The following is a 56,548-nucleotide window of genomic DNA, read 5'->3' as shown; positions in this document are numbered from 1 at the left end:
CGGCAATGACTACTACGACAACGTTTTTGACCATTATACATATGAGCAAGTTGAGGCTGTATTTGATTTAACGGCAAACAGCAGCTTCCAGTTTCAGTCGTATATGGCCATTTCCAAGTTTTACAAAGACTATGCCATGAAAACGAATGACAAGCTGCAATATTTGGAGCAATATCCGGACCGCGTTGCGATTGTTGCGCTGCATCTGGGTGAAGGCGACGCAGCAAGAGCACTGCGCATCGCGGAGGCGATGATTGAGCAGCGGCTGCAGCCGGCAACTCCAACCTTCCTTAATGCGGGCAAAAGCCGCCGCGGCGAGATGGTATCCTGCTTCCTGCTGGAAATGGACGATTCGCTTAATTCCATCAACTATGTAATTGGCACGTGCATGCAGCTGTCGAAAATCGGCGGCGGCGTAGCGGTCAACCTCTCGAAGCTGCGCGGACGCGGCGAGCCGATCAAAGGCGTCGAGGGTGCGGCGAAAGGCATCATGCCTGTGCTTAAGCTGATGGAGGATGCATTCTCCTATGCGGATCAAATGGGACAGCGCAAAGGTTCTGGCGCAGGTTATTATAATATTTTTGGCTGGGACGTTATTGAGTTCCTCGATTGCAAAAAAATTAATGCCGATGAGAAAACGCGGATCAAAACGCTGTCGATCGGCCTCATTATACCGAACAAATTTTATGAGCTGGCTGCGCAAAACAAGCCGTTGTACGTCTTCGGACCACATTCCGTCAATAAAGCCTACGGCAAATATTTGGACGATATGGATATGGATGAAATGTACGAGGAGCTGCTTGCGAACGATTTGGTGAAAAAGAAAGTGGTCATGAATGCACGCGACATGATGACGAAAATCGCTTCGATCCAGCTGGAATCCGGCTATCCTTACATTATGAATAAATCGAATGCGAACCGCGTTCATGCGCTTAAAGATGTAGGCGGCGTTAAGATGTCGAACCTTTGCACGGAAATTTTCCAGCTGCAAGAGACGTCGGTTATTAATGACTACGGTACGGATGACCTGATTCAGCGCGATATTAGCTGCAACCTGGCATCGCTGAACATCGTAAACGTCATGGAGCTTAAGAAAATCAAGGAATCGGTTCATGTTGGTATCGAGGCGCTTACAACAGTCAGCGATCTTTCAAATATCGACAACGCCCCAGGCGTGCGCAAAGCGAACGAGGAGCTTCACTCCGTCGGCCTTGGCGCGATGAACCTGAACGGCTATCTGGCGAAAAACCACATCGCTTACGAAAGCGATGAGGCGAAGGAGTTCGCTAGCACGTTCTTCATGATGATGAACTATTATTCGCTAGAGCAAAGTATGGAAATTGCCAAAGAGCGCGGCGAAACGTTCAAGGATTTTGACCGTTCCGAATATGCGAAGGGCACATACTTTGCACGTTATGAAGAGACGGATTACCGTCCGGTCAGCGCTGTGGTGAAAGCTTTGTTCGAAGGCATGGAAATTCCATCCCCTGAGGACTGGACTGCGCTTAAGGCGAAAGTACAGCAGCACGGCCTGTACCACGCTTATCGTCTGGCTATCGCGCCAACGCAAAGCATCTCGTACATTCAAAATGCGACATCGAGCGTTATGCCGATCGTTGAGCATATCGAGACGCGGACATATGCGAACTCGACAACCTATTATCCAATGCCGTTTTTGTCGCAGGACAACTTCTTCTACTACAAATCGGCTTACAATATCGATCAGTTCAAGCTCATTGACCTGATTGCAGAAATTCAGCAGCATGTGGATCAAGGTATCTCCACGGTTCTGCACGTAAACAGCAACGTGACGACTCGGGAGCTTGCCCGCTTCTACATTTACGCAGCCCACAAAGGACTGAAGTCGCTCTATTACACAAGAACGAAACGTCTATCCGTAGAAGAGTGCACAAGCTGCGCGGTTTAACAACAAGATTATAGATTTGCGCAAAAAGATGAGGTTGTGGGGCGGCCGCTTTAGGTGCCGTCACGCAGCCTTTTACAAAGGAGCCTAATATATAATGAAGGCAGTTAACTGGAACCGCCCGGATGATGATTTTACGCTGACGTTCTGGCAGCAGAACGTCATGCAATTCTGGACGGACGAAGAAATCCCTCTATCCGACGATAAAATGGACTGGATGGAAATGAGCGACGCCGAGCGCAGCTTATATAAAAACGTGCTTGGCGGATTGACGCTGCTGGATACGATTCAGGGCGGTATTGGCATGCCGAAGATTTTGGAGCATGTAGATGGCTTGCAGCGCAAAGCGGTGTTGTCCTTTATGTCGATGATGGAGCAAATTCATGCCAAATCGTACAGCAGCATTTTCACGACGCTGGCGTCTACAGAGGAGATCGACGAGATTTTCCAATGGGTAGAGAAAAACGAGCATCTGCAACGAAAAGCGGAGCTTATTTCCTCGTGGTATGAAGGCATTAGCACAAAGCAGGATCTGTATAAAGCAATGGCAGCTTCCGTATTTTTGGAAAGCTACTTGTTCTACAGCGGCTTCTTCTATCCGCTTTATTTGGCAGGTCAAGGCAAAATGACGAGCAGCGGCGAAATTATCGACCTTATTTTGCGTGACGAGAGCATCCACGGCTTGTACGTTGGCGTGCTGGCACAGGAGCTGTTTAACACCTTCACGCCGGAGGAGCAGACTTCGCTTAAGGCTGAGCTGGATCAACTGCTTAACGACCTGTACGAGAATGAGGTTCTTTATACCGATTCGCTGTATTCGCCGCTTGGCCTAGAGGAAGAAGTAAAAACGTATGTGCGTTATAATGCGAATAAAGCGCTGATGAATCTTGGCTTTGACGGTGTGTTCCCCGATGAGCCGGTCAATCCGATCGTATTCAATGGCATCAGCACACACACAAAGCAGCATGATTTCTTCTCCAAAAAAGGCAATGGCTACGTACGGACGATTCACGTCGAGCAATTGAACGACGATGATTTTGTTTTTAACTTTTAGTATAGAATGAATTCGGTGGAGAGAGCCTTGCGAGGTTCATATCTCCACCTTGCTTATACACAAAGAAGCATTCGGCTAGATTAGCCGAGTGCTTCTTTTTTTGAAATATAGGAAAAGATATGATTTTCTCATCCTTTCTCTATATTTCTCGGACTGAAACGTGCCGCGCCGCCAAAGGACGGCTTTCAGCCGTTTCACCTTGTATAAAATTTGATTATCTCCTAACTAAATAATAGAGCGAGCATTATAACATCAAGAAAATTTTTGGTGGCTTCATGCATTAAATATTGCCGCAGCACGCCTTCCTGCTGAAAGCCGAGCTTTTTGAGCACATGGAGCGAAGCGATATTTTCAGGGTGGACCTCGGCTTGGATGCGGCGGGCATGAATATGCTTGTCATTAAAATCCATCACAGCCTGCAGCGCTTCGGACATCATGCCTTTGTTCCAGTAATCCGGCTTAAGGTCATAACCGATCGTAAGCGGATAACGGGGCTCTACCTCAAATTCGCCTCTTGTCGGCATCAGCATAACCGTCCCCATAATAGGTGCGCTGCCTTGCAGCGTAATGCCCCATGGAATGAGTCTGCGCTCCGCGTAGGCCTCATTCCAAGACTCAATCAGCATTTTGCAAGCTTCAATGGAGTCTGGGCCAAGCCAGTCCAAATGCCGAGTCACCTTCATATCCGAATAAAAAGCATGCAAGTCTGCGGCGTCCTGCACAGCCATTTGGCGCAGGGTTAATCTTTTCGTATGTAGAAAAGGGAATGAGGAAAATAAATCGTTGGAGCCCATGCGGTTCACTCGCCTTTTATAGAAGATGGGATGCGAGCCTATCATATCCCAGCTTGCTTAAACGAAAATGAAAAAGCAGCTGCAACCAGCTTGCTATTATTCCTTGCTGCCGATTCGGGATAATGGGCTACCACTCAGTGGGCAATCATGTTACACTATTGGCGGGTGAAAGCTCATCCTAACGCAACTGTTCTGACCGATGAAAAGGGGGAATTCGCGTGGACAACTGCTCAATTATTACGAAGCCAACGCTTCATTTAGTAGGGATTAGTTATTGCGGCCCGTATTCTACTTTTCCGGATGAGGCGATTCGCCTGCAAAGCGAGTTTCTAGCCCGCAAGCATGAGCTGAATACCACGTCGAAGGCACCGCTGCTGTACAGCCCGTATTTTGGCAACGAAGTATTTGCCACTTATTGGGCCTGCTACGAAATGCCGCCGTCAGAGGAAGTGCCGGTTGGCATGGTGCAGTTCACCATCCCAACCCATCGTTATGCGATGGTTGCATCGACGAACAAACGAATTGGAGAAGCCTACGAGCAGCTATTTGCCTGGATGAACGAGCAGGAGCTTGAGAAGCATCAGAGCGCTGTCGCGCTTGAAGTCTTTTATATTCAGGAGCAGCATTTGGAGGAGGAAGCGGTTGAGCTTCTTATTCCGCTTGCCGATTAGAACAAGCTGTGCCAGACAAATTAGAAGCGTTATAATAGGAGAGGAGTCCTGAGCGGGACGCCTCCTTTTTATTTGTTGATAAACATGAACAGGAAGGGGACTGAGGCCAGCATGGTGCCTATTTACATAGTAGATGCGTTTACAAGCAAGGCGTTTGGAGGTAATCCGGCAGCGGTATGTCTGCTGGCGGCACTGAGTGATGAAGGATGGATGCAAAAAGTAGCGGCGGAGATGAATTTGCCCGAGACCGCTTTTGTCGCACCACGCGAGGGCGGTTATGAGCTGCGATGGTTTACGCCTACGCAGGAGGTGGATTTATGCGGACATGCTACGCTCGCGGCTGCTTTCGTATTGTGGAAGACGGACCGGCTGGGGGTGAGTCAGGCGGCAGCCTTTTGGACAAAAAGCGGCGTGCTGACTGTAGAGCTAGGGGAAGATGAGGCGGAGATAACGATGGACTTCCCTTCGGAGCCGCCAGCTCCGGCCAAAGCGCCCGAGGCGCTCATTGAGGGACTTGGGCTCATTCCGCGTTATACGGGACGCAACCGTATGGATTATGTTGTTGAAGTGGACAGTGAGCAGACGGTGCGCGGGCTAAAGCCAGATTTCTCGCAGCTGAGCTTGCTGGATGGGCGGGGTGTCATTGTGACGGCTCGCGCCGAAAGCCAGGCAGCCTATGACTTTGTGTCGCGGGCTTTTTATCCGCAAGGAGGCGTGCAAGAGGACCCGGTGACAGGCTCGGCCCATTGCGCGCTGGCGCCCTACTGGGCGAAGCGGCTGCGTAGGGACGAGCTGGTAGGCTATCAGGCGTCGGCTCGCGGCGGTTTTGTAAAGGTGAAAAATACATTGGATCGCGTTCAATTGAGCGGACAAGCCGTTCTAATGATGCGCGGTGAACTGGAGGAGATTTAACCGATGATGAAACTAAAATGGCAAAGAGAGCAGAAGCAGCAGCTGATTGAGCAGGTACAGCACTATTTTGAGCTGGAGCGTTCGGAGGAAATCGGTACCATTGCAGCGGAGCAGCTGCTTGACCATATGGTTGCGCTGCTCGGCCCGCATGTTTATAATCAGGCGATTCAGGATGCGAGAACGACAGTGGTCGAACGAATGCAAGCGATGGAAGACGAGCTGTATGCGCTGGAGAAAAATGTTTCCGCGCCGCGCGGGGGCTCTCGCAAATAGGCTGAAGGAGTGTTTATGCAAGTGGAAATAAGCAAAGCGAATATGAAATACGACATTATTTTGTTTGATATCGATGATACGCTGCTCGATTATGGGCAGGCGGAGGCACATGCCTTCACAAGCTCCTGCCGGGATTATGCCATAACGCTTGCAGGCAGCGATTACGTGGCGCGTTATCGCAGTATTAACCAGCAGCTTTGGCATGATTATGAGCAGGGAAAGGTGACGCTGGCGGAGCTTAGAGAGGAGCGGTTTAGACGGCTTTTTGCTGAAAATAACCCTCACATCGCGGCAGACGAATTTAGCAGCTGCTATTTGAACTATTTAGGCGAGGGCAGCTTTCTGATCGAAGGCGCTGTAGAGCTATGCAGCAGCCTGCAGGGGCATTGCCGTATGGCGGTTATTACGAACGGCATTCGCGAGGTACAGCTGTCGCGTATTGGCAAAGCGGGGCTGAATGATTTTTTTGAGCATATTATTGTGTCAGAGGAGACGGGATACCAGAAGCCGCATAAGGGCATTTTTGACTATGCGTTCGCGAAGCTGGGAGCAACTGACCCGTCCAAAATTATCATCATCGGCGATTCCTTGACCTCCGATATGCAGGGTGGCATGAACAGCGGCATTGATACATGCTGGTTTAATCCGCACCGGAAGAGCAATACGACGGCGGTTAAGCCGGCTTTTGAAATTCAGCAGCTGTCTGAGCTGCTTTCAATAGTATATGGATAAATCAAACGGCAGATTTTCAGAGGACTGAGGTTCCGCTATTCTGATTTTTGAGGTGATTTGCGGATGTAGGCGGACAGGAAAGCCGTTATAGTCCTCATTATCCCGTCAAAATACCGTTTGTCAGCACATTAGCGTTTCCTGAGTCCGCGGCGCTGCCATAATCCTTGATTTGGTGGAAATAGCGGCTGCTGTGTCCGCCAAGATTATGCGCGAACCTGTCTTTTGGTACGATACATTGAAACATAAGTGCAGCATCGGAGTAGGACACCAGTTTCTGTCCTGCTCCGATGCTGTTTTTTTATGAATATATCAATTATTTTGTAAAACGAACGACTCTGTGCTCATACTGTCCAACAGGAAGTGAACCAGCCGGAACAGCAGCTCCAGACAGGGCGTCAACGCCATCTTGCGGCAGCGTCACATGACCGCCAGCACCATCCATATTAATAATGACCCAGATGACATAACCATCCCCCTGCCTAGGCGCGACAATGGTACCCTCAGTTGCATCAAACCGCAGCGTGACACCCGCTTCATCGGCATAATGCAGCAGCATGCGCCGCAGCAGCGCATCCCCATCATCGCCTTGCGGCATGGAGCCGAGCATCACAAGCTTGCCCTGACCGATGCGTCGCTCGGTAATAAAAGCGGCGCCTGGCGTTAGTCCGCTATGCACGCAGCCGATTGCGGTTGCTCGGTGATCGCTGTCAGCAGCGGATGCGCCAGTCATGTCGTTGCCGCCTAGCGGCTCAAACACCGAGCTCCACATACCAAGCGGGGCCTGAAGGCCGAAGGCTTGTCCGTACGCATTCGTTCCATCCATTGGATAAACGAACGTCGTTTCTACGCCAGCCCGTTCCTCCAGCTTCCCTAAAGCAGCATCGGTGTGCCATGTATGATGCTCCGTTCGGCCGCCCGTAAGCGGACCGACGATCCAGATGCCGCCTTCCCGAACGAAGGCGAGGGCACGGTCAAGGTAGTCCGGCGACAAGTAGGGCACGAATGGCGTCAGCAGCAGCTTGTAGCCGCCGAGCCCACTGCCCTCTGTAATTAAATCGCGATGAATGCCGAGCGCGACCAGCCGGGTATAAAAATCGGTGACGAGCCCGCGATAGTTCAGCTTGCGCAGCGGCTCGGTGCGCAAAAAGGCTTTGGCGCGATCAGAATAGGTCATGGCTAGCTCAGCCTGCATGGGCGAGGTTGCTAGCATGATCTCCTCCAGCTCGCACCGCGCCTGCTCCACCTGCATGACATGGGCATAGCCAATCGTCTTTTTGCCCCAAGCGCTTACCACCGAGCCATGCGGCTGCTCGCTGCCGGCGCGCTGCTGCCGCCACGGCCAATAGCAGAAGCCTCCCGCGCCCAGTGCATAAGCAGCGACTGCTTCAACCTTCACATAACCGGCCGGGTGAGGTGTTGCATAGCTTTCCAGCGAGCCGCTGTAACTGGCGCTCGTCTCCATCACCCAGAACGGCTTGCCGCGCTTGACGTTGCGCCATAAGTCGCAGTTGATCAAGTAGGCAGGCCAATTGATGCTGGACGCATATGTATCATAGGAGCCAAAATCAAGCTGCTGGAACAGCCGCTCAATGTCCACATGGAAGGCGATGCTGCTGTTGTGAGTAATCGGCAGCGCCGAGTAGCGCCGGATGACAGCGATCTGCTCCTCGGCAAATTCCGCAAGCTTCTCCATCGAGAACAGCCGATACATCGTTTGCAGCGAGGCATGATGCAGAAACGGCGTTGCGCCCGGCTGTGGAATTTGATCAAAGCGATTATAATATTCGCTCCATATATGAGTGCCCCAAGCTTCATTTAACTGCTCGATTGTTTCATACCGCTGCTCCAGCCAACCATGCCACTGCTCCAAGCATGCTGCGCACATGCATTCCGCTACATGCGCCTTGAACTCATTATCGAGCTGCCAGCCAATCAACCCCGGCAGTCCACCAAGCTCTTGAGCGAGCCGTTCTATAATGATCGCTGATCGCCCGCGAAAATAGGGGTTGTTCGTGCACGTATGCTGCCGCGACCCATGTCCCAGCGTCTCGCCCTTCTCATTGACGAACAGCCGCTCCGGATGCCCATGCGACAGCCAAATCGGTGGTGTCGCCGTCGGTGTGCACAGGATCGTCTCGATTTCATTTTCGTGCAGCGTCTGAATGATTTCAGCCAAAAAACGGATATCAATCCGATTTTCCTCTGGCTCCAGCCTCGACCAAATAAATTCGCCCATTCGCACGACATTAATGCCGGCTTGCTTCATTAACGCAATATCCTCCGCAAGCACGTCAGCATCCCAAAGCTCAGGATACAGTGCCGCCCCATGATACAGCTTCCCTTCGAGTGGTCCCTTCACCCTAAACTCACGCCTTTCCGTTAAGCTTTACTTTGTACTTTAATAGGCGCTGTGTTGGGCTGGCAATCGGACTTTTTAACAGGGCCATTTTTGGGGCTTGAAACCTTTTGCACAGCTTTGGACTTTCTTGGTGGAACGGCCAAAAACCCCGCAGCAGCGCGGTTCAAGAATGTCTAATTGCGGGAAAACGCGAGCTGCCCTCATACTAAAGCTACACCGCAAACGATTTAGGCCAAGTGAGACAAGTGGGGCAAACGCGGTAGCTTAAAAGTAAACGAACGAAAGCTGGAGGTGAGCGAGGATGAAACAAATGGCGGCTATGCCGGAAGCTAGCAAGCAGCCGTCCCGGGACTATCGTCCAAGCGTGCTGGGGCGGCTGAGGAAAGACAAATGGCTGTACATATTGCTGCTGCCAGGCTTGCTTTATTTTATCGTATTTAAATATGTGCCCATGTGGGGCGTGCTGCTGGCATTCAAAAATTTCCAACCGTTTACCGGATTTTTGAAAAGCGAGTGGGTGGGACTGGAGCATTTTCAGCTGTTTTTTGCCAATCCCGAGTTTTTCATGCTGCTGCGCAATACGCTGCTGCTTTCCTTATACAATTTAGTGTTTTTCTTCCCGGCACCGATTGTGCTGGCGATATTGATGAATGAAGTACGCTTCGCGCTCTTCAAACGCACCGTGCAGACGATGATTTATGTACCGCATTTCATCTCCATGGTCATTGTGGCGAGTATGACGTATGTGTTTCTGACGACGGCCGGAGGCCCGGTCAACGAAATGCTGGAGCAGTATACCGGGCGCAAAATCGAATTTCTCGCCACGCCCGAATGGTTCAAGCCGCTAATCATTATGCAAACCATCTGGAAGGAATGCGGCTGGGGGACGATAATTTTTCTCGCAGCGCTTGCAGGCGTAGATATGGAGCAATACGAGGCCGCTACGATGGATGGCGCGAATCGCTGGAAGCAAATTTGGCATATTACGCTGCCGGCAGTGCGCAGCACGATAGTGATTTTGCTTATTTTACGAATGGGCAACATTCTCGAAAATGGCTTCGAACAAATTTATCTCATGCTGAACCCGCTCAATAGGCAGGCGGCAGAAGTGTTCGATACGTATGTGTACATGATGGGAATCACTCAAGGCGCATTCAGCTACAGTACCGCAGTTGGTCTGTTCAAATCGCTCATCGGCGTCGTGCTTGTCGTCGGGGCGAACTATTTGGCGAAGCGCTTCGGACAGTCGGGGCTGTATTAGACAGTATGGAAGAAGGGGGCCTTGAAAAATGGCTAAGCATTACAATACGGTATCCAGCCGAGTGTTTGATACCGCGAATTATATCGTGCTCAGCGTCTGTGCACTGGCGGCGGTGCTGCCATTTATTTTCGTCATATCGGGCTCGTTCGCAACCGATGCGGAGCTGACCCAGCGTACGGTGTTTCTCATACCGAGGACGTTTTCGCTGGCGGCATATGAATTTATTTTTTCAACGAATACGATTATGAAAAGCATTGGCGTTTCCCTGTTTATCGCTTCATTCGGGACGCTGGTCAACTTGTTTTTCACGGTTACGATGGCTTATCCGCTGGCAAGACGCAATTTGATGGGCCGCAATGTCGTGCTGAATCTCGTCATTTTCTCGATGCTGTTCAGCGGCGGCATGATTCCAACATATTTGGTCATTCGCGAGCTAGGGATGCTCGACTCCTACTGGGCGCTCATTATACCGGGGGCGATTAGCGCCTTCAACCTGATCATTATTAAAAACTTTTTCCAGGAGCTGCCGCCGGGGCTGGAGGAAGCGGCGCGCATTGACGGCTGTACGGAGCTGGGGCTGCTGTGGCGCATCGTTTTGCCGTTGTCGAAGCCGGTCCTTGCAACCTTTGCCCTGTTTTATGCAGTGGGCCATTGGAATGATTTTTTCACGGCGCTGCTGTATATTAATGATCCGCAAAAATGGCCGCTTCAAGTGCTGCTGCGCCAAATTGTCCTGCTGTCTCAGGCAGCGGCAGGCGACATCAATGCGATGGACCCGTCCTTCGTCAAGCCGCCCGACCAATCGATCAAGATGGCGGTAATCGTCGTCGGCACTGTGCCGATCCTGCTCGTCTATCCGTTTTTGCAAAAGCATTTTGCCAAGGGCGTGCTCATTGGCTCAATTAAGGGCTAATCGCGAATACACGGCTTAGGGAAGTATCCATGAGGCAACACAAACAAGCCGATTTAGCGAGCAAGCAGCTGGCGGTTTGGTATTTTACCATATATGATAAATGATTAAGGGAGGCGTCAGCAATGAGAAAGAAAGAAGGAAAGAGAAAGCGTTTGCTGCCTATGCTGCTCGTTGGGACAATGGCGGGAGCGGTAATTGCAGGCTGCTCGCAGCAAGGGGAGAATGCGGAAGGTAGCGCAGGAGGTGCGTCTGCTGCACCAGCTGGTACAGCAGGGGAAAGCCCAGCAGCAGAGAAGGCGCTACAGCTCAATATCATGCTGCCGATTTTTAAGACGAATTTCCCGAAGGATGATAGTCCGGTAGCAGCAGAGATCGAGAAACGGACGAATACCGACATTCATTTTGAGTGGGTGCCGAACGCTTCTTATACGGATAAATTTAATATTACGCTCGCCTCGGGCAAGCTGCCGGATATTATGTATGTGCCGGATGTGAAGTCCCCTAGCTTCGTTAATGCTGCGAAATCCGGCGCGTTTTGGGAAATCGGGCCTTATTTGAAGGATTATAAAAATTTGAGCCAGGCGAACCCGGTCATTTTAAACAACTCCTCTGTTGATGGCAAAAACTACGGGCTGTACCGCGGCCGTCCGCTTGGTCGCAATGGGGTATTTTACCGCAAGGATTGGCTCGATGCTGTTGGCCTCCAAACGCCGCAAACGATTGATGATTTTTACAACATGCTGAAGGCGTTCAAGGAGAAGGACCCAGACAAAAACGGCAAGGATGATACGTACGGCATGGTTATGGTCAAGTGGACGGGCCAGTGGGCGAGCGGCTTCGATACGATCAAGCTGTGGTTTGGGTCACCGAACAAATGGGGCGAGCGGGACGGCAAGCTCATTGTTGATTATGAAACGCCTGAATATTTGGAAGCGCTTAAATTCATGAAAAAGCTGTACGATGAAAAGCTGATTAATCAGGATTTTGCCATTATGGATTCAGCAAAATGGAATGATCCGCTTGTTAATAATCAGGCTGGCGTCATTGTGGACGTCGTGGACGGCGCGGCGCGGGCTGATGATAAAATTCATGCTGCGCTTGCGGCAGCGGGCAAAGACCAGCCGGATGTGCATTATATGGATGTGTTTGGCGGAGTGAAAGGAACGGATGGGCAGGTACGCACCTTGCCAACTTCCGGTTTTGCTGGCTTGCTGGCCTTCCCGAAATCGTCCATTAAAACCGAGGAGGAGCTGAAGCAAATCCTCAAGTTTATGGATCAATTGAGCGAACCGGAAATGCAGACGCTGCTAGGCTACGGCATTGAGAACACGCATCATACGATAGTGGATGGCGCACTTGTGCCAAGCAAGGATCCAGCGCTGCTCGAATCCGAGGTCGAGGGATTGAATCAGATGCTCAGCTTTATTCCAGAGGATAAGTCGACGAAGGTGAAGCAGACGCCGCTGCGTATTAAGCAGTTGGAGGTGCAGAAGGAAAATGAGCAGCTTATCGTGATGAACCCGGCAGAGCCTTTTATTTCTGATGTTTATACGCTTAAGGGCGCCCAGCTGGACAATATTATGAATGATGCCCGGATTAAGTTTATCGTCGGCCAAATCGACGAGGCTGGTTTTAAAGACGCGATTCAGCTGTGGAAAACGAGTGGCGGCGATGATCTGAGCAAGGAAATGAACGAGCTGTTTGCAGCAAGTAAATAGCTGGCTGCTGGCCGATTGGGGCAGGGCGATAGGCAGAGGAACCGCGGATAGCAGCGGTCTTCTGTCTTTTCCTGTTCGGGTCGGTTCCAGTATATATGCTAAATAAATAAAATGAAGCGTGATTGGCAGGAAATTCAGCCTGCTTAGCGAATGCGTTTACAAAGGGGATTCGTTGGAAGCTCCTAATTTTCAGCTAGTGGGTGAGCTCATGATCAAAAGAATGAAAGCCAGGCTTATGCCGGGGGCGGGGATGACAGCGGGTCCGAAAGGAAGATTTTATCGCAAAAATCTTATTTTGCTGCTCGTCGTTTGCAGCATTCCGGGACTGATTACCGGGGCGCTCGTTTATTTTTTGGCTGGGGGCATACTGGAGGACCGCTTGCTGGAGCAGCATAATGAGCAAATTGAGCAGCGGGCGCAAAGCATTGACGAGCAGTTGACGAATTTGGAGCTGATGCTGTCGCATTGGGCATTCGATTCCAAGTTCGATTACACGCTTGGCAATCGGGACTATGTGCAGCAGTTCGAGAAGGCGCGTGACATTACGAAGACGCTGCTGGTCATGCAGGGCTCCAATACGATGAACAAGCAGGTCGGGCTGTATCTTGGCGGGGAGCAGCATGTGCTGTTCGGACCGGAATATGGCGTGCTGCAAGGAGATGGACAGGAGGCTGCCTATGAAGGCCTGCTTCAATCGGATAAAGTAGCTTATTGGACACAGGTTGCCTTTGACACGGACCGTCCGTCCTATAAGGAGCTGACACTTGTGCATTACGTTCCTGGAGGCAGCCTGCATCCGTTCGGAGCACTGCTTATTAGACTTGATAATGACAAGGTGAGCGAAATGCTGCGGACGATGACGCCAGGTGAAGGCGGAGAAACGTATTTGATGCAGGATAATGGAGAGCTGTATGCGTCAACGAGCGGGAATGACAGAAATTCTGAATTTGTAAGCGCTTTAAATGAGGCGGTTGCAGCTGAAGTTTCGCATAAAGGCTCCTTTTTGTTCCGGTTCAGCGAGAGCGGCATGACGTATGCGGTTTCCTATGGCAAGCTGTCCCGGATTGCAGACAACTGGACTTATGTATCTGCTTCGCCGATTACGGGCATTACCGAGCCGGTGATCGTCGTATCGAAAAGCATTGTTGCGGCCAGCCTTGGCGCCTTGCTGCTTGCTGCTATTCTGGCGTGGCTTGCCTCGCGCAGCATATATTCCCCGGTCAATCGCTTGATGACGGTGCTGCGGGAGCGAAGCGCGCCAGCAGGCAAGCCGGAATGCGAATTTACATGGATCGAGCGGCAGTGGCAGCATTTGCACCGGGAAAGCGAGGAGCTGCATGCGAAGCTTTCGGAGCAGCTGCCTCATGTGAAGGAGAGCTTTCTGCACCAGCTGCTGCAAGGCTATTTGGCGGATTACTCCGAAGGGGAGCTGCTTCGCCGAATGGAGCGTTACAAATGGCGGGTGGAGCCTGGCACGCATTATATGGTGCTTTATATGAAGCTGACTGGAATTGCTAATTTGGAGGGCAAATTCAAATATGGCGATGAGGGGCTGGCGACGTTTGCGGCGGTCAATATGATGGAGGAGCTGGCGGCAAAATATTTTGAGCAGAGCAACACGATTAACTTTCATAATTTAGCAGCTGGCTTGCTTATTATTGTGCCGGAAGGGCGCTCATATCGCGAGGAGCTGCATACATTCAGTGAAGCAGCGATGCAGGCGTTCAACCAAATTCTTAATATGCGGGCGACGATCGCGATCAGCCCGGATACAGCGAGCATAACAGAGATTCCGCATCTGTTCGAGGAGACGAAGCATGCGGTCAGCTTCCGGCGCTACGATCAGGAAAATCAAATTATTGATATGGAGCAGCTGGAGGAGCAGGGCAGCGCAGCGTCGGAGCCAGCCTATCCATTTACGCTGGAGCGTGAGTTTATACAGGCGCTCCGTACGGGGCGTGAAGCTGAGGCATATGAGCTGCTCGAGCAGTTTCTGCAGGCATTGTCCAGCGAAGAGGCGAAGGAAATGGATGTGCAGCAGGGCATGCTGCATTTGCTCGGTTCCGTCCAGCATGCCATTATGGTGTCGGGCATCTCCCCGAACCGCTTGTTCAAGGGAGCAAACCGTTATGAGCAGCTGTCGCAAATCCGCGAGCCGGAGCTGCTGCTGGATTGGTTCCGCGGCATGATTGCCGCTCCGTTTCTTAGGGAGCTGGGCGAGCGGACGAATGCTGGGGTGAAGCGGCAGATCGAGCATGCGATGCTGTATTTGCAGCAGCATTATATGAGCGATATTTCTCTCGACAGCTGTGCGGAGCATATCGGCATGAACCCTTTTTTCCTAAGCAAGTCGTTTAAGCAGGTGACCGGGAAAAATTTTATCGACTATTTGACCGGGCTGCGGATGGATAAAGCGAAGGAGCTGCTGCGCGAATCGGTGCTGAAAATCAATGACGTTGCCGAGCAGGTCGGCTATCAGCACAGCTATTTCAACCGTATTTTCAAAAAGCTGGAGGGCATGACGCCAAGCCGCTACCGCGAGCTGAGTCAGGCGGAGTAGCCAAGCAGAGGTAGGAGGCAGACTAGGTAGAGGCCGCAATGCTGGAACTGGCATTAGTCTCTGCCTGCAGCTATAGCAATAAAGTTCAAGCCTTTGCAAGAAAGTGCAAGCTTTGAAAAGGGCCGCTGTCGGTATTTGATTGGGGCAGCTAAGTGGCATATATGGCATAATGCTCACGGAGCAAAAAAGTATCATTGCCCGCAAACGACCATCCTTCTAGTATAGAAAGCAGCTTAGAGGAAAGAGGTGCTGGCAATGAGTGTCAAGCTAAAATGGCTCGGTAAACAGGCGGCTGCGCCTGTCGGTTTAACATGGGGTGTTCCTTGGAAGGAAGGCGAACTGCTTCGCGGCGATTCGCTTGTTCTGCATAGCGAGGTTGCAGGCATGGAAAATGTGGCAAGCGCTTCCGCGCTGCCAATGCAAAGCTGGCCTACCGCTTTTTGGCCGGATGGCAGCATCAAATGGTCCGCCCATGCGGCGGTCGGCTCCAGCGATTCTGGCAGCTTTCAGCTGGGATTGGCAAAGCAGGCAGCGGCACCGGTGCAGGAGCTTGATGCGGCAGCGGAAGGTGAGCAGCCGATCCTAAAAGTAGTGACAACCGATGAGTCGATCATCGTAGATACAGGAGTTATCGTTTGTACGTTCCCGCGAAGCGGCAGGGGCGTAATCCGCAGCATTAAGCGCGGGGAGCAGGAGCTGTGCAGCGGTGGCGATTTGGTGTGCTTGAAGGAAAGCCGCAATCAGCTGCATGGCGCTTTGACGCTGCGGGAGGAGCCGTTTCACGGCTTTGTTCATACGGCGGTTGTCGAGCAGGACGGACCGGTCAGGTCGGTTATTAAACTGACGGGCAAGCATCGCGCGAGCTACAATTTGAGCCAAAGTGCTGACCCGAATAAGCCCAATCAGCAAAACGTAGTCAGGGTCAGCCCAAGCCGCGAATGGATACCGTTCACGCTGCGCTTTTATTTGTATGCAGGGCTGGACGCGATTCGCCTCGTTCATACGTTTTTTTATGACGGCAATCCACATGCGGATTACATAAAAGGGCTGGGACTGTCGCTCGCTGTACCGATGCGCGGTCCGCTTTACAATCGGCATGTCCGGCTGGCGGGCAATGACGGCGGTTTTTTGCGGGAATCGCCGAAGTCGCTGCATACACGGCGGACGAAAGGGAAGTACCGCGAGCTGTTTGAACGGCAGGCGGCGGGAGAAGCAGTTGCTTTTGATGCGGAAGAGGATGCTTATTTTCTCGGACTGCTGGAAAATTCGGCGGTCTGGGATGATTTCAAGCTGGTGCAGCATTCAGCGGATCACTATGTGGTGACGAAGCGCACGAAGGCGCAGTGCTGCTGGTTGAAAGCGGGAGAGGGAAGCCGTGCGGAAGGGCTTGCCTACATCGGAAGCGAGGGCGGCGGCCTAGCTGCAGGTATGCGGAATTTTTGGAAAAAGCATCCGGCCTCGCTGGAGCTTCGCCATACGGCTACGTCATCGGCCGAGCTGAATGTATGGTTCTGGTCGCCTGATGCGCCGGCGATGGATTTGCGGCATTATGACACACAAACGTACGTGGAGTCGGCTTATGAGGGCTCAGAGGAGCTTCGAGCTACGCCATACGGCATTGCCAATACGAATGAGCTGACGCTTTGGTGCACGGCGGCTACGCCGGATGAAGAGGGACTGGCGCATAGGCTGGCAGAAAATCAGTCGCCTGCCCAGCTTGTGTGCGAGCCGGAGTATTTGCACGAGGCACGCGCCTTCGGCATTTGGAGCCTGCCGGATCGCAGCACCGCTGCAAAGGAACAGCTGGAGGAGCGGCTGGACGGCATTATTGCTTTTTATCAGGCTGAGGTGGAGCAGCGCCGTTGGTACGGCTTTTGGGATTTTGGCGATTTTATGCACAGCTATGATCCGGTCCGTCATGTGTGGAACTACGATCTTGGCGGCTGTGCATGGCAAAATTCAGAGCTGGTGCCGAATATGTGGCTGTGGCTCATGTTCATGCGCAGCGGGCGAGAGGATATTTTTCGTTTGGCTGAGGCGATGACGCGGCATACGAGTGAGGTGGATGTATACCATTTTGGCGAATATGCCGGGCTTGGCTCGCGGCATAACGTGGTCCATTGGGGCTGCGGCTGCAAGGAGGCGCGCATTGCGATGGCGGGGCTGCACCGCTATTACTATTATTTGACCGCCGATGAGCGCATTGGCGATATGCTTGATGAGGTGAAGGACGCCGATTACAGCACGGTGGTGCTGGACCCGATGCGCGCTTATTTTCCGAAGGACGAGCATAGGACTCATATTCGCGTCGGGCCGGATTGGGCCGCGTTCAGCTCAAACTGGATGACGCGCTGGGAGCGCTTCGAGGATACGGCATACCGGGATAAAATAGTAACCGGCATAAACAGCATCAAGCAGGCGAAATACCGGCTCATCTCCGGGCCGACGTATGGCTATGACCCTGCGACTAATGTGCTTACGCCGTTTGGCGAAGACAACTATGGCCGCCATTTGGCCATATGCATGGGTGCGCCGCAGGTGTGGTTTGAGCTGGCGATGATGCTGAAGGACCCGGAATGGGAAGATATGATGGGCGAGTTAGGCGTTTATTACAACTGGACGCAGGAGCAAAAGGATGAGCTGACGGGCGGAGAAATAAGCGACAGCCGCTTTGAGCATCCGGTTCTTAGCATTGCCATTACCGCCTATGGCGCTTTCCGCCGCCAAGATGCCGCAACTGCGGCGTTTGCCTGGCAGACGCTGCTGGGCAATGCTTTTGCCCGCACGGATTTGCTGGGAGAGGCCGTTCTTGTCCAAAACATCCGCAGCATGAAGGAAATCGACTGGATTAATACGAATGAGGCGGCCCAGTGGTCGCTGAATACGATCATTAGCCTGGAGCTGATTCCAGAGGCGCTGCCTGCTATGGAGAAGGAGCTGAGCGAACGATGATTCCAGCGAGCTGGAAGCTGATCTATGACAATCCGCTGCGCACCGCGGAGGATATAAACGGTTTCCGCGCGGAGGGGGATGCGCAACTTTCCTTTCCGCAGCAGCGGCTGCGTCTAGCCAGTGCCCGGGATGAGGCAGAAGGCCAGCAGGCAAACTTTGTATTGTGGTGCCCGCATCATTTTCCAGCTGATGTGGCCATCGCTTGGGATTTTCGCCCGATAGCGGAGCCGGGGCTGGCGATTTTGTTTTTTGCGGCGGAGGGGCGCCGCGGGGAGGATTTGTTCGATTGTGCGCTTGCTGCGCGAAACGGCCCCTATGAGCAATATCATCACGGCGATATAAATGCGCTGCACTTGGCTTATTTTCGCAGACGCTGGCCGGAGGAACGGCAGTTCCATACTTGCAATTTGCGCAAAAGCTACGGTTTTCATCTCGTGGCGCAAGGCGCCGATCCGCTGCCGGGGACGGCTGATTGCGCTGAAAGCTATCGCATGCTGCTTGTGAAGCGGGGCGGCAGCATTTATTTTTCCATTAATGAGCTGCCTATTCTGGAATGGAAGGATGACGGCGAGGCTTATGGCCCGCTGCTCGGGGCTGGAAAAATCGGATTTCGGCAAATGGCGCCGCTCGTTGCGGAATACGCCAATTTAAAAGTATATGGGGAGGAATAACGATGACGTCTATCCTGCTTTGTTTTCCACAGGGCAAGCATAAAGCATTGACAATGAGCTATGACGATGGCGTGAACGCTGATAAGCGCCTCGTAAATATTTTTAACCAGCATGGTATTAAAGGCACGTTCCATATTAATGGCGGGCTGTTCGGCACGGGGCGCAGGCTGATGGAGCAGGAGGCAGTGAAGCTTTACGACGGCCACGAGGTTTCCGCTCATACGCTAACCCATCCGACGATTGCCCGGTGCCCGGCTGAGCAGATTGTGCATGAGGTGATGGAGGATCGCAAACGGCTGGAGCAATTGTTCGGGTATGCCGTTAGAGGGATGTCTTATCCGAATGGTTCGTTCAGTCCAGCGATTAAGACGATGCTGCCCTCACTCGGCATTGAATATGCGCGGGTTGTACAGACGACAGGAGGCTTTGGCCTGCCAGACGATTGGCATGAATGGAAGGCGACCTGCCACCATAATGATCGTATGATGGAACATGCGGAGACGTTTGCGGAACTGCACAAAACGCAATATTTGTATCTCATGTACGTATGGGGTCACAGCTACGAGTTTGATGACCAAGGCAATTGGGAGCTGATGGAGCAGTTTTGCGAATATATCGGGGGCCGGGAAGATATTTGGTATGCAACGAATAAGGAGATTGTCGATTATATAAAAGCGTATGAGCGTCTGCAATTTTCAGCTGGTTTAACGTTTGTGGAAAATCCGAATGCGCAAAGCATCTGGCTTAGCGTCGACGGTGTAAAGCTCGAGGTTGCAGGCGGCAGCCGCGTATCCCTTATAGGAAGCAAGGAGGAATAACGATGATGTCAGAAACGGAATCGGTATATGCGCTCGGAAGCATCGACATTTCAGAGGCAGGGCCGCGGTGCAAAATGCTGATCGGCGATTTGGATGGGGATGGCCGTATGGAGCTGCTGCTCGTGCAGCCGGATAATCGGCAGGATGTTCGCTATATTCCCCATCAGGTGCAGTGCCTGACCGCCTATGATTTGCAGGGCAAGCTGCTCTGGCAGCATGGCAAACCAGATCCAGAGGCAGGCAAACAAGGCTCGGATTATCCCGCGCAAATTTATGATTTGGATGGGGATGGCAGGCTGGAGGTGCTATGCATTATGCAGGACCGATTTTTGCTGCTCGATGGCGCGACTGGGACGGTTAAGGAAAGCTATGAACTGCCTGATCCACATGCCCATGACTGCATCATCATTGCGAACTTATCAGGCGGCGAGCACGCCTCCGACATTATTTTGAAAGACCGCTATCATAAGCTGTGGGCGCTTAATCGGCATTTTGAGCTGTTGTGGACGCATGAGGGCAACCCGGGGCATTATCCATGGGTGTACGATTTGGACGGTGACGGCAAGGATGAGGTAATGGCAGGCTATGATTTGCTGGATGCGGCGGGCAAGCTTCGCTGGAGCTGCACGGATCTGGATGACCATGCCGACTGCATCTGGGTTGGCGATGTGAATGGCGACGGTGAGCCGGAGCTCGTCATTGGAGGCAGCGTTACGGTTATGTATAGCCGCAGTGGCGAGGAGCTATGGCGTTATGAAGGCTCCATTGAATCGCAGCATATCGCACTGGGACGTTTTCGCAGCGATTCGCCAGGTCTGCAAGTGGCCGGTCTCGACCGGCTCGTGCGCGAGGATGATGGCAAGGGGCTTAAAGGGAAAGACGCGCTGTTCTTGCTTGATGCCAAAGGACAAGAGCTGTGGAAGGAGGATCGCAGTACGGATGGCTGGCTGACGATCATTGAGACAGTGAGCGGCTGGCGCGAGCAAGCGCCGGACTACATTCTTGGCTACCGCCGTGGGGGCGGCGTATTTCCTGCCCTATATGACGGTTATGGAGCTGTCGTTGCAGAGTTTCCTATGGAAGGCTACGCGGTTCACGCGGATTTGCTAGGAAGCGGGACGGAGCAGGTTATTATTTATAACGATGCGCTGGCGACGATCTATGCAAGCAAGCCGAAGGAGCTTGAGCCGGCACCGAGACAAGGAGGAGCGCTTGCACAGCCTAAACGGCTGTACAGCTCGACGCTGTATCCCGGAGGAGAGGCTGCTATTCAATCATAACCAGTATCCATTTTTATTGGTTATCTAGCACCGCATAGTGCTGTGCTAGATAACCAATATTTTCGTAAAGGTTGTCCATTCTTTAATCCTTTAATCCTTTTCCATTCAAAATGTGCTGCATATATTTTTCAACCCGTGACTGCCGTGTTTTGGATTGCTTGGGTTCAGAAAAATAAAAAAGGTACGCTCTTTGCCGTCCGGGCGACAAGGCTTCAAAAGCCGTCTTCAAAGCAGGGTTATCATCGAGTTTATTTTGAAGTTCTTCAGGAATGGTGTATTCTGTATGCTTTTTAAACGCCACGTCCAGACCGGATTTTTCAACCTCAATAGCTTCATAAATATAGGCTTTCAAAATGGTTTCCATTTCAATGATTTGTTGAGCATTGGTGAACCGAATTTGGCGAGCCGCCTGTACATTTTCTGTCTGTTGAATGAGTATGCCATGGGTATCCTGCAGCAAGGCTCCTTTGTGAAACAGAAGCGCACAATATTCTTTAAAACCATGTATTAAAACGATGTTTTTATTATTAAGCGTGTAACAAGGATGCATCCACTTATAATCCTCGGTAAGCTCACAGTCAAGAACGATCGTTCGCAGCTTCTCGTATTCTTCCTTCCACTTTTTAGCTTTGCTTAAAAATGCATCAACCTTGGGATCCAGTTTGCTTTCTGTCATCAAGTAACACCCTTTTCATTGCTTATTTCGTAAATACATCACATAGGCTCAACTGTAATGATTTTTTATGGATTGTACAGTTTGTTTAGTTTGCACATAAAAAGACACAGTATCAAAAATTAACTTTTCGATACTGCGCCGTTATTCATTGCCGTTATTGCCGTTATGATCAGCAGGATAGCTCCTAAAGCGATTGCTTCATGGCCGCGGAGGCGGGGGCGATCGTTACGCGGTTTTTGCCGCTTTTTTTGGACGTATACATCGCTTCATCGGCGGCTTTCACCAGCTCCTGAATTTCTGCGTGCTTCTTCGCGATGCATACGCCGACGCTGATCGTGACAATCGTCTCCAGCTCTACGCGCTTGCGGATCGATTCAGCGACCCGCTCCGGCTTCACTTTGTCGAGAGTAATGCAGGCGAGCAGCTCCTCACCGCCATATCTTCCGGCCGTTCCAATTTCCGCCGATTCCTCTTTCAAAATTTCCGAAACCTGCTTCAGCACCATATCGGCCTTATGATGGCCCTGCGTATCATTAAGCTGCTTGAAGTTGTCAATGTCGCAGAAAATAACGGCCACGCCTTTGCCGCGCTTCATTAGCTGGGCCGCCTTCATATTGAAAGTACGGCGATTATACAGCCCCGTCAAACCATCGGTAATGGACGATTGATAGGTTGCAATAAGACGCTCAATCACCCAATCAAACAATAGCAGAAACAGCTGGACAAAATAGACGACCGACAGCAAGTAGGTGAAAATCTGCATCCCTGGCATCGTGCCGTGAAATGCGTAGGCATCCGCCAAATGAGCGAGCTCGTAGACGAAATAGGTGACGAGGCTGGCAAAATATTTCGTGTTCATATCGATACCCTTCGTATCGAGCAAAATCAGAAAGGTGACGATCAAGGCATAAAAATCAAGCCCAATAAAGTTGCCTGCTCTGCCTGCACCAGTCTCTGTACCAGCGAAGGACATATACGTTATATGCAGCCCGGCGATTACAAAAGTCAGCACGAGCATCACGACAAAAGGCGTTACTTTCAAGCGGGTTCCCCGATGAGTATATAATTTCATGAAAACAAGGTTTATAATGATAAAAGAAACGATTTGCAAGGTTGTCGCTAGCAGATGAATCCACGGCGGAATAGCGGTGCCAGCATAAGCAAGCATGGCCAGCAGCGCCTGCTGAATCATAAAGAAGGGCAGCGTTGCATTGAGCAGTCCATACGTTCGATTGTTCTTGTAGCTGGCGCTAAGGCGCACAGACATGAATAACATAAGAATAAGGATGAGAATAACGCATGAAGATGCGAGCAGTTGACCGTTCGGTCCTGCTAACCAAGAAAGGATTGTCATTGTAAGACCACCATATGCTCAAAATATAAAAAATAAAAAACAATTGCGCTTGACAACATTCGTCTTCTTTACAGAAACATATGTTCTACTATATCATGTTTGATGGCAGATGAACAACGCCAATATAAGTAGTATCGGCATAATTGCCCAAAATGTGTAATCCGTTGTATTCAACCAAATACGGGTAATAGAGGCTTTGAGCGCAAATTTGGAGGAGATTTAAGTTATGAACATCTTACAGGCTTTATTTTTCCCGCCGGAGCAGCCGGGTGGCGTTTCTTCCATGATTCCCTATATTCAGGACCGCTTTCAGCAGATGGGATGGGAGATGGAGCTATTCTCAATTCCGAAGCGAGTAAGAGGAAAAGGGCAGGAGGAAGTGGTATTCGAAACATTCGATTACCATGCTTTTGAGGGAGATCCGCTTGTCGATAAATATATTCAAACGTACCGCGATTACGTCTGGTGGACGAAGCTTAGGCTGAAGAAGACCTATGATATTATTCACGCGCATCATCCGATTGCGGCGCTGGTTATGAAGCAGCTGTACCCAGACACGCCCGTCATGATGACGATTCACTCCAGCTATGAGCGCGAGCTGATTTTGAATGGCAAAATTGAAGAAAATAGCAAGGTGCATCAATTTTTGACCGCTATTTATGGCGAGCTGGAAGCGCGTGTTGACAAGCTGCTGACGGTGTCGGAATCATTCCGCACCTATATTTCTCCTTATATAAAAGATGCAGCGGCAATTAAGGTTATTCCAAACGGATTTGATGAGAAGCGCTTTAAGCCGATTGCCCATGAGAATGAAGTTCCCCAGCTCATTACCGTATGCCGCCTTGTGCCGGCCAAAGGCATTGACATTCTTCTTCATGGCTGTGCGGAGCTCAAGCGCAGAGGACATCCATTCGTGCTGCATATTATCGGAGATGGGCCAATCCGTCCGGAGCTGGAGCAGCTCGCGGTCGAGCTGGATTTATATGACGATATTATTTTTTACGGTTATATGCTGCATCCCGAGGAATTTATGCCGTTTTTTGATATTTTCGTACTGCCTTCGCGGGCGGAGGCGTTCGGTTCCGTATTTGCCGAGGCAGCGCTTTGCTGGCTTGCCCTTGTGGGAACGAATGTAGGGGGCATTTCGGAGCAAATTGACGATGGGGTCAATGGGCTGCTTGTACCGCCAGAGGACCCGATTGCACTTGCTGAGGCGCTGGAGAAGCTGGTCACGGATTCCTCGTATCGTTACAATTTGGCCCGTTCAGGCTGGGATAAAGCAAAGCAGGTTTATTCGCTGACGCGGGTTATTGCGCAGTTGAAAAAAGTATACGTCAATACGCTGCGTCAAGCGGAATGATCTAACGCTGCACTATCGAATGGGGCTGGAGCAGAAGGCGAAGGGCAGAAGCTGTCTTAAGCCTCGCTCCGGCCCATTCGCTTGCGGATAATTAAATAAAGCCAGCCGAGACTGATCAGCCCGAATATCGGGTAAAGAGTGGATAGAAGCGGCCCAAATCCGATCTGGCTTGCCATATAGCAGAACAGCAGAATAATCGTTGTGATGATCGAACGTGACCATTTTAGCCGCTCCTGCAGCTGGAGGGTAAGGCCGTAAATGTCGGCGATCAGGGTGGTGAAAATTTCGGCGAAAATCAAAAATACATAAATAAATTGCACGCCTTGCCCAAGCTGCTTGGCGATGCCTCCCATTGGAATGGCATATTGCTGTATGCCAGGCATATGTACGGACAGGGCAATATGGCCGGCAAGCAGCATGAAGCCAATGCCGATACCGCCGAGCCAAGAGCCGATGATGATCACTTTACGGTCCCGGATTTCGGCTCCGAGCGGGACAAGCACCGCCTGCGACATGGACAGGTTGAAGGCAGCATACAGGAAAGGCGCAGCCCAAGCTGCCCATATGGAATGATCGCTGGCAAGCGAGATAAAGCGCCCGGCGCCTGGCGTGTTGAATGTATCGATAATAATGAGGACGGTAAACAGCAGCATGACGGGAACGACGATGGCATTGACCATCAAAATCGATTTCATCCCTTTGCGCAGCAGGAAATAACAGCCGACAATCGTAATGAGCAGGCCGGTTTGATAGGAAATATTCCAGTTTTCATAAAAAATCGTTCCGGCTCCCGCAAGCATAACGGCGGTGACACCGAGCAAAATAACGAACATAAAGTGGCTGATCCAACGGCCATATTGTTCGCCAAAGAGCGCCTTATTCAGATCTTCATATGATTTGGCGCGAATATCGCTGGCAATCAGCATCATTTTGGTGCCAAGCCAGATGAAGAGGACGGTTGCTAAAGCGATCGTAAACGTTCCCCAATAGCCGAAACGGGTGAAAAATTGTAATATTTCCTGCCCTGTCGCAAACCCGGCTCCAACAACAGTACCCATATAGGTAGATGCTATTTGCAGCACCTTACCTGTTCGTTTCATTATCATGATTTGCCCTTCCCCCGTTTCCGAACTCTTCTGCACATGCTTTATAGAAGGTATGTCCAAAACGGGACGGGCATGACTGCAAGTTCATCTGAGCGAAGGCAGGTTGGCACACAGGCGATGACTATGATTATTTCCATTATCGTATTTATTATCACATTGACACTTATACTGGTGAAGCCAAAAAGCATGAATGAGGCTTTAATTGCGCTTGCCGGAGCCATTATTTTATTTGTTTTACAGCTGTTAAAGCTGGAGGATGTTGTATACATCTGGGGATTTGTGTGGAATGCGACGTTTTCTTTGATTGGCATTATGATTTTTACGTCTCTGCTGGATCAAAATGGCTTTTTCCGCTGGGCGGCGCTGCATATTGTACATCGGTTTTTCCATCGGCCGCTGCTGCTGTTTACGATGTTGTCGCTGCTCGCTGCGGTGATTACGATTTTCTTCAACAACGATGGAACGATTTTGATAATGGTGCCTATTGTGCTCGAAGTAACAGCGCTGCTCAAGCTGTCCCGCAAGGGAAGGCTCGCCTACTTGCTTGGAATCGGGTTGATGGCGGACACGGCCAGCGCTCCCCTGATGATGAGCAACTTGACGAATATTTTGACGGCTGATTTTTTTCATATTCCTTTTGATCTCTACGCCTCGAAAATGCTGCTGCCGGGACTTGCGGCCATTGGCGCGACCATTGCCGTATCGCTGGCTTTTTTCGGACGGATGATCAAAAATGAGGAGAGCAGGGGCGAGATGCCAAAGGTATTTCCGCAGCCTGCGACCGTGCTAGGCAATATCACGCTGTTTCGGCTTTCTTGGGTCATTATCGTCATGATGATGGTCGGCTATTTGATGTCGGAGCACTTCGGCGTTCCCGCCTGCGCTATTGCGCTTGGCTGTGCTGGCATCCAATGGGCCGCTTCGGCTGTTTATAAACAGGTGAATGCCAAACAGACGGTACTGCGCGCACCGTGGCTCATCATCGTATTTGCGCTGGCGATGAATTTGGTTGTGTACAGTTTGCATGTGCATGGGGCTGTAGCGTGGTTTCCGGATTTTATTTCGGCGGTTTCCGGCGGTACGCCAATGGCCGGCATATTTGGGTCAGGACTGCTGTTTGCCCTGCTGGCGGCGGCTATTAATAATCTGCCAGCGGTTCTCATATCATCGCTTGCGATCACCCAAGTGAACGGGCCTGATTACTTACCTTACGCCAGCCTGCTTGGAACGGCGATTGGGGCGAAACTTACGCCCATCGGCTCGCTTGCTACGCTGCTGTGGCTGCAGCTGGTGAGTCAGGGAGGCGTAAAGGTGTCCTGGCGGGAGTATACGAAATATGGATTGCTGTTTACGTTTCCGATTTTGCTCATTGCTTTACTAGTGCTGTGGCTGACCGGAGATTACTAAAATTAGCTGCGGGCGAGCAGCTTAATAGATACGATTTCGCTTAATTCGGGATCAAGATCCAGCTTGAGCAGCGTCTTGGTTCCCTCATACGCGATAATAAAGTCGCTCTGCGACGTCGGTTTGCCAAGCGCCTTAACGGCTGCTTTGGAATGGTCGCCAATTTTAATGCCGCTCAGTCCGGTTTTTACTTTTTTATCATACACTTCAATGTATTGAATCGTGTTTTTGTCACTTAGGCCAATGGCGAAGCCGTCATATTCGTGGACTTCAATTTTAACCTGATTTTCCTCCTCCAGCGTATAGGAATCGAGGGCGGCGCCGAAAAGCTTCGTCATGGCCGCTTTGGAATCGCCGATCGCAAGGCCGAGCAAAGCCGGTTTGGCCGCATTCCATTTTCCTTCTTCCGTTGTCTTGGGTGGTGTCGATTTATTGCTCGATAAGCCGTTTGCTGCATTCACTTCGGTACTGGCATCTACATGATCCTCTACCGCCTGATTTTGCAGTGGGCTTTGCTTTTGCTCCAGAGCGTTTTCTAAATATGTTTTTTGCGGGCTGCCCGCTTGATTGAGCAGCTGCTCAGCCGTTAAGGGAGTACTTGCGCTTTGAGCCGCTTCGCTCGGCCGAGCCATGCTTTGGCAGCCAGCTGTTGCAATGGCAATGGCTACAACTGCCGCATATTTTGCAAGTCGATAAGGTGATTTCTTCATGTTCGTCACTTTGCAGCGCTCCTCGCTTGTCATCAATGGATGATGCTTTTATTCTACTATAAGGTAAAACGGATGATATTGGGAAAAAGTTTCTGTTAAGACCGAAAAAAATTGGTCAAACGACCCATTAATTCCTATGGGCGGAAACGAGAGGACAAGTTATGCGTTTCTTATTGCGCTGCTGGCTATACCTATGGTAAGTTATCCAAAAGGAATTTTTGGTGGGGGGAAGGACATACGATGGATATTTTAAAACAACGAATTTTGGAACAGGCTTCTGTACTGTCAACGGATGTGCTTAGGCTGGATTCTATTATCAACCACCAGGTCGATCCTGCATTAACGATGGAAATGGGCCATGAATTTGCAAATCGCTTCGCTGGAGAGCAAATTACGAAGGTCATCACTATAGAGTCTTCAGGCATCCCGTCTGCTTTTGCAGCTGCTTATGTGCTTGGTGTACCGCTTGTCTTTGCAAGACGCAAAAAGACTTTAATTGCTGATAATGACGCTTATTGTGAGCGTGTCCCTTCCTTTACGAAAGGAATGGTTACCGATATAATGGTATCCAAACAATATTTGACAAGCGACGACAAGGTGCTGTTTATTGATGATATTATTGCCAATGGCGATGCTGCTCGAGGACTTCTCAAAATTATTGAGCGCTCTGGCGCAAAGCTTATTGGCATGGGTGTTGTCGTGGAAAAATCGTTCCAGGCAGGCGCGCGCACGCTGCGGGAGCAAGGGGTACGTGTGGAATCACTCGTCAGCATCTCATCGCTTGAAGGCGGTCAAATTACATTTGAGTAAGATGTTCCAGAACAATTGCTCTTTCCCCGCAAGTGAAATTGGCTTATAATAAAACGTAAGTGATCGAGGGGAGGCAGAAATAATGGGAAATTGGTCAGCAGAATTCATGGATGTCAAATTATCCGATGCGAAAAATCATTTTGAGCGTGCATTAGATTGCAAACATACGGAATTTGATGATTTGTACCCTTATATGATTGAGCATCCGCAATTTTTCTGGTACAAAAGATATGTAGCATGGTCAGAGCTGCTTACGATCGTGAAGCTGTTTGAAGAGCTGGATCTGGAATGGCGCGAGCCGTTTAGCGAGCGTCAAGCCGAGTACATTGGCAAGCGTGTCATGTCCTCGCGCGTGCTCGACGAGTGGTATGAGACAAATGATTCCAAGGAACATGTTGGCTAAGGCATACGCAGATCAATAGCATATATCAGCCTCAATAAACGGTTCTACAGTTTATTGGGGTTTTTTTTCACCATATATGGGGAGTGCGGCTTAAGGGGAGGAGCGTTCGTGCATGGTTAGTGAGGAATTGCTGGATCAGTTCCGCATAAGCGGCGAGAAAGTGCGCGTTGTGCGCGATGGGCTGGAGATGAATGACGTCATTGGCATCGTCGTAGCTTGGGATGATGCTTCCGTCGTCATTCGCAGAGCTAACAGGCGGGTCGTCAAGCTGAGCAGAACGTATTTGTATGAGCCGGCATCTTCGGAGCGCGGCAGCATTTTGGAAGGGGAAGTATGACAGATGGAGCTTTTGAAGCAGAAGATTAGAGATGAGGGCATCGTGCTAGGGGAGCAGGTGCTTAAAGTAGATTCGTTTCTGAATCACCAGATTGATCCGAAATTGATGTTTGCCATTGGCGAGTATCTTGCAGCTTTGTTTGCTGAAGCGGGCGTGACGAAGGTTTTAACGATTGAATCATCAGGAATTGCGCCTGCCGTCATGGCAGCAATGAAGCTGGACGTTCCGCTGATTTTTGCCCGGAAACGCAAGTCATTGACGCTTAAAGATGATTTATATACGCATAAGGTATATTCCTTCACGAAGCAGGAGGAGAGCGAGGTTAGCGTAGCCCGCAAGTTTGTACAGGCGGACGATGTTTTTCTTGTCATCGATGATTTTCTGGCGAATGGAGAGGCCGCACTTGGCATGGCACGTATCGTTGAGCAAGCTGGAGCCAAAGTTGCGGGAATCGGCATCGTCATTGAGAAGTCCTTCCAGCCGGGCAGAGAACGCTTGATAGAGATGGGATATCGAGTGGAGTCGCTGGCAAGAATTGCTTCACTTTCGAACGGACAGGTTGCATTTGTCGAATAGAAAGCAGGGTGGTTATAGTGACTAGCAATCGGTTTGCAGTAGCGATACACATCATGAGTCTGCTGGATTTGGATAAGGATGAGCGTTTAACATCCGACAATATTGCTGGCAGCGTGAATACAAACCCGGTTGTCATACGCCGCATCATCGGTATGCTGGCGAAAGCGGGTCTTGTGCAGACGAGCCCGGGAGTGGCTGGAGCGAGCATTACCCGCCCGCTGGACGAAATATCGCTGCTCGATATTTATCGGGCTGTACAATCGCAGACGCAAGAGGAGCTATTCGCGATTCATGATAAGCCGAATCCGGATTGTCCAACTGGACGGAACATCCAGTCGTCGCTGGAAGAGGTTTTTGCTGAAGCGAAGCAGGCGATGGAAGACAAGCTTGCATCCATACGGCTGTCGCAAGTGACACAGAGCATCGCGAGTAAATTTTAAACAAACAAGAGCTGGGCCCATGGAGGCTCAGCTCTTGTTTGTGTTTCTTTTGCTCAAAGGAGCAAAATTATTCGGCTATTAACGCATGCCGCCAGTGCGGTTGCCGCCAGTACGGTTGCCGCCAGTACGGTTGCCGCCAGTACGGTTGCCGCCAGTACGGTTGCCGCCAGTACGGTTGCCGCCAGTGCGGTTGCCACCAGTACGGTTGCCACCAGTACGGTTGCCACCAGTGCGGTTGCCGCCAGTGCGGTTGCCGCCAGTACGGTTGCCGCCAGTGCGGTTGCCACCAGTACGGTTGCCGCCAGTGCGGTTGCCACCAGTAAGGTGTGAGTTTTCAATGTTAGACATGTGCATTTCCCCTTTCGACTTCATAAGATACTATATGAAGCAAATCTATCATTTGTAACGAGACAATTGATTGTTTTATAGATTAATAGGCTCTTCAAGGAATAGTGGGGAAGGCTGGGGCGAATAGACTGGAAAAATAAATGAACCGCCTGTATACTAATGAAAATCTATTTCATTATCCTTCAGGAGGTGCTCTGAGAAATGAGCGAAAATCCCATTCTAATTTCTTTCCCTGAATCATTTGAAACAGAGCGCTTGCTCATTCGGGCTCCACAGTGGGGGGACGGTATTTTTTGCAATGAAGCGATTGGGGAAAGTTTGGAGCAGTTAAGGCCGTGGATGCCATTTGCACAAACCATGCCTACCGTAGAGCAATCGGAAGCTTATGTGCGGAAAGCCCGGTTGAATTTTTTGGAGCGAACCGATTTGCCGCTGCATTTGTTCGATAAGCAGACGGGTGAATTCGTCGGCAGCAGCGGATTGCACCGGTTTGACTGGGATGTGCGGAGGTTTGAAATCGGCTATTGGCTTAGAACGTCGCGCTTCGGCCAAGGTTTGATGACGGAGGCTGTAAATGGAATTACCGACTTTGCGATTCAGGAGCTGAAGGCTAGCCGAATCGAAATTCACTGTAATGAGATGAACCGCGCCAGTGCGCGAGTAGCGGAGCGAGCGGGCTTTACGTTGGAGGGTATTTTGCGAAAGTCTGCCCGCGAACAGACAGGCGAGCTTGCAAATGCTTGTGTCTATGCGAAGGTCAAAGGGTATGAATTTTAAAGCTTTACAAGCGAGCCAGACATAAGAAAGACACCCGGCAGGGTGTCTCTTCCGCGCTAGTTGCTATTGTACCATTACAGAATAGTTTTGAATGTGTATTCTCCCGCTTCCAGTGAAAATTTCAGTTCCGAATTGAACGCCAGTAACATACTTTGAATTGCTCATCCAGTTTTTATAATAAACGACATGGTTGATGAAGTCCTTCAGGTTAAGGCTGCTGCTCGATGTGTTGCTTGTACGGACGAAGGAGTACACATTCCAGCCAGATGGATGTGTGCCTTTATACAGATTCCAAGTTGTACCTCCAACCGTAGCCGTCTCCACATAAGAACCCAGCGGCCACGCATTGGTTGAATTCAGCCAGACCATCAGCTCATCGGAAGGGGTAGATGTTCCAGTAACCGCATTAGTGGTGTGGAACCATACATCATAAGCCGCATTATAATTACCATTGGCGCTTAGCGTGTAATTAACCGAGGCATTAATGTTTTTAGCATCCCAAATTCGCGTTGGCAAGCCGCTTCCGGGAGTCATACTATTGGAGAATTGCCAGCCAGTTACGATACTAGGATACGCCTTCACATCATTAGGATTCGATGTTTTCCAGTCCCAAGACCAACCCATGTCAGAGTTGTTATTATAATAGATACTCTCCCACCAACCCGAGCCGGCGGTTCCACTGCCCCAAGTGTTGTTAAACACATAGTACTTATTATTACCCCAGAACAGTTGGGCATAAGGTGTTGACGATGATGCGGCATAAGCTACCGTGCCGATGAGCATGCTTATGATTAATGTCAAGAGAATAATTCCTTTTTTGCCCAAATTATTAAATCTAGCTTTCATTTATGATTACCTCCTTCAGGTTCAATCTGGCTGCCCTCTAACTATCCGCTAAGTCTCTATTTATCTTTGTGAACAAGAGAGCTTGGCATACCTCCTTTGCTATACAATGAGTACCCCCTACTGCGCAAGGTACTTAGAAGTGGAAAGTTGATATCAGTAACGGGTCAACTAGATTATATTCCCAAGTAAAACGATATCATATAACAAAAATATGTAATTTATAACAAATACTGAATGTTCATCGCCGCGCCAAATAGTTAACAGCTATACGATAGGACGATTGACCATACAACCTAATAAAAAACAATGGTTCAAAGTGATGTTAGCTTCAGATCCGTCGTAGACATGAAGAGCACTACGATTTAATGCAACGCTAGTGATTAGAAATATAATGCAAAATTGTACACAGATGTGATATAACTGAAATGAAAAAGAGGAGTGATATTATGGCGAGCTATGAATATACATCCAAAAAGGAATTGCTGGAAGTCATCCACTCCAATTATTTACTGCTGGACAAGGAGTTTGATGAAATCAGCAATGATCAAAAGGATGATAGAATACCGGACGTGGATAAAACGCCTGCTGAAATAATCGCTTACCAGTTAGGCTGGCTTGGTATTGTGATGGGCTGGGATATGGATGAGAAAGCAGGGCGCCAGGCCATTATGCCGACTCCAAATCATAAATGGAACCAGCTTGGTAGCTTGTACCAGTCCTTTTACGAGCGGTACGCTGCCCTTTCCCTGACGGAGCTTAGAGACTTATTTCGGAAGGAGGAGCAGCGCTGGCTGGAATGGATTGACGCATTAACCGAGGATGAGCTGTTTATACAAGGCACTCGCCATTGGACAGGCAGCAAGGAAAACTGGCCAATGATCCGGTGGATTCATATTAATTCGGCGGCTCCATTTAAATCATTCCGTACGAAAATAAGGAAATGGAAAAAATATCATATAAAGCGGGAAACATTAGCCCCATAGCACACGATACCTATGGTAGCCATTACGTAAATCGAATCAGCGATATTGTTGAATTAACAGCTTCTAACAGGGCATCTCCAATTTTAAAAAAACATCCAATCCCTAAGGGATTTTAACCAAGGTATCGAGATGCCGAGAAACGATGCTTTTCATCAGCTCCTTGCTGAATCGCTCTGGATAGGTAACGCCATGCACGACAAGGCCATCCACCAAAGCGTGAAGCCTTGCCGTTTCGTATTCGGCATCTAAATTTGCTATCGTTACCCCTTGTTGGATAAGACTCTCGAACGATCTTCTTAAGCCGCTGTAAATTTCCTCATAGGTGCTGAGGCTTATCGCTCGTATCACTTCGCTTACGGACGCCCTTCCTGCAAAGGCGAGCCAAATCTGCGCTTCTTGCATGCTTACTTCCTCCAGAGGCATTAGCTCCCAAATGACCAATTCCATATCCTGACGGACCATTCCGGTAAAGGGCAGCGCTTGTATACGCTCATTTACCCGCTGCGAAACAAGCTGCATGGAAAAGCTCAGCAATTCATCCTGCGAATTAAAATAATGTCTAATGGAGCCAAGCGACATGGTCATCTCATCGGCAACGCGGCGTACGGAGACGCTGTCCAGCCCTTCCTTGACAATAATGCGCCACACGGCTTCGGCGATTTGTTTTTTTCGTTTGTTGTGATCGACAATTTTAGGCATGAGTGTATTATAGCGCAGTTGTTTTTTTAATACAATTGAGCTATAATGACATTAGTTTTAAATAATACATTTGTATTAAAAAGGCGGGAATTCAAATGGCCGTGTTTATTATTGGCTGTGAAGTTGCTTTCTGGGTGTTTGTGCTGGCAGGTCTGGTCAGTCGCTATATGCTGCGTTCCCCTAGGCTTGGAGCCTTTCTGCTGTTCTGCACGCCTGTTATCGATTTGGTGCTGCTTGCCGCTACAGTTATTCACCTTCGCGGCGGAGCAGAGGCGAGCTTTATTCACGGGCTTGCTGCCATATATATCGGCTGTTCGCTCGCATATGGTCATTCCATGATCCGCTGGGCAGATGTGCGGTTCGCCCATCGCTTTGCCGGAGGCCCGGCACCACAGAAGAAAGCGAAAATAGGTGAAGAGCATGCCCGCAATGAGCGGCTAGGCTGGTTTCGCCATCTTGTCGCTTGGGCCATTGGATGTGCAGTACTGTATGGGATGATTGCATTGGTTAATGAGAGGGCCCAGACTGTGGGCTTAAAGCAGGTTATTGAATGGTGGACAGTGCTGCTTGGCATTGATTTTGTAATCAGCTTCAGCTACACGATCTGGCCAAGAAAGGCTAAAGCGACTCATGAGAAGGCCGGTTGACTAACGGGCAGGTGAATATGAATGATAAGAACGGAGCAGGGTGTTTCTTCCTCTTGGAAGATCAGCTGTGCTTCGTTCTTTTTGCTATACAGCTATGCTGCAAGCCCTACCTCCTGAAAAGAGAATGGGTATAATAGATATGATCGACCTGCTCAGAGTGGCATGGGCACATAAAAGCCATAGCTGATTGTTAAAGTGAAAATCAATATGGATAGAAGAGGAACTCAAATGATGAATAAAACGTTATTGCTAGTGGAAGATGAAAGCTTGATTCGGGAAGTGATAGCCGATTATTTCAAGATGAGCGACTGGCGCGTATTTGAGGCGGAAAATGGCAAGGAAGCGCTGCTTTGGCTCGAAACCGTGCAGCCCGATCTGATCATTCTGGATATTATGATGCCGCAATTGGATGGTTTCGAGGTGTGCCGGCAGGTGAGGAGCCGCTTGGCTGTTCCGATTATTTTATTGACGGCTAAGTCCAGCGATGAAGATAAAATTATGGGGTTCGAATTAGGAGCCGACGATTATGTGACGAAGCCCTTCAGTCCAAAGGTGCTGCTGGCGCGGGCATCGGCCTTAATGAAACGGGTGGAGGGCAGCGTCGTGCTGCAGCCGAATAGTTTAAAGTTTGGCGCTGCGCTGCTTAATTTGACGGCGCACCGCTTGGATGTAAACGGCGCCGAGGTGGTGCTTGCGCCCAAAGAATACGATTTGCTGTTATTTTTAGTTCGAAATAAAGGCATTGTTTTGCGTAGGGACGTCATTTTGAACCAAATTTGGGGAATGGATTTTGAAGGGGATTCCCGTGTCGTTGATTCTCATATTAAGAAGCTTCGCAGCAAGCTGGGCTTTGAGGCTCGGCATATTCGCACCGTTATTGGCACGGGATACAAATTTGAGGAGGAGTCATGAAGAAGCGCGGAGTCACTTTTAAACTATTTATTATGACTGTTGTCTTCTTTCTTTGTTTTTACGGCATGGTTATCCTCTGTCAGCTGCTGCTGTTTGACCAATTTTATGAAAATCAGAAAATAAGCCGCAACGAAAAGCAGCTGGCGAAATTTGCCCAAAACTATGCCGAGACGGGCTGGAGCTCCAGCAAAACGTCGAATGAAGCCGCCCGTTTCATGCTGCAAAATAAAACCCAGCTCGCCATTTTAACATTGGATGGAAAAGTGAGAATGGATGATCCTTACCACATTACATTGAAGGCGGACGATCAAAATGTGTATGTCATTCCCTTGTCCTTGTTCTTGAATAACTTCGAGGCGGAATTTCGGGCAGCTGGCATTCAGACAGGGAATGTTGTAACGGTGGAGGGGGAGATGGAGTCTGGGGTAGAATCGATGAATCAAGTGCTTTACCCGCTCCGCATCCACAAAACGGATCACCCGAGTGTAGGCTCCCCTTCCAATGAAACGCTGGGGGGCGAGTATAAACAGGTTACCGGCGTCGTCACCGAATTGATTCAACCCGTTTCACGTACGTATACGACGCGGCAAGGCATTATGCTGGATGCCATCAGCGATTGGTTTCCACTCAGTGAGGAGCGAAGGGAAAAGCTCGAAAGCAGGGAAGTTGTGGAGGAAAAGTGGACGCAAACATGGTCCGGTGTCCGCAATTCGGTTATGATTTATCCCGTAGAGCAGCAATCGGGAGAAGTGGATTTGCTGTTTTCGGTCACCTCGCTGCAGGAAATAGGCGAAACGAATGAAGCTTTGCGGTGGTTTTATATCTATTTGGGCGTAGGGGGATTTATCCTCATCGTCATTTTATCGTTCTTTTTTTCAAAAATGGTTACCCGTCCGCTCATTTCGATGAATAATGCGGCCAAGAGGATGGTACAGCTCGACTTTAGCGTGCATGAGCCGATTCGGCAAAACGATGAGCTGGGAAGCTTATCAAGCAGCCTTCATACGCTTTCGCGCAGCTTGGACACCGCTTTAGGAGATCTAAAGAAGGCCAATCAGCAGCTTGTCCAAGATATTGAGGAGAAGCACAGGATGGAGCAGGTTCAGCAGGAGTTTTTCGCAAATGCATCCCATGAGCTGAAAACGCCGCTTAGTATTGTGAAAAGCTTCAGCGAAGGGCTGCAGGATGGCGTAGGGGCTGGAAAACAGGATCACTATTTAAAAGTGATTGTAGAGGAAGCACAGAACATGGAAATGCTCGTGGAGGATATGCTCAATTTGGCTACGCTGCAATCCGATACGTTCAAGCTGCGAAAAAGCACATTTTTGCTTAGCGAGGTGCTTGAGGAAGTGACGGGAAACTATGTCCATATGCTGCAGGACAAGCAGCTTGAAGCTACCGTTATGACGAGCAACGAGCTTCCGCTGTATGCCGATATGAGATGGATGAAGCATGTGCTCTCGAATTTTATAAGCAATGCGATTCAGCATGCACAGGATAACAGCGCCATTACCATCCAGATCGAGGGGAGAGGGAGCAGGCTGTTTTTCTCCATTGAAAATGTTGGCGATACGATTCCTGAGGAAAAGCTGGAGAAAATATGGCAGCGTTTTTACCGCGTTGAAAGCTCGCGCAATCGGCGAACGGGAGGCACGGGACTAGGGCTCTCTATTGTGAAAAGGATTTTGGAGCTGCATGAAAGCGAGTATCAGGCTCAAAATACCGAGCAGGGCGTGAAATTTACAGCCATTTTTTCCTGTTAAACCTGGAATGTCAGCCACTGGGCAAGCTTGACTAGCCAGGCTGACAACAGCTAATATAGATAAATGAAGTCTTGTATTGAGGGGAATGACCCGCATGAAATATTCAAAAGCTACTAACTATGCTCTTCATACGATGCTCTTTCTTGTGGCAACCAGCCCGGATAAGCCAGTGGGTGTTCAACAGCTAGCCGAGCGGCAGCAGGTATCGCCTACCTATTTGTCCAAAATCTTGACCAAGCTGGTTAAGGCAGGCATGATTGAATCTGCTTCAGGTGCTAACGGTGGATATAAGCTAAAACGCAATTGGGAACAAATATCGTTTTTGGATATTATTCATGCCATTGAAGGCACAGCCTCCTTGTTTGATTGCTCGCTTGATCATCCTTCTACTTGTTTAATTCAACAGGTGATGGTGTCGGCCGAGGAGAAGATGGAGGAGCATCTAAGAAATCAAACGATATTTGAGCTTGCTCAAAAAATGCAGGTACACTTAGCATAGACGGATGCCCATAGACTGGACGCTTGGAGTAGAAGCGTGTAGGCTGTGGGTTTCTTTTTCATAACAGGGATTGGAAAGGAAGTGGGCTAATGAGAACGGATATGATGTGGATGGCACTCGAGCTTGAGGGCCAAAGGTGGATATTGCTTGCAACAGAGCTTGGGCTCTGCCGAATTATATTTCCGCATGAGAATTTGGAAAGCTGGCGCGTTTGGATGAACAAAGCAGCGCCCGGCAAGGAGCCGCGGGAAGATGCGGAGGCGATTAGACGCATGGGCATTGTGGATGGGCTGGAGCGTTATTTTGCCGGGGAACGCAGCTCGTTTGCGGAAATACCGCTCGATTTAATCGGGACGACCTTTCAGCAGCAAGTTTGGACGGCGCTTGGTCAGGTGCCTTACGGCGAGACGCGAACCTATGGCGATATTGCAGCAGCCATTGGAAGGCCTCAGGCAGTACGGGCTGTCGGTGCTGCGAATGGCGCGAACCCGATTCCAATTTTGCTGCCCTGCCACCGAATTGTCGGGGCTGACCGCAAGCTGACAGGCTTTCGCGGGGGACTTGCGATGAAGCGCAGGCTGCTTGCGCTGGAGCGCATTGAAGGCATAGCGGACGGCGGTCATGCGAGATTTCAATTTTAGCTGTACATATCCTTTAATTGATTGATTCTTCGAATGAGCTCCAAGCGTACATGTTCAGGCTCCAGGCATTCGCATTTATGACCAAAGCCAAGCAAATAACCATATCCGAGGTCATTTTCTTTGAATGGAAAGGTAGCGAGCCATTTATTTTCTCCATGAGGCTGGATGTTTTGCTCTCCACAGTACTCCACCATAAAGTCACGCAGCGATTCATCAATTAGAAGTTTAATGGTAATTGTATGTTTTTCGGTCATTTCGAACAGCTCTGGCCCAATTTCCCTTGGCACAAAGCTTTCATTAAGGGGTTTTAGAGCTGAAATGCGAGATAATTTAAACGTGCGAAAATCCTGTTGAACCGTACAATAGCCCTGTAAATACCAATGTGAATTTTTCAGTACTAAACGATAGGGTTCGATTTTTCTCTGTGTCCGCCTGCTGTTTTGGTCAGAATATTTGAAAGACAGCAGCTTCTTCTCATGAATCGCATTTTTCATTTCCTCGAAGTTCGGCTTTGCGCTGCCATTACCTAGCCAAGAAGTATGATCAATAGAAATTTGGCTTTCAAAATCCTTCATCTGCTCTTCGGAAACGAGCCCCTTTACTTTTGCAATCGTCGTTAGAATTTCTTCACTGGACATAGAAGCCTGAATACTATTAAGCCCAATTAATAAAGCTGTTATATCTGATACGGTAAACAGCTTTTTTTCTATTTTGTAGGCTTCCATAATGCCAATGCCACCATGAACACCAGGATGAGAAATGATGGGAATGCCTGCCCGGTTTATCGCTTCAATATCTCGAAAAATCGTACGAGGAGTAACTTCAAACATTTTCGCAAGGGTAGAAGTACTGACCTTATTACGCTCAAGCAGCAGCATAACGATGGATAATAAACGATCAATCTTCAAGGCATCCATCCTTATTTTTTATTTTTTTTGCGAAAAAAACTATGACATACAGTTGTCATCATTCTATATGATAACTTTAAATATGTCGATGGACATAAACGAGCAAATCCAATTGTATAAAAGAGACTTTTTATTAAAAAACAGAGCGGGAGGGTTATTTTTGTACCAATACAAGGAACAGTCCTACAATGAGGTTCAGTTTGATGGACGTGATTTGCGATATGGCGAATTATTTCGCTGTACGTTTACGAGATGCACCTTTACGAATACTTCTATGGAAGAAGTGGTTACGACCAACTGCCGTTTCGTCGAATGCGATTTTCGCGGGACAGCTTTAAACGGCTCCGTTCATACGGGGACAGCCTTCGAAAATTGCAAGTTCAACGATGCCAATCTGTTTGTATCTATATTCAACGCTTGCAAGATGACAGGATCGGACTTTTCAAGTGCTCAAATGGACGGGATTACGATTGCTCAAGGAGACTGGGCTTATACGAACTTAAGGCATGCCCGATTTGCCAAGCAAGATTTAAGAGGCGTCCGTTTTTTGGAGGCCGACTTTACGGATGCTAATTTGGAAAAGGCGGATTTACGAGATGCCGATTTGACGCGTTTATCTTTAAGCAAAGCTAGGCTAAAGGGGGCTGATCTAAGAGGCGCCAAGCTGGATGGGATTGATTTAAAGGGCCTTGATTTAAAAGGGGTCCGCATGGATAGTGAACAGGCCGTTATTTTTCTGCGATCCTATGGAGCAATCATCAATTAATGTAAACCAAATGGAATGAGCTTGAAAAAACGATCAACACTACTGACATTAAGCTGTCAGTAGTGTTTTTGTATAGTTAGTTTTACAAAGTGCAAAGGAGAGAGAGCATGTATGATACGAAATGATGCATACGATACGAGGGAGATAATGAGGATGCTCGAAGAAATGACGGAAAGTGGACGCCGTGAGCGACCGACACAGCTTGCGTTAACGATGGAGGAGGATGGATTTTTCGTAGGAGCGGGCAATCCACTGGAGCAGCGCCGTTATTGGATCGGCGTCATATCGGAGGCTCATGTGCGGATTGGTGTGGAAGGGGGATTCGCCCAGCTTTGCCACGGCAAGGAAGCTGCGCTGAAGCGGATGCGCGCTGGAGATTGGCTCATTTATTATTCGCCGCGTACGGAGATGAACGGAGGAGAAGCACTGCAGGCGTTTACCGCTATAGGGCAGCTAATCGATAATCGGGTGTATTCGCACCAAATGTCGGAAACGTTTATTCCTTTTCGGCGGGACGTTCATTTCCTGCCCTGCCACAATGTAAAGATCTCGGGTCTGCTGGACGAATTGACGTTTACGAGTGGAAAGAGCAACTGGGGTTATAGCCTGCGCTTCGGACAAATTAAAATCAGCCAGGCGGATTTTTTGACCATTGCTACAAAAATGTTGGGGGAAAGCATGGATGAAGCGCTAAAGATTTAATGTGCTGATTTTGCTGGATGAGGTTGCAAGCAAAAAAGGCGATTTCGCCTTTATCGACAGCACTCTGGCTAGCAAAAGCAAGCAAGCGAGCGAGCGAGCGGTAGATAAAGGGGTAGACTATTTTAAGCGAAGTAATAGAATGGAAATAGGAAGCAGACGCGATATTACGCAGCTGTTTCCCATTTTTAAGGGAGTACCCTTTGGCTGATGTCTGCTCAAGGCTCAAGCTATCAGTTCTGGATTGGTTGAAATTTCATCTAAAATGATTTAAAATATAACTAATTGATACTATACTGTATCACTTTTTCGTTAGATATATCAGTCCGTGACCGTATGGGCAGCATAGAGAAAAGTTTCTGATTACGAAAGGAGAGAGCCGCATGTTCATTCAAAATGTGCTAGGAAAAATTAATATATCCCATGACGCCATATCTAAAATAGTTGGCAAAACGGCAAGCGCCACCAGCGGTATCGCTGCTATGGCGACAGGTGTGGTAGAAGGCATCACCAAAAAGTTAAGCGGGAAAAGCCTGCAAAATGGCATTGAGCTAAAAATGGTAGAAGCAAAGCTGGAAATCGACTTAAAAATCATTGTTTATTACGGTTTTAAAATGCAGGATGTATGCAGCGATTTGCAGCATAATGTAAGAGGAGCCATTGAAACGTTAACAGGGCTATCCATTCATGCTGTAAACGTGAGAGTTCAAGGAATAGCCTTAAAAGAGTAGCTTGAATTTAGCTCCAGTCAAGAAAGCTTTTTTACAAAAAGCTCGATCTGGTCCATATATTCGCTGACGGTCAGCTTTCTTGGCGCAAAAAGACTCATGAAGACCGCTTTTAGATTCGAATTAGCGGTGCTCGTGCTTAGCATGGAATGCTCTGTATTTGGAAAGATAGCGACAGTAAGCAGCGACGGATCCACGCTAGCACGATACACCTGTTCAGTCTCTTTTATGTCCACGTTAATATCGTCCTCTCCAAGCAGCAGAAGCACTGGCGAACGGAAATGAGCCAAATCGCTCGCGGCGTCGGATAAAAAGTTTTTGCTCACAAATGTCCATCTATCCTTTGTCATTATGTCGCCTTGCTGCGCCGTGTTTACGTATTCCTCATAAGGGGCATTGCGTTTTAGAAGCTCATTTATTTGCTGTTCATATGCTATGCGGGCTGCAATATCATCCTCTGAATACCCATCCTTTTTCATTTGTTTGCGAGTGTTGTATTGACCCTGAGACAGCCAGTTGATGGCGGGGGATACTAGAATGCTGAAAGCAAGCTGTTCTTTTTCCACAAGCTTCGGAATGACCCAGCCAGCCTGACTGGCGCCCCATACGCCAATTTTTGTGTGATCAATCATGGTCTGTGTTCTGGCCCAGGCTAAAGCTTGCTGCGCCTCTTCTACCCGGTCATCGATGCTCTGATTGAGCCAATTGCCAGCAGAACCGTCAATTCCCCGCTTATTGAGGGACAAGGAAGCGTAGCCTTGGGCAGCAAGCCGCTCCCAAAGCGGCTTGTACCCGTCCTGATGAGAGGCATTAATGGGGCCGTCGCCGTGTATGAACAACACGAGCCCTAGCTTTCCGGAAGCGTGTTTAGGCAATGCTAAAGTGCCGGTTAATTGGCCTTGAGGGCTGGAAATCTGTATCGTTCGCTCTATCATATCAAAGCTATTTTGCTGCAATACATAGAGGGTCGAACTGCCTATAAGCAATAAAATAACGATAAGGGCAATGCCTATTTTCTTTTTCATAGTGTCTCCTTAGTGGGGAATTCATTGTCGTGCAGCTTATATCTCATATATTCCCATTCCAATTCACGGAACAAGACATGCTTTAGCAGGCTGTGCTCTTTCCGATTGGTTTGGAAGGAAAGCTGTTCATATAACCGTTTTGCTCCCGGGTTCTGGCTGGCAACGTGCAGACTTAGCACTTTAAAAAGTGGTTGGGCACGGGCATAATGCTCCGCCCACCCCAGCAGCAGCTTGCCGATGCCTTTGCCTTGATGATTAGGATGAACCGATAGGTCTGCGACATAACATTCTCCCTCCTGCGGCTTGTACGACAGTAAATACAAACCAAGCAGCAGCTTGAATAAAGCCCATTTGCCAAACATTCGGAATTCCCGCCATGGGAGAAGCTTTGACTGCGCTGTGCTGACGTAAAGCTCAGACTCAGGCTCAGGCTTCCATTTGATGTACAGCGTTCCTACGACTATTCCAGCTTGTACCGCTACCACTCTAAGTGCTGTGGGTTCATTCGGAAAGTGCCGAAGCAGCTTCTCGAAAAAGAGAGCGAGAATACGGTCATTCAACTTTGCGAGTGTATGGAATTTGCTGTGAAAGCCGAGCGCAAGTAATTGGCCGACTTGCCCATTATATTCGGCCCGCATCGGCTCAATTGCGATAGGAGAAGCCTTCATTTATTCACCTCCTTGCTCGGCAGGCAAGCCCGCTTTAACCCGGCTGAGCAGCTCGTAATGGAGTTTGTCATGGCTAAACAGGGACAAATAGGATTTCTCAATAAGAATTAACGGTCCTTCCATAACATAGGCTTGGTCTGCTGCATAGCCGTAAAACTGTTCGATGCGTTGATCAAGCTCATCCCCCTCAAGCACCTGGAATTGGGCGGAAAGATAGTCTCCCGAAGGCAAGGCAAGGTCGCTGGGCTCTGTCATTTCGGTGCACAGCCTGAGGATGGATGCTTGGTCGTACACATAATAAATATCCGACTCGAACAAGTCTGGAATAGGGGCAGCCTGTTCAGCCAGCAGCCTTGCATGCAGCTTAGTCTGTTCATCCTTGGCGAGCCAGCACCTCAAATGAACAGGCATTTGCCGTTTAAGCTGATAGGGCTTGCTATGTGCATGAAAGTCTTGCTGTACTTGCAGCACTTTGGAAATTAAACGCTGGAGCTCCTGAAGTCTGGCAATCTCCTGAGTAGTTTCCAGCAAAGAGGTATGCAGCAGTTGCTCATATTGCTCGGAAGAAAAAGTGTCGAAGCAGTCCTTTATGGACGAGACAGGCACACCGAGCCTCCGCAGCAGCAAAATATGAGACAACCGGTAAATTTGATCCATGCCGTACTTTCTATACTGGTTGTTACCGATATACGCAGGCTGAAGGATTCCTTTTTCTTCAAAATAACGAATTTGATGAACGGATACCTGCATGATTTTAGCCAGACTGCTGATGGTAATGTCATTTTTCATCATGTCGCTCCTAAGATTTATGATGGGAACAGCTTCATTAGCTTCACTATATACCTTAGGTCTGACCTAAGGTCAAGCATGTCTCCTTCATTTATTATTTTTAGGTTTATAGAGGATTGGAAAAACGCCAACGTTAGACAGTTTCCTACACAAAGATACAATATTTTACAAGGATATTATTGACAAATAACAGGACACTGAGTAAAATGAAGAGGTAAATATGTATCATATTTTACAACTATTTGAAAATCCGAAAGGGGAATTTGTTCGATGAAAAAAAGTACAGTATCCGTAGCTTTAGCTTTTACCCTGCTTCTCTCAGCTCCAGCCGTAATCTTGCAACCGCTTACAACGGTTATGGCGGCAGATGCTTCGGGTACCACAGCAAGCCTATCAAATGTTTTGAAAAACCAGCAAGCGGATGGAGGCTGGAGAAAGGACTACTCTGAAACTAGTGGCGAGTGGTCCAAGTCTACAATCGACAATAAGGCAACTTATTCGGAAATTCGAAGGCTCGCTAGCGAATATCAGAAAACGAAGGACAGCAAATATTCCGCAGCGGCAATCAAGGGCATTCAATTCCTAATCAATATGCAATATTCTAATGGCGGATTTCCGCAAGTGTATCAAAGCTCCGGCTATCATCAACATATTACCTACAATGATAATGCGATGATTAATGTGTTGATTTTACTAGATGAGGTCGCAAGCAAAAAAGGCGATTTCTCCTTTATCGACAGCGCTCTGGCTGGCAAAAGCAAGCAAGCGGTGGATAAAGGGGTAGACTGCATTTTGAACACGCAGGTTACAGTTAGCGGCAAATTGACAGCATGGGGCCAGCAGCATGATTCCAGCACATTGAAGCCGGCCGCGGCAAGAATTTATGAAGTGCCGTCCCTCACTGCCCAAGAGAGCGTAAACATTGTGAAGTTTCTGAAGACGAGAACGTCCACTGCGAAAATCGCGGCAGCAATTAAAGGCGCTGAAGACTGGTTCAAAGCAGTGCAGATTACGGGAATCCGCGTGGAGAAAACGAGCAATGATGTCGTTGTAATCAGCGATTCCAGTGTGAAAACGCCAATCTGGGCACGTTTCTACGAGATTAACACCAACAAACCGATCTTTGTGGGTCGTGATGGTGTTGTAAAGTACAAGCTCAGTGACATCGAACAAGAAAGAAGAACAGGCTATGCATGGTATGGAAACTGGCCATCCAAATAATAGGACATGCTTGAAGTCCAATAAACAATTGCTTTTGTTTTAGGAATAAAGAGAATGATTCGGCGAACAGCCCGGAAAACAACCTTGATTTTACAAGGAGTTTTTCCGGGCTTATTCGATTTTTTCCTTACAAGCAGTGTCGAATTATGATATGGTCGTTGAAGGCGGATTGCGAGAGCAGCCGCTTGGGATATGAAGGATGAGGAGAAGGTTTATTGTGCAGGAACAAATGGAACAAGTGGAACAAAAGGAACAAGTGGAACAAAAGGAACAAAACAATCGAAGCCGGTATAGTGATCCGAAATTTGTAGCGCTAATCGCAACGTTGTGCTGCTTATTATGGGGGAGTGCTTATCCGTCTATTAAGCTGGGCTATCTCGCCTTTGACATTATGCCAGAGGACATCGCTTCAAAATATGTATTTGCCGGCTATCGCTTTGTGCTTGCAGGGCTGGTGCTGCTGGTGCTATTCCGGGCAACGGGCAAGAAGGTGCTGGCTTTATCCAAAAACCAGATGACAAGTTTGCTTGTTCTAGGCCTCATGCAGACAGGTCTCCAATATTTATTTTTTTATGTGGGTGTAGGCAATACGACAGGCGTCAAAGGCTCCATTATGAATGCTACGACCACCTTTTTCAGTGTCATATTGGCGCATTATCTCTATAAAAATGACAAGCTGGGCCAAAATAAAATTTTCGGCTGCCTGCTTGGGTTTATCGGCGTTATCATTGTGAATTTCCATACGGATTTGCTGGAGTTCTCCTTTGCCTTTAAAGGGGAGGGATTCGTCATCCTGGCGGCCCTCATCTTCTCCATCACCGCCATTTATGCCAAAAAGCTGACCGCCACCATTGATGTTTTGCTGGTCACGGGCTTTAGCCTGCTCATTGGCGGGCTGGCCTTAACTTTGCTGGGACTCGGACTTGGGGGCCGGGTAACCCATTTTACACCTGAGTCGGCGGGCAATCTTATTTATTTGGCGCTTCTGTCCTCGGCTGCTTTCTGTCTATGGAATCTGCTGCTGAAGTATAACAAAGTCGGACAGGTGTCTGTTTACAACTTTCTGATTCCCGTGTTCGGGACATTGCTGTCTGCATGGTTTCTCGGTGAACAGATTATGGAGTTTAAAAATCTCGTGGCGCTGCTGTTCGTATCTCTTGGCATTTACATGGTCAATCGGACGCGGAAAGAGGTCATAGTGCCGCAAGGCTCGGAAGGATTGCGAAGCAGTCGTTAATAGGGGGCATTAATATTAGCTGATACTTAACCCATAACTTTGTTGCTTTAGCAAGCTTATGCTTCCAAAATAGTTTTGTCGAAACTATCAGATTAACTGAAACTCCACCGTTTTCCTGGATAGAGTTCTGGTTCTTTTCATTACATCGAGGGATCATAATAAGAGCTCTTGAAAGTCCGTTTATCCGTTCAATCGCTTCACTGGGTAAAGGTGATTCTAATTGTGTGTGGGGAGCATATTTCTAAAATATCATCCATGTACTGCCAATATCATAAGATCCTGCTATCGGATGAATGACAGTCGACAGCGAGATTTTGTAAAACTTATGTAATATAAATTCATTGTCGCAAATTATAATCAGTCCGAATTTCGCGCCGTCTAGTTAACGTCCTTGGTCTCTAGACGAAGCATCGATAGCCAGGCAATCCACAAGCCTGCAGAACCAAGTGACAGATGAATCGCAATGTTGGAATTAATGGATACCAACGGTCCGTAAAAGCCGGAACATACAATGAGCACCAACAAGATGGAAGCTACCACAGTCACCGTAACTGAATGCTTCCGCATACCGAAAAACAAAGGAATTAGAGCCATTGCGGCAGCCGACAGCGAACTGACGGTGTATTGAAACAGCAGCACCTGTACCTGTGCCATCGACAGAGATTCCGCAATGAATGGATAGAAGCTATCCACGGCGGCCAAAACGAAACCCAATAGCACGTCAGTGAACAAGATCATTCCGAACGTAAAAACGAAGATGACAACCAATTTCGCAGCGATCAGCTTGCGGCGTTTGATTGGATAAGTAAAGAGAACGCTCAACGTCTTGTTTCTGTATTCCCCGACAATCATTATTGAGAGCAGCGCCCCGGCGAATATCATGAAGGTTGCCCTGACGAAGGTATCGATCAGCATGAATGACTCCGGGTAAGTGGAATAAGCGTAATCCTCGGCTCCATAATCAGTAATGCCTATCATGGTCAGGAACAGGAGAAGCACCAGGTCTGCCATGGCGGCATAGCCGATAAAACGGGCGAATCGGTACTTTCGGAATTCCAGCAAGATCAGTTTAAACAATGTCTCCATCTCCCTTCATCAGGTTCATGAAGTATTCCTCCAGAGAGTGCGCCCGTTTGAAGATCGATTCGATCGCGACATCGTGACGAACGAGGCCCGCAAACAGCTCCGGTGGCTTCGTGCCTGGATCGTAAACCCTCAACGTATGCTCGTTGACCACCTTGTAATTGCTTAGTCCGAGCAGATGCTCCATGACGTACGCCGCCTTGCGAATGTCGGTCGGCTGGAGCTCGATGTATTCGTTGTGTTGTCCGCGAATGTGTTCCATCGACACTTCCTCGATCAGCCGCCCTCCGCGAATGACACCGACCGTATCGGCAATCTGCTCAATTTCACCGAGAATGTGGCTTGAGATGAGCAGCGTGATCCGGTATTCGGTGCTGAGCCTTTTGAGAAGAGCGCGCAGCTCCATGATACCTGCCGGGTCCAGACCGTTGATCGGCTCATCCAAAATAAGCAGCTCCGGCGTCGTGATTAATGCGCGGGCGATGCCAAGCCGCTGCCTCATGCCGAGGGAAAATTCCCGGACAGGCTTCCTGCCCGTATCCTTTAGGCCCACCTGTTCCACCATGATGCCAATGACCTTTTTATCTGGAAATCCCATATATTCACAGTGTAGTTCCAGATTCTCTTGAGCAGACAGTCCGTCATAGAAAAACGGATAATCGATTACGCTGCCCATGCGTTTCAGCACTTCGTACGAATGAGGCGTAAGCTTCTCCCCGAACAGTTCGATCTCTCCCGCGGTCGGTTTGACCAGGTTGCTCAGCATCCGCATCAATGTCGTTTTGCCTGCTCCGTTATGCCCGAGAAATCCGTAGATTTCACCCTGCCTGATGCTCATGCAGACGTCGGACACCGCCTCCGTTACCCCGTACGCCTTCGTTAGCCCAATCGTGCGTACTATGTATTTCATCGCTTTGCGCTCTCCTTTTCTAGATGGACTTCAGGACAACTGTGAACACAGTCCGATCGCGGGGCATGCTGTGCAAACTAATGGTGCCTCCCATACGCTCAACGAGGCGCTTCGTAATGGTCAGACCTAGGCCGCTGCCTTGGTAGAGGCGATTGCGCGAATCCTCCAGCGTATACATTCGCTCAAAGACTCGGTGGTGCTCTTTCTCGGGGATGCCTTTGCCTTTGTCCCACACTTGGATGGCAACCTTCCCTTCATCCGACTGCTCCAGCGTCAATCCCAATATTCTCCCATCGGCCCCGTATTTCATCGCATTTGTGATCAAGTTATCCAGCACGCGCTCCATCGCTTCCACATCGGCCATGACATACAGATCATCATTGGGCATCGACAGCTCCAGCGTCATTTCCATGCTCGCAAGCAAATCGTAAAAGGATAACAACTTCAAGCGACACAGCTCACTAGCATTCACGCGGGTCAGGGCCATCTCGGTATCGCCTGCCTCCAACTTGGCCAGGTCGAAGAAAGAATGCACGAGACTATGCACCTCCTGCGCCTTATCGTGAATAGTGGCCGTCATCACTTCTCGCTCGCGTTCAGTCAGTTCGTGATCATGGCGAAGAATCTCGCTGTAGCCCAACACCACCGTCAGCGGCGTCTTCAGGTCATGCGAGATGTTGGACAGCATGCGGCGAATCTCGAACTCCTGATTGGCATAGCGCGCTCCCGCCTGATGCGATCGATCAAGTATCCGGTTCATGTCGCTCAAGAGTTGCCCTACCTGAGCATCGCTATCGAATACGAGTAGCCGCTCGTTCGTGCCTTCTTCTAAGATTGAGTGCAGCTTGTCGTGAATATATGCTAACTGACTGCTTCGTTTGCGTTGGCGCGTCCCCAACACGATTACGTAAATACCGAGCAGCGCGGTGGAGGTCATGAAGAACCAGATCATGGCCGCTCTACTTCCAGTTTATACCCGAGGCCCCACAGCGTCTTGATGTATTGAGGGTCGGATGGGTCCGATTCCACCTTCTCGCGCAAACGGCGCATATGTACGTTTATAATGTTATCGTCTCCGTAAAAGGCATCCTTCCAGACCGATGCGTAGATCTGGGCCTTCGTATACACCCGGCCCGGATGCTCCGCGAGCATTCTAAGGATTCCGAATTCTTTGGACGTCAGCTTCACGGGCTGGCCATCCCGCTCGACAACATACGTCTCCAGGTTTATGACGATACCTCCAACCCGGATGATCTCGTCCCGGTCTGACGAGGTCGCAGCCTGTCCCGGTGGCACGGTATAATTGGAGCGGCGAATGGCCGCTCTCACGCGGGCGGTCAATTCGATCAGCGAGAATGGTTTGCTTACGTAATCGTCTGCGCCCAATTCGAGGCCCAGCGCCTTGTCCACCTCGCTGCCCTTGGCCGACAGGATAAGAATGGGCACAATGCTGACGTTCCGTATTGTCCGAAGCACCTCGATGCCGCTTCTACGCGGCAGCATGAGATCCAGAATGACCAGATCGTACCGGGGGGGCTGCACCGCGAACAGACGCTCTGCCTCCATGCCATCGTATGCATATGAGACACGGTAGCCCTCTTTTTCCAGATAAGGGCCCACCATTCCACTGATGTATCGGTCATCCTCGACAAGCAGAACATGATTCTCTGACATGAATGTCCTCCCCGAAAGTTTTGAATCTATTAACTCACACATTGCGGCTGTTGGCAACCCGGCCTTCATTTACCTTTTCAATTGTAAGCTTTTTGTAAGAACGGATTAATAAAAAAGCAGGCTTTGCATTCTACAATCAAGTTGTGCCGGTTGAAAGGATTCATTTCTGCTAGGAGAAGGATGATGAGTCTAATTCAGGAGGGCAACTATGAGTTTAATGAGGAGAGCAACTATGAGTTTAACGAGGCAAACGCGTAGCTTTGGGAAGTCCCTATTAGGGTTCACGGCGTTATTAATTGCATTAACGGGATGTACAAATACCGATTCTGCAAACAATGAACCTGCAACTAGGAAGATGCTGGTAATACAGCATGCGACGATCGTGGACGTAAAATCCGGTAATTTAGTCAACGATCAGACGATTACCATTACGGATAACAAGATCAGCCACATTGGAAACAGCGGGGGCACGGACATCCCAGAATACGCGCAAGTAAGGGATGCTAAGGGTCAATACGTCATTCCCGGTTTATGGGACATGCACGTCCACCTGGAGGATTACTACAAAGACGCTTTCCCACTCTTTCTAGCTAACGGGGTGACCGGAGTAAGAGAGATGGGGGCGGCGCTCACAAACGTCGATCAGTGGAACACGAGTATTCAAGCCGGTATGACGGCCCCTCATCTTGTCTATGCGGGTTCGACCTTAAATGGCGGCCCAGCAGATGATGCCCCTCACATGTTCTACTTGGAAACAGAGGAACAAGCGCGCGAAGCCGTACGTCGCAATGCGGAACAAGGCGCGAGTCATATCAAGGTATACTCTTGGCTGCCGCGCTCCTTGTTCCTGGTCATCATGGACGAAGCCAAAAAGCACGGCTTGCCGGTGGTCGGTCATTTGCCGGTAGAGGTACGGGCCAGCGAAGCTATTCAACTGGGGTTCAAAAGCATTGAACACCTGCACGGATTGTTTATTGCCACTTCGAGCATGGAAGATGATATTTTCAAGAATGGGGATATGAGCGATTTACTCGGTTATTCGCTGGCAGAGATAAATGCCTCCGAATCCTATGATTCCGAAAAGGCCGACACGCTGTTCCGCGAATTCAAAGAAAAGGAAGTCTGGCCTGTACCGACCATTGTTACTTATTTGAATATGGCCAAAACCGAAATCGATCCGCGGTCCAAATATATACCAACTGCGGTACAGGAGCAATGGGCCGAAGTTATTCGCGCCACTCCTCCTGAACAAACAGAATTAATGGCCGCTATTAATTCCACGACACCGGGCATGGTCAAAAAGTTGAACGATGCCGGCGTACCCATGCTTGCAGGCACTGATTCCAGTTACGAAATGACTAACTTTATATACGGCGTTTCCTTGCACGATGAGCTCGAATTACTAGTTAAAAGCGGCCTCACCCCGCTGCAGGCCCTGCAGACTGCAACGCTGAATCCTGCACGATATTTGGAGAGAGAGCAGGAACTAGGCACCGTAGAAGAAGGTAAGCTCGCCGATCTCGTGCTGCTTGACAAGAACCCGCTGGAGGACATCCGAAACACCACAAGCATTTCCGCAGTAGTCTTGGATGGTAAACTGATGGAGAAACAGGCTTTGGACCAAGCGGTTAAAACTTATCCCGTGATTAAGGTTGCAGATATAAAAGTTGAACCGTGAGCACATCGATCATCTGCTAATAAATCAAGCCTTCATATTCATTAATATAGCTATGCCCTTCCTTAATCAAGGTATATATCCAAGCTGGAGGAAAATAACTGAAATTACGAACGTCAAACTTTCGTGGGGATGCACTAAAATAAGATCTGCCTATTTTATCATTGACAGTGCTCCAAATTATGGTTATGATGATCTCGAATATTAATAGTAATAATTACTATTAAACAGCGGCAAAGCAAAAGGAACGCGGGATCAAAAAATTGAATTAGAGGGTAGTTGTCATGAAACGGGAAATCGATTTTGTAAAGTTCAACCCCACGCAAAATATGACCATTCTTGTGAAAACAAATCATTCTGCTTCCGAGTACAAGCACATTGCTTCAAAAATGATGTCTTATGACAGTGTTTATGCTGAACAAGTAGGCTTCATCGAACAGCCGATAAAACACGAAGCGGCTGCCTATTTGCAAATGGCGGGAGGTGAGTTTTGCGGCAATGCTTGTATGGCGCTGGCTGCTTTTATCGCTTCTGAGAAAGGGATCGGACAGAACGATTTAATGGAAATCGTGTTAGAGGCTTCGGGAACCGATCAATTGGTCACCTGCCAAGTGAAGAAGAGCAAGGAAGAGTATTTTTGCCAAGTAGCGATGCCAAAGCCTCGAAAAATCGAGCAGCAGACCGTTGTGTATGAAGGTAATGATTTAAACCTTGTCATTGTAAGGTACGATGATTTTTTTCATATTGTCATTGAAGTAGAGCAATTCAATAGTGCCGAGAAGGAAAGAGCACAATCATTAGCCAAGCTGCTGGGCATCACGTTTGGATCGAGCTTGATCGGCATATTATTGTTTAAGCCCGAGTCTAATGAAATGGCGCCGCTCATTTATGTGCCTCCGTTAGACAGCATGATTTGGGAAAGAGGCTGCGGATCAGGCACGGCTTCACTTGGAGCATACCTGTCATGGAAAAATAAAGGCGCTATTGCTGCGCAGGTTAAGCAGCCCGGCGGCACGATTCATGTAACGGCTGATTGCAATAAGGATGAGGTAACAAGCTTGATGATTGAGGGGGCTGTTGGAATCGTGGCACAAGGCAAAGCATTTATTTCTGTATAACGAATAATGGGTATGGGGGAGAAGAGAATGAATCAATTAACAACATTTGAACAAAGCTTGACCTTGTTTCGAGATCGGTTTACCGATTTAGTAAAGCGATATGACGGCACATCTCATAATAGCTCGGAGCTGGAGCGGGTCATCGATGACTATTCAGCTTTCATCCTAGATGAGGGGAACAAAGCATCGTGGGAAACCATGGAGCAGCAAGCCGGAAGCGAGCTTCCTCAGCTTCTCGACAACCTAAGGAAGATGTCTTCGTTATGCGTCGCTATTATGGAAAAATATCGCGCCTTGAAGCTGCTTGCTGGGGAAACGGACAAAACCGATTATTTTAAAAATATAGAGTCCTGTATTGAACAAGAATTTGGAAGCTTTCAGGTCACTGCGGATTCCATCGTATTGTTGATTGGCTCAGGCTCGTTTCCTATGACGCCCTTATTTATCGCCAAGCGCACGGGCGCCCAAGTCGTTGGCATTGATATTGATGAGGAGGCCATCGAGCTAGGACGAAGAGTGGTACATCGTTTAGGAAACGGATTAAACATTCGCTTGGAGAAGGCGTTTGTGGAGCAGCTTGATATCATCAGGGATGTGACCCATATTATTTTCAGCTCAACGGTTTCCAATAAATATGAGCTGCTCGAGCAATTGCATGCCTTAACGAATGAGCAAGTGGTCGTGGCGATGCGATATGGCGATCAGTTGAAATCCTTATTCAATTACCCCATGCAAGCGGTCAATGAAGAGAAATGGAGGCTGGTGGATACGATATTGCGTCCTGAGCAAGTGTTTGATATTGCTTTGTACAAGCGTGAATATTAAGGAGGCTTATATGAGTCATTTCAAACGAGTCTTAATCGTAGGCACGGGGCCGGCGTCCATTCAACTTGCTGTCCTGCTGAAAAATAATTGGAACAGCTGCATCGGCATTGTGGGGAGAGAATCGGTTCGTTCCGAACGTTTTTTCACGGCGCTTAAGCAAAGCCAGAATCAAGTGGAGGTCAACGTTCAAAATAAAAAGCATCGGCCGATGGAAGGCAATTGTATAATCGATCATGTTTATCAGGGATATGGGGCCATTACAGGGCAATGGGATACGCTGATCTTATCTGTCACAACCGATGCGTATATGGAAGTTTTGAAACAGCTTAGTGATCAGCTGCTCAAGCAAGTAAGGTGTATCCTATTAATTTCTCCTACCTTCGGTTCAAACAGTCTAGTCCGTCATTATATGAACGGTATACAGTCAAATGTGGACATTATCAGTTTTTCTACCTATCTCGGCGATACACGCTGGATGAACGGCGAGCCTTCAACCCAAGTTTTGACGACAGCGGTTAAGAAAAAGGTGTTTATTGGCTCCTCGAACGAAACGTCGCCAAATGTCGAGCAGCTTTGTGCCTTATTTGAGCGATTGGGCATTATGCTGGAGGTTATGGGCAGTCCGATCGAGGCGGAAACGAGAAATATTTCTCTCTATGTCCATCCGCCGTTGTTTATGAATCCATTTTCACTGAATGCCATATTTGAATATTCAGCTGTTAAAAAATATGTCTATAAAATGTTTCCCGAAGGACCTATAACGCAATATTTAATTCGCGATATGCTGGCCGGGTGGAAAGAGATGACGAATGTCATTGAAAAGCTGAATTTGCAGGGTGTAAATCTGCTGAAGTTCATGACCGATGACAATTATCCGGTAAGATTAGAGAGCTTATCGCGTCATGATATCGATAATTTTAATGAGCTGGAGACCATTCATCAAGAGTACTTATTGTACATACGCTATACGTCGCTGTTGATCGATCCATTTTCGGAGCCTGATCAAGAGGGGAAATATTTCGATTTCTCCGCCGTTCCCATTCGTCAAATCTTCATCAACCAAGAGCAATATTGGGATATTCCACGCATGCCCAAGGAGGATTATTATCGGATAAAAATCATCCAGGGCATTGCGAGATTTGTAGGCTCAAGCTGCCCGACCATTGATACATTCATAACAACCTACGAGAATAAAATCACGGAAGCTGCACAGGCGCTTAAGGGCGAAAAAATATCGGATGCATTCGTTATACAAAGCTTCGAAGAGGATTTGGAGATGATCTGTAGTGCGCACTTATACAGGAGGATATGACATGACAAGAAAAATAGCTGTTTTATTATCTGCTTTGATCGTTTCAATTGTTTTATTGGCAGGCTGCAGTGGCGGAAATGCTGCGAAAACAGGAGCAGCGGATTCAGGCAAGGAACTGGTGTATGCCACAGCAAAAGATATTAATGATATGAACCCCCATCTGTATCCAGGCTCATTGCCAGCGCAAGGGATGGTGTATGAATCATTAGTTGAAAATACGGAGGAGGGCATTAAGCCGTTGCTTGCCGAATCCTGGGACGTATCTGAGGATGGCAAAGTTTACACCTTTCATTTGAGAAAAGATGTGAAATTCCACGATGGTGAGCCCTTTAACGCCGAGGCTGTTAAGAAGAATATAGAAGCGGTGCAAAGCAACGCTGGCAAGCATGCCTGGATCAAGCTTTCAACGAAAATTGTGAGTGCGAACGTACTCGATGAGCATACGTTTGAATTGGTGCTGTCAGGGCCTTATTACCCGGCTTTGCTTGAATTATCGATGACTAGGCCTTATGTATTCATCTCGCCTAAGGACTTCGTCAATGGGGAAACCAAAGATGGTGTAAGTGGCCATAATGGCACGGGACCGTATAAGCTAATGGAACAGAAAACCGATCAGTATGCCACCTTCGAAGCAAATGAAAACTATTGGGGCGGCGCGCCAAAGCTGAATAAGATTACCGCGAAAGTGCTTCCGGCAGGGGAGACGACATTTTTGGCGCTGCAAAAAGGAGAGGTCAACTTTATATTTACAGATGATCGTGGCTCCGACAGCATTGATGTTGATGCGATGAATCAGTTGATGGATTCGGGCGACTTTCAGCTTATTAGAAGTAAAGCGATGAATACGAAGATGATCGTTGCCAATAGCAGTAAATCGGATAGTCCCGCCCATGAAACGGCAGTTCGTGAAGCGATTTGGTATTCGATTGACAGAGAAACGATCAGCAAGCAAATTTTTAGCGGCACGGAAACAGCAGCCAATACGTTATTTTCCCCCAACGTCAATTATGCCAATGTCGAGCTAAAGCAGCGTGGTTTTGACTTGGATACAGCGAAGCAGCTGTTGGAGAAAGCAGGCTGGAAGCTGGGCGCTGGCAGCGAGGTCAGAACGAAAGACGGCAAGCCACTCGCGATGAAGCTTTATTATGATGTCAGCTCCTCCTCTCAAAAAACCGAGGCTGAATTCATTCAAAGCACCTTGAAAAAGGTTGGAGTCCAATTGGAGCTTATCGGCGAAGAATCTTCTTCCATTGCCAATAGAAGAGCAACGGGAGACTATGATTTGCTGTTCAATCAAACATGGGGGCTCGCCTATGATCCACAGAGCACAATCTCTGCTTTTACTTCCGAGTCTGCTTATTATCACACAACAAGCGGCATTTCCAAAGCGGATGAATTGTACAAAAACATCGATGAAGTGATGGTCACGATGGATGAGGAGAAACGGAAATCGTTGTATGCAGACATTTTAACCATTGTCCATGATGAGGCGGTCTTTATTCCTCTTACCAATGGCAGCGTTACGATTGTTGCTCCAACAGGCCTTCAGGGTATCTCATTTAAGCAAACGCAATTTGAACTGCCCTTTGAGCAAATGTATTTTGAATAGATAACCCAACAAGGAGCTTGCTATGATCAGCTATATTATCAAACGGTCACTCCTTTCGATTCCGTTGCTTGTGATCATATCCTTTTTAACGTTTGGCTTGAACCATCTTTCTCCTTTA

Annotated in this window: 57 protein-coding genes (2 of these 57 running past the window's edge); 39 read left to right on the top strand and 18 right to left on the bottom strand. The window is 48.9% G+C overall.

Annotated features, from left to right (window positions below):
* Window positions 1-1,927 carry the 3' portion of a class 1b ribonucleoside-diphosphate reductase subunit alpha gene (nrdE, locus tag ACSR9A_RS23805; RefSeq protein ID WP_473759937.1) on the top strand. 158 nt of this gene lie to the left of the window's left edge, so the window shows 1,927 of its 2,085 coding nt (coding positions 159-2,085); the start codon falls outside the window, past its left edge; it ends in the stop codon at window positions 1,925-1,927.
* A 94-nt stretch (window positions 1,928-2,021) separates the two neighbouring features.
* Window positions 2,022-2,978 carry a class 1b ribonucleoside-diphosphate reductase subunit beta gene (nrdF, locus tag ACSR9A_RS23800; RefSeq protein ID WP_473759935.1) on the top strand — a complete coding sequence of 319 codons (957 nt, stop codon included), beginning with the start codon at window positions 2,022-2,024 and terminating at the stop codon, window positions 2,976-2,978.
* Window positions 2,979-3,199: 221 nt separating this feature from the next.
* Here the strand turns inward: nrdF and ACSR9A_RS23795 are convergent, their stop codons facing one another.
* Complete coding sequence (locus tag ACSR9A_RS23795; RefSeq protein WP_473759933.1) at window positions 3,200-3,772, bottom strand: GNAT family N-acetyltransferase; 573 nt, start codon at window positions 3,770-3,772, stop codon at window positions 3,200-3,202.
* Window positions 3,773-3,990: 218 nt separating this feature from the next.
* On the opposite strand from ACSR9A_RS23795, the gene ACSR9A_RS23790 reads away from it, so the two are divergent.
* The 4 genes from ACSR9A_RS23790 (at window position 3,991) to ACSR9A_RS23775 (ending at window position 6,360) form a co-directional block, all read left to right on the top strand.
* Window positions 3,991-4,443, top strand: coding sequence for a GyrI-like domain-containing protein (locus ACSR9A_RS23790; RefSeq protein ID WP_341282006.1), 453 nt, complete (start codon window positions 3,991-3,993; stop codon window positions 4,441-4,443).
* Between the two features lie 111 nt (window positions 4,444-4,554).
* A complete protein-coding gene (locus tag ACSR9A_RS23785) occupies window positions 4,555-5,355 on the top strand; it encodes a PhzF family phenazine biosynthesis protein (protein WP_473759931.1) in 801 nt (266 codons plus the stop codon).
* 3 nt (window positions 5,356-5,358) lie between these two features.
* On the top strand, window positions 5,359-5,628 hold the full coding sequence (locus ACSR9A_RS23780) for a DUF2164 domain-containing protein (protein ID WP_473759929.1): 270 nt from the start codon (window positions 5,359-5,361) through the stop codon (window positions 5,626-5,628).
* A gap of 42 nt (window positions 5,629-5,670) precedes the next feature.
* The gene (locus ACSR9A_RS23775) at window positions 5,671-6,360 is read left to right on the top strand and encodes a YjjG family noncanonical pyrimidine nucleotidase (protein WP_473760249.1); all 690 of its coding nucleotides are present in this window, start codon (window positions 5,671-5,673) and stop codon (window positions 6,358-6,360) included.
* A 97-nt stretch (window positions 6,361-6,457) separates the two neighbouring features.
* On the opposite strand, the gene ACSR9A_RS23770 is transcribed toward ACSR9A_RS23775, so the two are convergent.
* Both ACSR9A_RS23770 and ACSR9A_RS23765 read right to left on the bottom strand, forming a co-directional pair.
* On the bottom strand, window positions 6,458-6,628 hold the full coding sequence (locus ACSR9A_RS23770; RefSeq protein WP_473759928.1) for a hypothetical protein: 171 nt from the start codon (window positions 6,626-6,628) through the stop codon (window positions 6,458-6,460).
* A 45-nt stretch (window positions 6,629-6,673) separates the two neighbouring features.
* Window positions 6,674-8,719 carry a beta-galactosidase gene (locus tag ACSR9A_RS23765; protein ID WP_473759926.1) on the bottom strand — a complete coding sequence of 682 codons (2,046 nt, stop codon included), beginning with the start codon at window positions 8,717-8,719 and terminating at the stop codon, window positions 6,674-6,676.
* A 301-nt stretch (window positions 8,720-9,020) separates the two neighbouring features.
* Between ACSR9A_RS23765 and ACSR9A_RS23760 the strand changes: the two genes are divergently transcribed.
* From ACSR9A_RS23760 to ACSR9A_RS23725, 8 genes are all read left to right on the top strand, one after another.
* Complete coding sequence (locus tag ACSR9A_RS23760) at window positions 9,021-9,980, top strand: ABC transporter permease (protein ID WP_445933810.1); 960 nt, start codon at window positions 9,021-9,023, stop codon at window positions 9,978-9,980.
* Window positions 9,981-10,008: 28 nt separating this feature from the next.
* The gene (locus ACSR9A_RS23755) at window positions 10,009-10,893 is read left to right on the top strand and encodes a carbohydrate ABC transporter permease (RefSeq protein ID WP_341282010.1); all 885 of its coding nucleotides are present in this window, start codon (window positions 10,009-10,011) and stop codon (window positions 10,891-10,893) included.
* 122 nt (window positions 10,894-11,015) lie between these two features.
* Window positions 11,016-12,611: an extracellular solute-binding protein gene (locus ACSR9A_RS23750; protein ID WP_473759924.1), complete on the top strand. Its 1,596-nt coding sequence runs from the start codon at window positions 11,016-11,018 to the stop codon at window positions 12,609-12,611.
* Window positions 12,612-12,819: 208 nt separating this feature from the next.
* The gene (locus tag ACSR9A_RS23745) at window positions 12,820-15,171 is read left to right on the top strand and encodes a helix-turn-helix domain-containing protein (protein WP_473759923.1); all 2,352 of its coding nucleotides are present in this window, start codon (window positions 12,820-12,822) and stop codon (window positions 15,169-15,171) included.
* Window positions 15,172-15,426: 255 nt separating this feature from the next.
* The gene (locus ACSR9A_RS23740; RefSeq protein WP_473759922.1) at window positions 15,427-18,123 is read left to right on the top strand and encodes an exo-rhamnogalacturonan lyase family protein; all 2,697 of its coding nucleotides are present in this window, start codon (window positions 15,427-15,429) and stop codon (window positions 18,121-18,123) included.
* Complete coding sequence (locus tag ACSR9A_RS23735) at window positions 18,120-18,794, top strand: DUF1961 family protein (RefSeq protein WP_473759920.1); 675 nt, start codon at window positions 18,120-18,122, stop codon at window positions 18,792-18,794. Before ACSR9A_RS23740 ends, ACSR9A_RS23735 begins: the two co-directional genes overlap by 4 nt.
* 2 nt (window positions 18,795-18,796) lie before the next feature.
* A complete protein-coding gene (locus tag ACSR9A_RS23730) occupies window positions 18,797-19,612 on the top strand; it encodes a polysaccharide deacetylase family protein (RefSeq protein ID WP_473759919.1) in 816 nt (271 codons plus the stop codon).
* Window positions 19,613-19,614: 2 nt separating this feature from the next.
* Window positions 19,615-20,892, top strand: a complete 1,278-nt coding sequence (locus tag ACSR9A_RS23725; protein ID WP_473759917.1) for a rhamnogalacturonan lyase family protein — start codon at window positions 19,615-19,617, stop codon at window positions 20,890-20,892.
* An 82-nt stretch (window positions 20,893-20,974) separates the two neighbouring features.
* Here ACSR9A_RS23725 and ACSR9A_RS23720 read toward each other — a convergent pair whose 3' ends face one another.
* The gene (locus tag ACSR9A_RS23720) at window positions 20,975-21,568 is read right to left on the bottom strand and encodes a YdeI/OmpD-associated family protein (RefSeq protein ID WP_473759915.1); all 594 of its coding nucleotides are present in this window, start codon (window positions 21,566-21,568) and stop codon (window positions 20,975-20,977) included.
* Between the two features lie 184 nt (window positions 21,569-21,752).
* On the bottom strand, window positions 21,753-22,922 hold the full coding sequence (locus ACSR9A_RS23715) for a GGDEF domain-containing protein (RefSeq protein ID WP_473759913.1): 1,170 nt from the start codon (window positions 22,920-22,922) through the stop codon (window positions 21,753-21,755).
* A 226-nt stretch (window positions 22,923-23,148) separates the two neighbouring features.
* On the opposite strand from ACSR9A_RS23715, the gene ACSR9A_RS23710 reads away from it, so the two are divergent.
* Window positions 23,149-24,282: a glycosyltransferase family 4 protein gene (locus ACSR9A_RS23710; protein WP_473759911.1), complete on the top strand. Its 1,134-nt coding sequence runs from the start codon at window positions 23,149-23,151 to the stop codon at window positions 24,280-24,282.
* 56 nt (window positions 24,283-24,338) lie between these two features.
* On the opposite strand, the gene ACSR9A_RS23705 is transcribed toward ACSR9A_RS23710, so the two are convergent.
* Window positions 24,339-25,382 (bottom strand): YkvI family membrane protein, encoded by a 1,044-nt coding sequence (locus ACSR9A_RS23705; protein WP_473760246.1) that lies wholly within the window; start codon window positions 25,380-25,382, stop codon window positions 24,339-24,341.
* 78 nt (window positions 25,383-25,460) lie between these two features.
* Here ACSR9A_RS23705 and ACSR9A_RS23700 point away from each other — a divergent pair, with 78 nt between their 5' ends.
* Window positions 25,461-26,795, top strand: a complete 1,335-nt coding sequence (locus tag ACSR9A_RS23700) for an ArsB/NhaD family transporter (protein ID WP_473759910.1) — start codon at window positions 25,461-25,463, stop codon at window positions 26,793-26,795.
* A 2-nt stretch (window positions 26,796-26,797) separates the two neighbouring features.
* Here ACSR9A_RS23700 and ACSR9A_RS23695 read toward each other — a convergent pair whose 3' ends face one another.
* Entirely contained in the window at window positions 26,798-27,511 is a 714-nt protein-coding gene (locus ACSR9A_RS23695) for a hypothetical protein (protein ID WP_473759909.1), read from the bottom strand.
* A gap of 231 nt (window positions 27,512-27,742) precedes the next feature.
* Here ACSR9A_RS23695 and ACSR9A_RS23690 point away from each other — a divergent pair, with 231 nt between their 5' ends.
* The 5 genes from ACSR9A_RS23690 to ACSR9A_RS23670 all read left to right on the top strand — a co-directional run bounded on the left by ACSR9A_RS23690 (window position 27,743) and on the right by ACSR9A_RS23670 (window position 30,068).
* Window positions 27,743-28,312 (top strand): xanthine phosphoribosyltransferase, encoded by a 570-nt coding sequence (locus ACSR9A_RS23690; RefSeq protein WP_473759907.1) that lies wholly within the window; start codon window positions 27,743-27,745, stop codon window positions 28,310-28,312.
* Between the two features lie 82 nt (window positions 28,313-28,394).
* On the top strand, window positions 28,395-28,715 hold the full coding sequence (locus ACSR9A_RS23685) for a hypothetical protein (protein WP_046229684.1): 321 nt from the start codon (window positions 28,395-28,397) through the stop codon (window positions 28,713-28,715).
* A gap of 112 nt (window positions 28,716-28,827) precedes the next feature.
* Window positions 28,828-29,052: a hypothetical protein gene (locus tag ACSR9A_RS23680; protein ID WP_341282023.1), complete on the top strand. Its 225-nt coding sequence runs from the start codon at window positions 28,828-28,830 to the stop codon at window positions 29,050-29,052.
* Between the two features lie 3 nt (window positions 29,053-29,055).
* Window positions 29,056-29,628 (top strand): xanthine phosphoribosyltransferase, encoded by a 573-nt coding sequence (locus ACSR9A_RS23675; RefSeq protein ID WP_341282024.1) that lies wholly within the window; start codon window positions 29,056-29,058, stop codon window positions 29,626-29,628.
* Window positions 29,629-29,642: 14 nt separating this feature from the next.
* Window positions 29,643-30,068, top strand: coding sequence for an Rrf2 family transcriptional regulator (locus ACSR9A_RS23670; RefSeq protein WP_341282932.1), 426 nt, complete (start codon window positions 29,643-29,645; stop codon window positions 30,066-30,068).
* Window positions 30,069-30,121: 53 nt separating this feature from the next.
* Here ACSR9A_RS23670 and ACSR9A_RS23665 read toward each other — a convergent pair whose 3' ends face one another.
* Complete coding sequence (locus ACSR9A_RS23665; RefSeq protein ID WP_473759905.1) at window positions 30,122-30,406, bottom strand: hypothetical protein; 285 nt, start codon at window positions 30,404-30,406, stop codon at window positions 30,122-30,124.
* 211 nt (window positions 30,407-30,617) lie between these two features.
* On the opposite strand from ACSR9A_RS23665, the gene ACSR9A_RS23660 reads away from it, so the two are divergent.
* Window positions 30,618-31,193 carry a GNAT family N-acetyltransferase gene (locus ACSR9A_RS23660; protein ID WP_473759903.1) on the top strand — a complete coding sequence of 192 codons (576 nt, stop codon included), beginning with the start codon at window positions 30,618-30,620 and terminating at the stop codon, window positions 31,191-31,193.
* Between the two features lie 63 nt (window positions 31,194-31,256).
* Here ACSR9A_RS23660 and ACSR9A_RS23655 read toward each other — a convergent pair whose 3' ends face one another.
* Complete coding sequence (locus ACSR9A_RS23655) at window positions 31,257-32,039, bottom strand: GH12 family glycosyl hydrolase domain-containing protein (RefSeq protein ID WP_473759902.1); 783 nt, start codon at window positions 32,037-32,039, stop codon at window positions 31,257-31,259.
* A 446-nt stretch (window positions 32,040-32,485) separates the two neighbouring features.
* On the opposite strand from ACSR9A_RS23655, the gene ACSR9A_RS23650 reads away from it, so the two are divergent.
* Complete coding sequence (locus ACSR9A_RS23650) at window positions 32,486-33,022, top strand: ClbS/DfsB family four-helix bundle protein (protein WP_473759900.1); 537 nt, start codon at window positions 32,486-32,488, stop codon at window positions 33,020-33,022.
* A 102-nt stretch (window positions 33,023-33,124) separates the two neighbouring features.
* On the opposite strand, the gene ACSR9A_RS23645 is transcribed toward ACSR9A_RS23650, so the two are convergent.
* A complete protein-coding gene (locus ACSR9A_RS23645) occupies window positions 33,125-33,721 on the bottom strand; it encodes a TetR/AcrR family transcriptional regulator (RefSeq protein ID WP_473759898.1) in 597 nt (198 codons plus the stop codon).
* A 95-nt stretch (window positions 33,722-33,816) separates the two neighbouring features.
* Between ACSR9A_RS23645 and ACSR9A_RS23640 the strand changes: the two genes are divergently transcribed.
* The 5 genes from ACSR9A_RS23640 to ACSR9A_RS23620 all read left to right on the top strand — a co-directional run bounded on the left by ACSR9A_RS23640 (window position 33,817) and on the right by ACSR9A_RS23620 (window position 38,183).
* Entirely contained in the window at window positions 33,817-34,368 is a 552-nt protein-coding gene (locus ACSR9A_RS23640) for a hypothetical protein (protein WP_473759896.1), read from the top strand.
* Window positions 34,369-34,599: 231 nt separating this feature from the next.
* Window positions 34,600-35,280 (top strand): response regulator transcription factor, encoded by a 681-nt coding sequence (locus tag ACSR9A_RS23635; protein ID WP_473760244.1) that lies wholly within the window; start codon window positions 34,600-34,602, stop codon window positions 35,278-35,280.
* Complete coding sequence (locus ACSR9A_RS23630) at window positions 35,277-37,043, top strand: sensor histidine kinase (protein WP_473759895.1); 1,767 nt, start codon at window positions 35,277-35,279, stop codon at window positions 37,041-37,043. The genes ACSR9A_RS23635 and ACSR9A_RS23630 overlap by 4 nt, the downstream gene beginning before the upstream one ends.
* A gap of 94 nt (window positions 37,044-37,137) precedes the next feature.
* The gene (locus ACSR9A_RS23625; protein WP_473759893.1) at window positions 37,138-37,542 is read left to right on the top strand and encodes an Rrf2 family transcriptional regulator; all 405 of its coding nucleotides are present in this window, start codon (window positions 37,138-37,140) and stop codon (window positions 37,540-37,542) included.
* Window positions 37,543-37,631: 89 nt separating this feature from the next.
* Complete coding sequence (locus ACSR9A_RS23620) at window positions 37,632-38,183, top strand: methylated-DNA--[protein]-cysteine S-methyltransferase (protein ID WP_473759892.1); 552 nt, start codon at window positions 37,632-37,634, stop codon at window positions 38,181-38,183.
* Here ACSR9A_RS23620 and ACSR9A_RS23615 read toward each other — a convergent pair.
* Window positions 38,180-39,091: a helix-turn-helix transcriptional regulator gene (locus tag ACSR9A_RS23615; RefSeq protein WP_473759890.1), complete on the bottom strand. Its 912-nt coding sequence runs from the start codon at window positions 39,089-39,091 to the stop codon at window positions 38,180-38,182. The two genes, ACSR9A_RS23620 and ACSR9A_RS23615, sit on opposite strands and share 4 nt — an antisense overlap.
* A 160-nt stretch (window positions 39,092-39,251) precedes the next feature.
* Between ACSR9A_RS23615 and ACSR9A_RS23610 the strand changes: the two genes are divergently transcribed.
* The 3 genes from ACSR9A_RS23610 to ACSR9A_RS23600 all read left to right on the top strand — a co-directional run bounded on the left by ACSR9A_RS23610 (window position 39,252) and on the right by ACSR9A_RS23600 (window position 41,287).
* Complete coding sequence (locus ACSR9A_RS23610; RefSeq protein WP_473759889.1) at window positions 39,252-39,857, top strand: pentapeptide repeat-containing protein; 606 nt, start codon at window positions 39,252-39,254, stop codon at window positions 39,855-39,857.
* 213 nt (window positions 39,858-40,070) lie between these two features.
* On the top strand, window positions 40,071-40,559 hold the full coding sequence (locus tag ACSR9A_RS23605; protein WP_473760242.1) for an EVE domain-containing protein: 489 nt from the start codon (window positions 40,071-40,073) through the stop codon (window positions 40,557-40,559).
* 380 nt (window positions 40,560-40,939) lie between these two features.
* Complete coding sequence (locus tag ACSR9A_RS23600; RefSeq protein WP_473759887.1) at window positions 40,940-41,287, top strand: Asp23/Gls24 family envelope stress response protein; 348 nt, start codon at window positions 40,940-40,942, stop codon at window positions 41,285-41,287.
* A 17-nt stretch (window positions 41,288-41,304) separates the two neighbouring features.
* On the opposite strand, the gene ACSR9A_RS23595 is transcribed toward ACSR9A_RS23600, so the two are convergent.
* Genes ACSR9A_RS23595 through ACSR9A_RS23585 form a run of 3 tightly spaced genes read right to left on the bottom strand, consistent with a single transcriptional unit; the run spans window position 41,305 to window position 43,766 of the window.
* Window positions 41,305-42,309 (bottom strand): alpha/beta hydrolase family protein, encoded by a 1,005-nt coding sequence (locus tag ACSR9A_RS23595; RefSeq protein WP_473759885.1) that lies wholly within the window; start codon window positions 42,307-42,309, stop codon window positions 41,305-41,307.
* Window positions 42,306-42,977 carry a GNAT family N-acetyltransferase gene (locus ACSR9A_RS23590; RefSeq protein ID WP_473759883.1) on the bottom strand — a complete coding sequence of 224 codons (672 nt, stop codon included), beginning with the start codon at window positions 42,975-42,977 and terminating at the stop codon, window positions 42,306-42,308. Before ACSR9A_RS23590 ends, ACSR9A_RS23595 begins: the two co-directional genes overlap by 4 nt.
* On the bottom strand, window positions 42,978-43,766 hold the full coding sequence (locus tag ACSR9A_RS23585) for a MerR family transcriptional regulator (protein WP_473759882.1): 789 nt from the start codon (window positions 43,764-43,766) through the stop codon (window positions 42,978-42,980).
* 270 nt (window positions 43,767-44,036) lie between these two features.
* Between ACSR9A_RS23585 and pelA the strand changes: the two genes are divergently transcribed.
* Together pelA and ACSR9A_RS23575 are read left to right on the top strand one after the other, a co-directional pair.
* A complete protein-coding gene (gene pelA, locus ACSR9A_RS23580) occupies window positions 44,037-44,987 on the top strand; it encodes a pectate lyase (protein WP_473759880.1) in 951 nt (316 codons plus the stop codon).
* Between the two features lie 217 nt (window positions 44,988-45,204).
* Window positions 45,205-46,224, top strand: coding sequence for a DMT family transporter (locus ACSR9A_RS23575; RefSeq protein ID WP_473759878.1), 1,020 nt, complete (start codon window positions 45,205-45,207; stop codon window positions 46,222-46,224).
* 378 nt (window positions 46,225-46,602) lie between these two features.
* Here ACSR9A_RS23575 and ACSR9A_RS23570 read toward each other — a convergent pair whose 3' ends face one another.
* Genes ACSR9A_RS23570 through ACSR9A_RS23555 form a run of 4 tightly spaced genes read right to left on the bottom strand, consistent with a single transcriptional unit; the run spans window position 46,603 to window position 49,891 of the window.
* The gene (locus tag ACSR9A_RS23570) at window positions 46,603-47,301 is read right to left on the bottom strand and encodes an ABC transporter permease (RefSeq protein ID WP_473759876.1); all 699 of its coding nucleotides are present in this window, start codon (window positions 47,299-47,301) and stop codon (window positions 46,603-46,605) included.
* On the bottom strand, window positions 47,294-48,217 hold the full coding sequence (locus ACSR9A_RS23565; RefSeq protein ID WP_473759874.1) for an ATP-binding cassette domain-containing protein: 924 nt from the start codon (window positions 48,215-48,217) through the stop codon (window positions 47,294-47,296). The genes ACSR9A_RS23570 and ACSR9A_RS23565 overlap by 8 nt, the downstream gene beginning before the upstream one ends.
* Window positions 48,218-48,236: 19 nt before the next feature.
* Window positions 48,237-49,169, bottom strand: coding sequence for a sensor histidine kinase (locus tag ACSR9A_RS23560; RefSeq protein ID WP_473759872.1), 933 nt, complete (start codon window positions 49,167-49,169; stop codon window positions 48,237-48,239).
* Window positions 49,166-49,891, bottom strand: coding sequence for a response regulator transcription factor (locus ACSR9A_RS23555; protein WP_473759870.1), 726 nt, complete (start codon window positions 49,889-49,891; stop codon window positions 49,166-49,168). The genes ACSR9A_RS23560 and ACSR9A_RS23555 overlap by 4 nt, the downstream gene beginning before the upstream one ends.
* A gap of 232 nt (window positions 49,892-50,123) precedes the next feature.
* Between ACSR9A_RS23555 and ACSR9A_RS23550 the strand changes: the two genes are divergently transcribed.
* The 6 genes from ACSR9A_RS23550 to opp1B form a co-directional block, all read left to right on the top strand.
* Window positions 50,124-51,569 (top strand): amidohydrolase family protein, encoded by a 1,446-nt coding sequence (locus tag ACSR9A_RS23550; protein ID WP_473759869.1) that lies wholly within the window; start codon window positions 50,124-50,126, stop codon window positions 51,567-51,569.
* Between the two features lie 281 nt (window positions 51,570-51,850).
* Window positions 51,851-52,684, top strand: a complete 834-nt coding sequence (locus ACSR9A_RS23545; protein ID WP_473759868.1) for a histidine racemase CntK family protein — start codon at window positions 51,851-51,853, stop codon at window positions 52,682-52,684.
* A gap of 27 nt (window positions 52,685-52,711) precedes the next feature.
* A complete protein-coding gene (locus tag ACSR9A_RS23540) occupies window positions 52,712-53,509 on the top strand; it encodes an SAM-dependent methyltransferase (protein ID WP_473759866.1) in 798 nt (265 codons plus the stop codon).
* A 10-nt stretch (window positions 53,510-53,519) separates the two neighbouring features.
* A complete protein-coding gene (locus ACSR9A_RS23535; RefSeq protein WP_473759864.1) occupies window positions 53,520-54,821 on the top strand; it encodes an opine metallophore biosynthesis dehydrogenase in 1,302 nt (433 codons plus the stop codon).
* 1 nt (window position 54,822) lies between these two features.
* Window positions 54,823-56,430 carry a staphylopine-dependent metal ABC transporter substrate-binding lipoprotein gene (gene cntA, locus ACSR9A_RS23530; protein ID WP_473759862.1) on the top strand — a complete coding sequence of 536 codons (1,608 nt, stop codon included), beginning with the start codon at window positions 54,823-54,825 and terminating at the stop codon, window positions 56,428-56,430.
* 22 nt (window positions 56,431-56,452) lie between these two features.
* Window positions 56,453-56,548: the 5' end (the start) of a nickel/cobalt ABC transporter permease gene (gene opp1B / locus ACSR9A_RS23525; RefSeq protein WP_473759861.1), read on the top strand. The gene runs 837 nt beyond the window's last position; the window shows 96 of its 933 coding nt (coding positions 1-96); its start codon is at window positions 56,453-56,455; its stop codon lies beyond the right edge, outside the window.

The sequence above is a fragment of the Paenibacillus sp. R-74696 genome (assembly GCF_055814915.1).
Note: the sequence above shows the minus strand (reverse complement) of the source record. Positions and strands in the feature narration are given on the sequence as shown.

Excerpts from the sequence above, each read along its gene's own strand:
- ACSR9A_RS23780 (WP_473759929.1), top strand. The coding sequence starts at position 5,359 with ATGATGAAACTAAAATGGCAAAGAGAGCAGAAGCAGCAGCTGATTGAG.
- ACSR9A_RS23785 (WP_473759931.1), top strand. The coding sequence starts at position 4,555 with ATGGTGCCTATTTACATAGTAGATGCGTTTACAAGCAAGGCGTTTGGA.
- ACSR9A_RS23540 (WP_473759866.1), top strand. The coding sequence starts at position 52,712 with ATGAATCAATTAACAACATTTGAACAAAGCTTGACCTTGTTTCGAGAT.
- ACSR9A_RS23760 (WP_445933810.1), top strand. The coding sequence starts at position 9,021 with ATGAAACAAATGGCGGCTATGCCGGAAGCTAGCAAGCAGCCGTCCCGG.
- ACSR9A_RS23685 (WP_046229684.1), top strand. The coding sequence starts at position 28,395 with ATGGGAAATTGGTCAGCAGAATTCATGGATGTCAAATTATCCGATGCG.
- nrdF (WP_473759935.1), top strand. The coding sequence starts at position 2,022 with ATGAAGGCAGTTAACTGGAACCGCCCGGATGATGATTTTACGCTGACG.
- ACSR9A_RS23590 (WP_473759883.1), bottom strand. The coding sequence starts at position 42,977 with ATGAAGGCTTCTCCTATCGCAATTGAGCCGATGCGGGCCGAATATAAT.
- ACSR9A_RS23660 (WP_473759903.1), top strand. The coding sequence starts at position 30,618 with ATGAGCGAAAATCCCATTCTAATTTCTTTCCCTGAATCATTTGAAACA.
- ACSR9A_RS23625 (WP_473759893.1), top strand. The coding sequence starts at position 37,138 with ATGAAATATTCAAAAGCTACTAACTATGCTCTTCATACGATGCTCTTT.
- ACSR9A_RS23730 (WP_473759919.1), top strand. The coding sequence starts at position 18,797 with ATGACGTCTATCCTGCTTTGTTTTCCACAGGGCAAGCATAAAGCATTG.
- ACSR9A_RS23700 (WP_473759910.1), top strand. The coding sequence starts at position 25,461 with ATGACTGCAAGTTCATCTGAGCGAAGGCAGGTTGGCACACAGGCGATG.
- ACSR9A_RS23675 (WP_341282024.1), top strand. The coding sequence starts at position 29,056 with ATGGAGCTTTTGAAGCAGAAGATTAGAGATGAGGGCATCGTGCTAGGG.
- ACSR9A_RS23650 (WP_473759900.1), top strand. The coding sequence starts at position 32,486 with ATGGCGAGCTATGAATATACATCCAAAAAGGAATTGCTGGAAGTCATC.
- ACSR9A_RS23755 (WP_341282010.1), top strand. The coding sequence starts at position 10,009 with ATGGCTAAGCATTACAATACGGTATCCAGCCGAGTGTTTGATACCGCG.
- ACSR9A_RS23720 (WP_473759915.1), bottom strand. The coding sequence starts at position 21,568 with ATGACAGAAAGCAAACTGGATCCCAAGGTTGATGCATTTTTAAGCAAA.
- ACSR9A_RS23630 (WP_473759895.1), top strand. The coding sequence starts at position 35,277 with ATGAAGAAGCGCGGAGTCACTTTTAAACTATTTATTATGACTGTTGTC.
- ACSR9A_RS23620 (WP_473759892.1), top strand. The coding sequence starts at position 37,632 with ATGAGAACGGATATGATGTGGATGGCACTCGAGCTTGAGGGCCAAAGG.
- ACSR9A_RS23645 (WP_473759898.1), bottom strand. The coding sequence starts at position 33,721 with ATGCCTAAAATTGTCGATCACAACAAACGAAAAAAACAAATCGCCGAA.
- ACSR9A_RS23640 (WP_473759896.1), top strand. The coding sequence starts at position 33,817 with ATGGCCGTGTTTATTATTGGCTGTGAAGTTGCTTTCTGGGTGTTTGTG.
- ACSR9A_RS23655 (WP_473759902.1), bottom strand. The coding sequence starts at position 32,039 with ATGAAAGCTAGATTTAATAATTTGGGCAAAAAAGGAATTATTCTCTTG.
- ACSR9A_RS23635 (WP_473760244.1), top strand. The coding sequence starts at position 34,600 with ATGAATAAAACGTTATTGCTAGTGGAAGATGAAAGCTTGATTCGGGAA.
- ACSR9A_RS23600 (WP_473759887.1), top strand. The coding sequence starts at position 40,940 with ATGTTCATTCAAAATGTGCTAGGAAAAATTAATATATCCCATGACGCC.
- ACSR9A_RS23555 (WP_473759870.1), bottom strand. The coding sequence starts at position 49,891 with ATGTCAGAGAATCATGTTCTGCTTGTCGAGGATGACCGATACATCAGT.
- ACSR9A_RS23725 (WP_473759917.1), top strand. The coding sequence starts at position 19,615 with ATGATGTCAGAAACGGAATCGGTATATGCGCTCGGAAGCATCGACATT.
- ACSR9A_RS23560 (WP_473759872.1), bottom strand. The coding sequence starts at position 49,169 with ATGATCTGGTTCTTCATGACCTCCACCGCGCTGCTCGGTATTTACGTA.
- ACSR9A_RS23535 (WP_473759864.1), top strand. The coding sequence starts at position 53,520 with ATGAGTCATTTCAAACGAGTCTTAATCGTAGGCACGGGGCCGGCGTCC.
- ACSR9A_RS23595 (WP_473759885.1), bottom strand. The coding sequence starts at position 42,309 with ATGAAAAAGAAAATAGGCATTGCCCTTATCGTTATTTTATTGCTTATA.
- ACSR9A_RS23710 (WP_473759911.1), top strand. The coding sequence starts at position 23,149 with ATGAACATCTTACAGGCTTTATTTTTCCCGCCGGAGCAGCCGGGTGGC.
- ACSR9A_RS23735 (WP_473759920.1), top strand. The coding sequence starts at position 18,120 with ATGATTCCAGCGAGCTGGAAGCTGATCTATGACAATCCGCTGCGCACC.
- pelA (WP_473759880.1), top strand. The coding sequence starts at position 44,037 with ATGAAAAAAAGTACAGTATCCGTAGCTTTAGCTTTTACCCTGCTTCTC.
- ACSR9A_RS23750 (WP_473759924.1), top strand. The coding sequence starts at position 11,016 with ATGAGAAAGAAAGAAGGAAAGAGAAAGCGTTTGCTGCCTATGCTGCTC.
- ACSR9A_RS23795 (WP_473759933.1), bottom strand. The coding sequence starts at position 3,772 with ATGGGCTCCAACGATTTATTTTCCTCATTCCCTTTTCTACATACGAAA.
- ACSR9A_RS23775 (WP_473760249.1), top strand. The coding sequence starts at position 5,671 with ATGAAATACGACATTATTTTGTTTGATATCGATGATACGCTGCTCGAT.
- ACSR9A_RS23605 (WP_473760242.1), top strand. The coding sequence starts at position 40,071 with ATGGAGGAGGATGGATTTTTCGTAGGAGCGGGCAATCCACTGGAGCAG.
- ACSR9A_RS23740 (WP_473759922.1), top strand. The coding sequence starts at position 15,427 with ATGAGTGTCAAGCTAAAATGGCTCGGTAAACAGGCGGCTGCGCCTGTC.
- ACSR9A_RS23690 (WP_473759907.1), top strand. The coding sequence starts at position 27,743 with ATGGATATTTTAAAACAACGAATTTTGGAACAGGCTTCTGTACTGTCA.
- ACSR9A_RS23745 (WP_473759923.1), top strand. The coding sequence starts at position 12,820 with ATGATCAAAAGAATGAAAGCCAGGCTTATGCCGGGGGCGGGGATGACA.
- ACSR9A_RS23705 (WP_473760246.1), bottom strand. The coding sequence starts at position 25,382 with ATGAAACGAACAGGTAAGGTGCTGCAAATAGCATCTACCTATATGGGT.
- ACSR9A_RS23545 (WP_473759868.1), top strand. The coding sequence starts at position 51,851 with ATGAAACGGGAAATCGATTTTGTAAAGTTCAACCCCACGCAAAATATG.
- ACSR9A_RS23550 (WP_473759869.1), top strand. The coding sequence starts at position 50,124 with ATGAGTTTAACGAGGCAAACGCGTAGCTTTGGGAAGTCCCTATTAGGG.
- ACSR9A_RS23565 (WP_473759874.1), bottom strand. The coding sequence starts at position 48,217 with ATGAAATACATAGTACGCACGATTGGGCTAACGAAGGCGTACGGGGTA.
- cntA (WP_473759862.1), top strand. The coding sequence starts at position 54,823 with ATGACAAGAAAAATAGCTGTTTTATTATCTGCTTTGATCGTTTCAATT.
- ACSR9A_RS23715 (WP_473759913.1), bottom strand. The coding sequence starts at position 22,922 with ATGACAATCCTTTCTTGGTTAGCAGGACCGAACGGTCAACTGCTCGCA.
- ACSR9A_RS23585 (WP_473759882.1), bottom strand. The coding sequence starts at position 43,766 with ATGAAAAATGACATTACCATCAGCAGTCTGGCTAAAATCATGCAGGTA.
- ACSR9A_RS23680 (WP_341282023.1), top strand. The coding sequence starts at position 28,828 with ATGGTTAGTGAGGAATTGCTGGATCAGTTCCGCATAAGCGGCGAGAAA.